This window comes from Shewanella sp. 38A_GOM-205m, from assembly GCF_000518445.1.
GTDB classification, from domain to species: Bacteria; Pseudomonadota; Gammaproteobacteria; order Enterobacterales; family Shewanellaceae; genus Shewanella; species Shewanella algae.
This window is the reverse complement of the sequence record NZ_JADP01000033.1, coordinates 1-54,665: the sequence shown is the minus strand read 5'-3', so window position 1 is coordinate 54,665 and position 54,665 is coordinate 1. Positions and strand designations below refer to the sequence as shown.

Below are 54,665 nucleotides of genomic sequence, written 5' to 3'. Positions count from 1 at the left end.
GCATGCAAGAGGTCGACGGTTCGATCCCGTCTAGCTCCACCAAAGATTCTCCTTCAAGAGAAACACTAACCACCTCAGGGTGGTTTTTTGTTATCTGTCCTTCAACGTTTGCTTCCTATCAAAACAGTACGCTCTAACCCCGAATGGATTGTTAGAGTATTTATCCAACCATGTATCGAGACATGGCCCCAAAATGCAGATCTTATTAACTGCTCTTATCAGGCTCAGGCCTCATTACCGATACGCCAGATTGTTTTGCCCGGATACCCGCCGAGTTACTACTTGAGTAAAAAGTCGCTACTCGAGTAAGCAAGTCGCAGTTAGCCAAGGTAAGTGTCTCTTTATATGGAAGGCTTAAAAAAACAGGAAGCCACGATGGCTTCCTGGAATGTTTTTCTATGCTGAAAAGCAGGGCGGTATATAGATATTTTAGTCTACACCGATAAAACCGCCTGTTTGGTGGGCCCACAGCTGGGCGTAAATCCCTTTGCTGCGGATCAGTTCCTGATGGCTGCCTTGTTCGACGACTTTGCCCTGATCCAGCACTATCAATCTATCCATAGCGGCTATGGTTGATAGCCTGTGAGCGATAGCGATAACGGTTTTTCCTTCCATCAATTGATAGAGGCTTTCCTGAATTGCCGCTTCCACTTCCGAGTCGAGTGCCGAGGTGGCTTCATCCAGGATCAGGATTGGCGCATCTTTCAATAGCACTCTGGCGATGGCAATACGCTGCCTTTGACCGCCGGATAATTTGACACCCCGTTCACCCACCTGGGCATCCAGCCCGGTATTTCCCGACGGATCTGTCAAAGAGGCGATAAACTCACTGGCCTGGGCCTTAATGATAGCCTGCTCCAGTTCCTCTTCCGTGGCATCGGGACGACCATAAAGAATATTTTCTCTGATGGATCTGTGCAGCAAGGAGGTATCCTGAGTCACCATGCCTATCTGTGCGCGCAGCGAATCCTGGGTGACTTTACGGATATCCTGACCATCTATCAGAATTCCTCCCTTTTCCACATCATGAAAACGCATCAGCAGATTGACCAAGGTGGACTTACCGGCACCCGAACGACCCACCAGACCGACTTTTTCACCTGGCTTGATCTGTAAATCCAGCCCTTCCAGCACGCCGCTCTGTTCTCCATAGTGAAAGCTGACCTTATCGAAAACGATTTGTCCTTGCTCAACCAAAATGGCTTTGGCGTCTTCGGCATCCAGAATGCGGGTGGGTTTGGACAGGGTGCTCATACCATCGGCCACTGTCCCTATATTTTCAAACAGTGAGCTGATTTCCCACATTATCCATTGCGACATGCCGTTAAGGCGCAGCGCCAGGCTGACGGCGATCGCTATGGCGCCGACACTGATGGCACTGTCGCTCCAGAGCCAGATGGATACGGCTGCCACGCTAAAGGCCAGGAAATAGTTCAGTAGCTGCACACTGACGTTAATTCCGGTGACCAGACGCATCTGCCGGTGCACGGTATCCAGGAAGGTTTTCATGCTCGACTGAGCGTATTCGGCTTCCTGTTGGGTGTGGGAGAAGAGTTTGACTGTGGCAATATTGGTGTAACTGTCGACGATTCGACCCGTCATGGTTGAGCGGGCATCGGCCTGCTCGGTAGACACGGCTTTCAGCTTGGGCACGAAATACCACTGCAGGCCGATATAGATGGCAAGCCATGCCAACATGGGCAGCATCAAGCGCATATCGGCACTGGCTATCATCACCAACATGGAGGTGAAATACACCATTATGTAGACCAGCACGTCCAAGAGTTTCATCACGGTTTCCCGCACCGCCAGAGAGGTTTGCATCACCTTGGTGGCAATGCGGCCGGCAAAGTCGTCCTGATAGAAGGAAACACTCTGTTTCAAAAGGTATTTGTGCGCCAGCCAGCGGATGGCCATCGGATAGTTGCCCAGCAGACTTTGGTAGACAATCAAGGCGTGAAGCAAGATGAGCACAGGCAAGAGCACGAGTACCAGCAAAGTCATACCGAGTAACTTGAGTCCTTCATCCTGCAGCAGGGTTTGTGGATCCTTGTCTACCAGCCAGTCAACCAACTGCCCCATAAAGCCAAACAGCGACACTTCCAGCATGGCCAGAATCGCGGTCAATATTGACATCAATATCAGCGGTCGCTCGAAACCTTTGGTGTAGTGGCGGCAAAAAGCATAGAGCCCTTTGGGCGGCGGAGATGGATCTATATCCGGCAGTGGATCCGTCCAGTGTTCAAAGCGGGAAAACAACGTCTTTATCATGGCCTTCTCTTGGCAAACTGTTATGGGCGATTTATCTCTTGGCAAAGAATGATTCTTGCCCGGTTATGCGGGCAGACATCGGGCCTTGCGGATCTGGAGTGATTTTTATTCAAGCCGTTCCAGCATACCCAATTTTTATCTGTAGGGCAGCTATTATTCCGGATCAATAGTTTGGGTTTGGTCTCGGGGTTCAGTTCCGTTTTCCGCTGGTTTCCCCCGTGTTCGCGGGGTAATCTGCATCCAGGTTATAGACGATAGCGAAACAGATGATGACGATTTTTACCGAGCTCAGCACCGACACCTGTCGCCGGGCGAGACTTAGTCGCGATCCCAGGTTTGATGGCCGCTTCTTTATCGGGGTGAAGACGACGGGGATCTATTGCCGGCCTATCTGCCCGGCGGTGGCGCCGAAAGAGGAAAATGTCGATTACTTTTTCTCGGCCGCCGCCGCGGCAAATCACGGTTTGCGCCCCTGTTTGCGTTGCCGGCCGGAAAGTGCGCCCGGCTCCTGTGCCTGGAAAGGCACGAGAACCACGCTGGAGCGGGCGGTAACCCTGATAGAGCAGGGCGCCTTGAGCGGCGAGTCGGCGAAAGGTGTCGAGCACTTGGCACAGCGCCTCGGGATCAGCAGTCGTTATCTGCGCAAGCTGTTTGTCGAAGCGTTGGGCCTGTCTCCCAAGCAATACGCTGCGTTTCAGCAATTGATGTTTGCCAAGCAGTTGCTGCACCAAACCCGGCTCCCTATCACGCAGGTGGCCTTGGCTGCGGGATACACAAGTATTCGCCGTTTCAACGAAGTGTTTCAGAGTCAGCTGCAGCTTACCCCGTCGGCGCTCAGACGTAGCGCTGATACGCAAATGGACGACAGTAACAGGCTGCAACTGTTTTTGAGTTACCGGCCGCCTTATGCCTGGCAAGCGTTGCTTGATTTCTATCGCCTGCGGGCGGTAACAGGAATGGAGTGGTTTGAACTTAATGACCGCCAGGGCTATGGTCGCAGCCTGTTACTCAACAGCGACAAAGGCGGGTTCAAAGCTTGGTTTTTTGCCGAGTTGCAGGCCTCGCAAAATAGAGTCGCAGTTACCCTCGCATTGGAAGAGGGCGCCGAGCTTAGCTTGTTGCCGGTATTGGTCAATCGGATAAGAAGGATATTGGATCTCGACGCTGATATGCAGCAGGTTGAGCAAGTGTTGCAACCTCTCACACTGGCAGACTCCACCTTTGGTTGGGAGCCGGGGCTGAGGCTGCCGGCAGCAGGCTCTCTGTTTGAAGCCGGGGTGCGGGCTGTTCTGGGCCAGCAGGTCAGCGTTACCCAAGCCACAAAACTGTTGGGGCAGTTGGTGGCTGCCAGAGGTGAGAGGCGAGTTATCGCCGGGCGCGAAATCAGCTTCTTTCCCGAGCCCGAAAGCATGTTGGCGGCGGACTTTGACGAGTTGAAAATGCCCGCAAGCAGAAAGACGGCATTGGCTGAGTTGGCGCGTTTTCAGCTTAAGCATGGTGATACCGAGCCTGAGGCTTGGCTCAGTTTGAAAGGGATTGGCCCCTGGACCATAGCCTACGCCAGAATGCGCGGGTTGTCGGATCCTGATGTGTTGCTCGGCGGCGACTTGATAATCCGTAAACGTCTGCTCACGCTGCTTGGTAAAACGGCAATCTCGACCGAGGTTAACGGGAACTTGGCTCAACTCAACCCGGATTCGGCTAAACAAGGTGCAGTTGGTCAGCATAAAGGCAATAAAAGTGCTGACAAGAAAAGTATGGACAACAAGAGTGACGCCAAGAAAAGTGCGGCCCATTACCAAGCGTTACTGCAAAGTGTCACTGAAGCGGCGTCGCCCTGGGGCAGTTATCTTACTCTACAACTTTGGCAGTCGGCATAGAACCCATTAATAGCAATGAATGAAGAGCTCTGAGATGGGTTGCTGAGGTGACAGGCATCAGGGTCAAACTCCTATTCAAAAGCCATAAAATCAAGGGATTAATCCTATGAATACACAAGATAAACCGAGCTTGGCCGTATCGCTGAGTAAAGAGTGGCCGGCAGCAGAATTGGTGCCGGTAGCGGAGCTTATCATGGATTCGGCTGTGGGCCGGCTATGGCTTGCTGCGGGGCCCCATGGGCTGTCACATCTGTCGGTTTTGACGGGGGATGACAGAGAGCGCCGGATCCCGCTGGCGAGCGCGAATGCGGCGCAAAAGGCGCGGGCTGAGGCGATATTGGCGCAGACCAAGAGCCAGCTATTGGAGTATTTTGCCGGCGCCAGACAGGTCTTCGAGTTGCCTTTGGCTCCCAAAGGGACACGCTTTCAACGCACCGTTTGGCAGGCGTTGGTGGGTTTGTCCTACGGCAGCTTCACCAGTTACGGCGAGCTGGCCATAAAGATTGATAACCCGAAAGCGGTCCGCGCAGTCGGCACTGCCAATGGTGCCAACCCGATAGCGATTATCGTGCCTTGTCACAGAGTCATAGGCAAGGATGGCAAATTGACCGGTTATGCCTGGGGCCTGGCCATGAAGCAACAACTGCTTGACTTGGAAGCAGGTCGTCCAAGTTAATCTTTTTGGCATAAATCAACGAAATCCTCTGGCGATTTGAGGTATTCTGAAGCCTGATTGAAGTCGCGTATTACTGAGGAAAACACAGATGCAACCACTCTTTTGGCTGGAAGAGGGAGAGTTGGCTGGAAGCCGGGGCCCAGCAGGCCAGAACTGGGATCTCGATGAGCTGCAGCGCTCCGGGATAGGCGCCATTCTTTCCCTGGCTGAAAATGTGGTGGCCGATTGGCCTCAATCGCCATTTGAGTTTGCCTGTATCCCTTTGCCGAGTGGAGAAACCCCGCTGGATGCCGATTTACGACTCTGTGTCGAACAGTTGCCCAAGGCGCTCGACTTTATCAAGCGTCAGCGCGCAGCCGGGCTAGGGGGGCTGGTTCATTGCGAGTCTGGGCAAAACCGTACTTGCCTGTTGCTGGCCTACTACCTGATGGAACATGGTGTGGCGCCGCTGCATGCGGTTGCCCGTATTCGAGCGGTGGCCGATGCTGCCTTTGAATCCCATGGCTGGGACCAGTTTGTGTTCGATGTGCTCTATGCTTTACAGGAATAGCAAGCCAGAGCAGGAGGCGGGAATGCTGGATCCCGGAACGAATTAATGCTTGAATACTCTTCACTATTTCGAAGAATATTCAAAATGTTGCCACAGTTTGGAATACTGTTGATCCTCTTGTCCTTGCTGAGCGCCTGTAGCTCGGCGCCGACACGGGATCCCGCTTACAGCGACTCCAGCTATCTGGCAACGCCGGAGAGTTCTGTCTTGCTGGATTATCTGGAACCTCAATTGTCCATCCACCCATCGCAGACGGGCGTGCTGCCGTTGGCCGAAGGTGTCGATGCCTTTATTGCCAGGTTGGCGCTTATTCGCAGTGCCCAGAGCAGTATCGATCTGCAGTACTACATTTATCGGGCCGATGAAACCGGCAAAACCCTGGTGTGGCAACTGTTGGAAGCCGCCGAGCGCGGCGTGCGGGTAAGGCTGCTGCTGGATGACACCACGAGTGCGCCGCTCGAATCCGGACTGGCGGCCTTGAATCATCATCCCAATATTCAGGTTCGCCTCTATAACCCGGTATATTCCCGCACCTTCAGAGGCTTGTCTTGGCTGTTCAGTTTCGCCCGCTTGAACCACAGAATGCACAATAAGTCGCTGACTGTGGACAACATGGTTTCTGTGGTGGGAGGGCGCAACATAGGCAATGAGTACTTTTCTGCCAACGATGAACTTGAGTTCGGTGACTTTGACTTGCTCGCCATAGGAAAAGCCGTACCGGCTATCTCTGATCAGTTTGATCTTTACTGGAATGCGCCGCTGACCATTCCACTTGAGCAGCTGCTGCCCAAGCGTCTGACCCGGGAAAAACTGCTGCAGGCCGATGCCAAGATGCGGCAGGAGCAGCAGGCGATGCAGGATCACCCCTATTATCAGCGCCTGTTGCAGAGCCAGTTGATAACCAACATGGAGCAGCAGCAACTCGACTGGTATTGGGGCGAAGCCAAGGTGTTGTTCGACCCGCCCGATAAGCTGCGCAGCGCCGAGCCCGAGAGTTGGATGCTGGCCGATATCGGTCGTTTTCTGTCCAAGGTTGAAAACAACATACTGATCATTTCGCCCTATTTTGTGCCCACAGCCAAAGGGGCCGATGCCCTGGCACAGGCGGTAGCCAATGGTATTGAGGTTACTGTGGTGACCAATAGCCTGGCTGCCACAGATGTAGTGGCCGTGCATGCCGGCTACAAGAAGTATCGTAGGCAACTGCTGGAAGCCGGTGTCAGCCTCTATGAAGTCAAGGCCGACCCTGACCATAAGCCTTCTTCATGGCGCGGCAGCTCACGCACCAGCTTACATGCCAAAACTTTTGTGCTGGACGATAAAGATGTGTTCGTCGGCTCGTTCAATTTTGATCCCCGCTCTGCCTGGATCAATACTGAAATGGGAATTCTGCTACATCAGCCCAAGCTTGCTGAACACATGCAGCGGCAGCTGGGCGGCGCCTTACTGCGCAATGCTTACCGATTGGCGCTGGAGGAGGATGAGCTGGTGTGGCACGACGATGCCAAACAAGAGGTGTTCTATAATGAGCCTGCCGCCGGTTTCTGGCGCCGTCTCAGTGCCGATATCCTCAGCCTTTTGCCTATTGAGTCGCAATTGTGAACTGCAGTAGGCCACCATAGGTTCAAGCCTGTGTTATCCTGAAGCGTTTAACTTATTGTCTGTTATGGTGTTGTTATGAAGAGTAAGGCCAATCAATCTCAGGGACTGCTGCTGTTTCATCTGTCGGCAAGCCAGCTGTTTGCCATCGGCACCTTGAAGATCCGTGAGTTGGTACCTTATATGCCTCTAAACCAGATCCCCCAATCTCATTCAGCTGTGATGGGTGCGGTAAACTTCAGAGGACACACTATTCCCGTAGTGGATATGGCGGCGGCCGTTGGTTATCGCCCGGTCACCGCGGAGGAGCGCAAGAGCTGTTTTATCATCATCACAGATTGTCAGCGGATGGAGATAGGCTTTCTGGTTCGCGGCATAGACAAGATCCTCGAATGTAACTGGCGAGATATTGAATCACCGCCGGATAACCTGGGACGTAATGCCTATCTGACCGGGGTGACACGCTACGACAATAAGCTGGTACAACTGCTGGATGTTGAGTTGCTGCTGTCGAAGATTTTCCCGATTGCGGCCCAGAGTGTGGCCATGCTGACCGATGTGCAAAGGGAAAGGTTGAAACCGCTGCGGATCTTGCTGGTGGACGACTCCAAGGTGGCCAGAAAGCAACTGTCCGATGCGCTGGACTCCATAAATATCCCCTATGAAGTCACCTCAAACGGTGCTCAGGCTTTGGCCATCATGGAAAAGGCCGCGGCCGAAAAGCGCCCTGTGGATCTCCTGGTGAGCGATATCGAAATGCCGGGTCTGGATGGTTATGAACTCGCCTTTGAGGTGAGAGACAAACCGGCACTCGCCGGAGCTTATATTATTCTGCATACCTCGCTTTCCAGTGAGATCAGTGTCAGCCAGGCGCACCAGGTAGGTGCCAACGAAGCCCTCACCAAGTTCGATGCCCATGAACTCATCGAAGCTATGCTCAGAGGCGCCCAAATTGCACAAGATAGTCAAAAATGACATCGCTGTTGCCAAAATGCGTGCTCAGGGTTATCCAGACGACACAAATAGGCTTCAAAGCTAGACATTAGCGGTTTCATCCGCTAAAAACGTAACTCCTGTGGCACTGGTGCCAGAAAGATAATAACGACAGGTCAGGCAATGAACCAATCTTCTTTACTTTTGGCCCGATTGGCCAAGAGCAGTCTTGTACTGCAAATCCTTTTGGGGATCATCGCGGGCATGGGGCTCGCACACTTTGCTCCGGAATGGGCAAAGAGCGTTTCTTTCCTTGGAGATCTTTTTGTCGGCGCGCTTAAGGCGATAGCACCGATCCTGGTATTTCTGCTGGTGGCGGCATCGATTGCCAATCAGAAGAAAAATACCAAGAGCAATATGCGGCCAATTATCGCCTTGTACCTGTTCGGTACTTTTGCCTCGGCACTTACAGCTGTGGTAATGAGCTTTATGTTTCCCACCACACTCAAGCTCAGGGCGCCTGAACAGTTATTGTCGCCGCCGCAAGGTATTCTGGAAGTTCTTAATACCCTGTTGTTCAAATTGGTCGACAACCCAGTCAATGCTCTGATGAATGCCAACTATATCGGTATTCTGGCATGGGGTATTGGTCTTGGATTGGCACTGCATCATTCCAGTGATTCGACCAAACAGGTCTTTGCCGATGTCAGTCATGGGATCTCACAGATGGTGCGCTTTATTATCCGCTTGGCGCCGATAGGCATCTTCGGTCTGGTGGCCGTGACCTTTGCCGAGAGCGGTTTTGAGGAAGTGTACAATTATGGCCGTCTGCTCGGCGTCTTGCTGGGAAGCATGGCTATCATAGCCCTGGTTGTGAATCCGCTCTTGGTGTTCTACAAGACAAGACGCAATCCTTACCCGCTGGTGTTCGCTTGTCTGAGAGAGAGCGGCGTAACCGCCTTCTTTACCCGTTCGAGCGCCGCCAATATTCCGGTGAACATGGCCTTGTGTGAGCGCCTCAAACTGCATAAAGACACCTATTCGGTTTCTATTCCTCTGGGGGCCACTATCAACATGGGCGGCGCGGCAATTACCATTACCGTACTGACCCTGGCAGCTGTGCATACCACAGGCACCAGTGTCGACTTGCCTACCGCCTTGCTGTTGAGCCTGGTGGCCGCTGTGTCGGCTTGTGGTGCCTCCGGGGTAGCCGGTGGTTCACTGCTGCTGATCCCTCTGGCTTGTAGCTTGTTTGGCATCAGCGACAGCATCGCCATTCAGGTGGTGGCTGTTGGCTTTGTTATCGGGGTCATTCAAGATGCGGCCGAAACTGCGCTGAACTCTTCCACCGATGTGTTGTTTACCGCGGCAGTCTGCCAGGCCGAAGAGCGCAAGCTAAGCTAACATTGTTGAAGATAAAGGGCGGCCTCGGGGCCGCCCTTTGTTTTTGGCCCCCATTTGCCATGGTGTGACCGTTTAAACGGCCGACGGGAAGGGCATTGTGTGAGTCATTTCATAAATTGCTTAAATTAGCCGCAATAAGTGATCTTGATCACGCTTTTATTTTCTCACTGGGCTACACTGCGCACATTAGAGAGATTTCATTCTAACTCATTGGTTTTTAATGATTTGGAATCAAATTTTTCACTTTTCTGTTACTTTTGGCCGGGTAAAGGGGCACTATGAGTTCTATGCTTAATGTCATGCATTTGGGGTCAGCCAAAGAGGCTGGGCTGACATGGTTTAAGGGTATGGATATGTCAGGAGTAGAAAAGCGCAAGCGTCTGCACCGACAGAACGAACAACAGCGAGAATTTCTTGGTTGTTGGCAGGATAGTCGCCCCGGCAGTGGTGAAGAACTGACCCTGTATCGTGAAGGTGGCAAGCTGTTTCTGGAAACCTGGTTCAGCGATGGTTGCCACAGCGTGGATGAGATGAAGTCCAAACAGACCAATGCCGGTTTATGTCTGGAAGATATGGGTGGTAACCTGTTTGGTGAGTACTTTATTTTAACCGCAGAGGGCAAGCTGCAGTTTTGCACCGAAGGAGGCGATAGCTTCAGTCTGGAACCCAAATCTGTGATGAGTGCCTGATAGCAGTTTGACTAAGTCTTGAAAAGAAAACGCCCGCTTAGCGGGCGTTTTCTTTAGCTGTTTTTTCTAAGGCTTTCTTTATCAAGCCTTGCAAGGGTCAGAAAGGTGACAGGCTGACAAAATGCATCTCGGCGCCCGAGTAAGGGTGGCAAAATGCCAGGCTGGCAGCATGCAGACAGAGCCGCGGACGGGCATTTTCAATCTCACACCCACCATAGAAATCATCCCCTAAAATCGGATGCCCCAATGCGAGCATGTGGACTCTGAGCTGGTGAGTCCGGCCGGTTTCCGGTTGCAATGCCACCAGGCTGGAATCTTCGCGGCGCTCAAGTACCTTGTAGTGAGTGACCGCTCTCTTACCTTGCTCCGAGACTTGCTGCAGAGGTGGGTTGGCCTTGTCCTGTGCCAGAGGCAAGTCGATAACACCGGCTGGCTGTTCAAGATGTCCTGCCACCTCGGCCACATACAGCTTATCGCTTTGCCGCTCTTGAAACTGAGTCTTGAGACTGGACTCGGCGGCCTTGTTGCGGGCGAAAACCATGATCCCTGAGGTGGCGCAGTCCAGCCTGTGCACCAATATGGTTTCCGGATACAGGCGTTGCAAGCGGGTGAGGGCGCAGTCATGGGTTACGGCGGCGCGACCAGGGTTGGACAACAGCCCGGATGGCTTGTTGATGATAATAATATCGCGATCCAGATAGCGGATATCGAGCCAGGGCAGGGCCGGTGGGCGGTACTCAAAAACTTGCATGAACTCTCCTTCGTGAAGGCGCAATTCTAACAAAGCCATAGGCCCGGCAAAAGTGGCTTTGTGGGTTCACCGAACGTGGCAGTTGGCACTTTGCTTCAATCAGAGAAATTCTGCCGGGGTCTTTCTGGCCCATATCCGGCTGTAAGCCATCAATTGCGGGTAAAAGGTTCGAAAGGCGATTTCAATTTCGGTATCGAGTTTTTGCAGCGCCTGTTGGGCGCCGTTGAACAGCTCAGGTTTTGAAAGGCGGCGACTCACGCCTGTCACCGCACTGTTGAGTCCCTGGCGGCTTTGATAACTCAATAGCCAATTCTGCTGTTCCATCACTGGCGCCAGTTTGGTTAAGCCTTCGGGTAGGGAGGGAGTTTGCCTTAGGCTCTCGTAGGCCTTGTTGCAAAAGGCAGCTAAAGGTTGATGATGATATTCCTCCCAGTATTTGGCCAGCATATGGTCAAAGGCCAAATCCATCAGTACAGGTGCCACTCTGGCAAGCGGCTTGGGGAAAGTACGCACTAACTCGCGGGTTAACTCGTGGCTATCGGTCAACTTGTCTATCTGTCTGTGGAGCCAGAGCCCTTGTTGCAAATGTTTGGGAAACTGTTGGATATTGCCTTTGGCAAAGTCGCCGGCGAGATTGGCGCCGAGAGAGGTTTGGCTGATATCGGCCAGATGCAGGTGTGCAAGGAAGTTCATATTGGCTACTGGGTGTCGAATTCGCCCTCAAGTTACCATGACAAGCCGGCAAATGAAAACAGTCTCTGGCGCCTCGATGAATGTTCTCTTTTTGCTCAGTGAAATAAGATGCTACGCTTAGCGTTCGGTGACGCAGAGGATCAAGGATGATGTGGGACTGGTTCAATAAACTTATCAACAAAACGCCACGGCCCCAGAGACGCAGGGTCGAGGTGGACATTCCATTCGAGCAACTCGAATATCGGCGCGAGCCCTTCGATGACAACAAGCCCCTTGCCGAAACGGCAAACGAACCGCTGGAGCCTTGATCTTAACGCCTCAAATCCCTAGACTAGCCGCCGTTTCCAGCTAAGCCGAGGCCCATTCATGCGTGTAGCAGACTTTTCTTTCGATCTTCCAGAGGAACTGATTGCCAAGTTCCCTATGGAGAAACGCAGTGCGTCCAGATTACTGACTCTGGATGGTAACAGCGGGGCCCTTAGCGACTGCCGCTTCACCGAATTGTTGAACCTGGTTCAGCCAGGCGATCTCATGGTATTCAACAATACCCGGGTTATTCCGGCGCGCCTGTTCGGGCAGAAGGCAACCGGCGGTAAGCTGGAAATCCTGGTGGAGCGGATGCTGGATGATAAGCGGGTGCTGGCTCATGTGCGCAGCTCCAAGTCGCCGAAAGAAGGCAGTGAAATTTTACTCGATGGCGACTTCAAGATGCTGATGAGAGCGCGTCACGATGCGCTGTTTGAACTTGAACTGGTATCCGGTTCGAGTGTGCTTGAAGTGCTTGAGCAGGTAGGCCATATGCCGTTGCCACCCTATATAGACCGTCCTGATGAAGATGCCGACAAAGAGCGCTATCAGACAGTTTATAACCAAACCCCGGGTGCGGTTGCGGCGCCGACAGCCGGTTTGCACTTTGATGACAATATGTTGGCCGAGCTGAAAGCCAAAGACGTGGATATTGCCTTTGTGACCCTGCATGTTGGCGCCGGTACTTTTCAGCCGGTGCGGGTTGATAACGTACTGGAACACAAGATGCACTCTGAGTGGGCCGAAGTGCCGGCCGAGGTGGTGACAAAAATCCACAACACCAAGGCGGCCGGGAAACGGGTGATCGCGGTTGGCACCACTTCGGTGCGCTCGCTCGAGAGCGCAGCCCGCGCCAGTGAAGGCGAACTGCAGGCCTTCAAAGGGGATACAGATATTTTCATCTATCCCGGATATGAGTTTCAGGTAGTGGATGCCATGGTCACCAACTTCCACCTGCCGGAGTCGACTCTAATCATGTTGGTCAGTGCTTTTGCCGGCTTTGATGAGGTGATGAACGCCTATCGGCACGCGATTGCCGAAAAATACCGCTTTTTCAGTTACGGTGATGCCATGTTTGTGACTAAAAAAGCTCACTGATTACGACTTTTGTTTTAAAATACCCGCCTCAATGAGCGGGTATTTTGTCTTAAGGGTGAACCTTTTGCCTTTTTGACCCTCTGTTGTCTATACGCTGCGGCCTAAGTCCGCGTAATTAAGGTCAGACTGTTTCTCTGACGAGGTAAGTCATGAAATTTGAATTGGATACAACTGATGGCCGCGCACGCCGGGGCCGATTGATTTTTGACCGTGGCACTGTCGAAACCCCGGCTTTTATGCCGGTTGGAACTTACGGCACTGTGAAGGGGATGACTCCGGAAGAAGTGCGCGCCACCGGAGCCGATATTCTACTGGGAAACACTTTCCACCTCTGGCTGCGCCCAGGTGAAGAGATCATGCGTAAGCATGGTGACCTGCACGATTTCATGAACTGGCAGCGGCCGATTCTTACTGACTCGGGTGGTTTCCAGGTTTTCAGTCTCGGTGATATCCGCAAGATCACCGAAGAAGGGGTGCATTTCCGCTCGCCCATTAACGGCGAAAAGATTTTCATGGATGCCGAGAAGTCGATGCAGATCCAATATTCGCTCGGCTCGGATGTGGTGATGATTTTCGATGAGTGCACGCCGTATCCGGCCACTCATGACGAAGCCCGCAAGTCGATGCAGATGTCACTGCGCTGGGCAAAACGTTCACGGGATGAGTTCGACCGCCTGGAAAACCCCAACTCACTGTTCGGGATTATTCAGGGCAGTGTCTATGAAGATCTGCGTGATGAAAGCCTCAAAGGCTTGTTGGAAATAGGTTTTGACGGCTATGCCGTCGGCGGCTTGGCTGTAGGGGAACCCAAGGCGGACATGCACAGAGTACTGGAGCATGTTTGCCCGCAGATCCCAACAGACAAGCCCCGTTATTTGATGGGGGTAGGCAAACCGGAGGATCTGGTTGAAGGCGTACGTCGCGGTATCGACATGTTTGACTGTGTGATGCCAACCCGTAATGCCCGCAACGGCCACCTGTTTGTCACAGAAGGTGTTATCAAGATCCGCAACGCGCGGCATCGTGACGACACATCACCGCTGGATCCGGAATGTGACTGCTACACCTGTAAGAACTACTCACGGGCGTATCTGTACCATCTGGACCGCTGTAATGAAATTCTCGGGGCCCGTCTCAATACCATACATAACCTGCGTTACTACCAAAGGTTAATGGAAGGTTTGCGCGGCGCCATTGAGACAGGTACATTAGACGCCTTTGTGAAGGACTTCTATGGTCGTCAAGGCCGTGAAGTACCTGAATTGGTGGATTGATTTTATTTGCTGATAAGAAGAGAAAAATATGTTTATTTCAAATGCTTACGCTAGTGCAGCCGGTGCTCCTCAGTCTGGCGGTACCATGGAATTGGTGTTCATGCTGGTGATCTTCGGTCTGATCTTCTATTTCATGATCTTCCGTCCTCAGTCCAAGCGTGTTAAAGAGCACAAAAATCTGATGGCGTCCCTGGGTAAGGGCGACGAAGTCCTGACCAGCGGTGGCATCATAGGCAAAATTGCCAAGATCAGCGACGAGAATGATTATGTTCTGCTGAGCCTGAACGACAGCACCCAGATCACCATCAAAAAAGATTATATCGCGGCGGTATTGCCAAAAGGCTCTATCCAGTCGCTATAAGCCAAGGGGGCTGAGGCGTGTTAAATAAGTATCCTTTATGGAAGAACCTGATGGTGGTGATTATCATCGCCATCGGGGCTTTCTATGCCGTACCTAACCTCTTTGGTGAGGATCACGCGGTACAAGTGGTGGGCACCCGCGGTGCGGATGTGACTGTCACTACCCAGACACAGGTTAACGACTTGCTGCAAAGCAAGGGGATAGGTGTCAAGCGTTCCGAGTTGGAAAACGGTCAGTTACTCGTCAGAGTCAACAATGCCGAACAGCAGTTGTTGGCCAAAGAAGCGATAGCCGAAGCCTTGGGTGACAAGTTCAGCGTGGCGTTGAACCTGGCACCGGCCACACCGGCTTGGCTCGAGTCTCTCGGTGGTTCACCGATGAAACTGGGTCTTGACCTTCGTGGTGGTGTGCACTTCCTGATGGAAGTGGACATGGGCGAAGCCATTCGCAAGATGGAAGAAGCCAAGATCGCCGATTTCCGCAGTCAGCTGCGGGAAGAGGGGATCCGCTACTCGGGTGTCAAGGCTACGGCCAAAGGTATTGAGATCAAGTTCCGCGATGCCGAGAACCTGGCCAAGGCCGAGAGTTTCCTGAAGAGTCGCTCCAACGATATGGTATTCAGCGATGCCAGCGAGGGCAGCAACTTTGCCCTGCTGGCCACCATGAGCGAAGTCTACCTCAAGCAGGTGAAAGAAGACGCTCTGTCGCAGAACATCACCACTATTCGTAACCGGGTGAACGAACTTGGGGTTGCTGAACCCGTAGTACAACGTCAAGGCGCCGAGCGCATTATCGTTGAACTGCCTGGGGTACAGGATACGGCTCGCGCCAAAGAGATCCTCGGGGCGACCGCTTCCATTGAATTCCATATGGTCGACGAGAAAGCCGACATGAACGCGGCGCAATCGGGACGGGTACCACCCGGTTCCGAGGTGTATCCTCGTCGTGAAGGCGGTATTGCCGTATTGAAGAAAGAGGTGATGCTGACCGGTGATCATATTACCGGCGCTCAGCCAAGCTTCGACCAATACAGCCGGCCTCAGGTGAGTATCAGCCTGGACGCCAAGGGCGGCAGTATCTTCTCCAACGTGACCAAGGACAACATCGGCAAACCGATGGCGACCCTGTTCATCGAGTATAAGGACAGCGGCAAGCGTAACCCTGACGGCAGCGTGAAGATGGATAAGATAGAGGAAGTGATCTCTGTCGCAACCATTCAGGCTCGCCTCGGCCGTAACTTTGTTATCACGGGTCTGTCTCATGGTGAAGCCCAGAACCTGGCGTTGCTGCTGCGTGCCGGCGCGCTGATTGCACCTGTATCCATAGTGGAAGAACGCACCATAGGCCCAAGCCTGGGTGCCGAAAACATTGAAAATGGGATGCAGGCGATGCTCTGGGGTATGGCCGTGGTATTGATCTTCATGCTGATCTACTACCGCGCCTTTGGTGTTATTGCCAACCTGGCGCTGTGTGCCAACCTGATCATGGTTGTTGGTGTTATGTCGATGATCCCGGGCGCAGTGCTAACTCTGCCGGGTATCGCCGGTATGGTGCTGACCGTGGGTATGGCGGTGGATGGCAACGTGCTTATCTATGAGCGTATCCGTGAGGAGCTTCGCGCAGGTCGCAGTGTTCAGCAGGCTATTCATGAAGGTTATGGCAACGCGTTCTCCACCATTGCCGATGCCAACATTACCACCTTCATCACCGCACTTATCCTGTTCGCAGTGGGCAGCGGCGCCATCAAAGGCTTCGCCGTGACCCTGATGATAGGTATCGCGACATCCATGTTTACCGCTATTGTCGGCACCCGGGCGATTGTAAACGCCATGTGGGGCGGCAAGCGCGTGAAGAAACTGTCGATCTGAGGAAGCTGATTATGTTGCAGATTTTATCATTTAAAGGCTCTATCAACTTCCTGCGTCACGCTCTGCCCATCAGTATTATGTCGGCAGTGCTGGTAGTGGCTTCCCTGGCTTCCCTGGCAACCAAGGGGATCAACTGGGGACTGGATTTCACCGGTGGCACCTCTGTCATCATGGAATTCAGTAAACCCGCTAACCTGGACGAGCTGCGTCTTGCCTTGGACACTGAGCTGACCTCGGGCGCCGTGGTACAGAACTTCGGTTCCAGCCGCGATGTGGTAGTGCGCCTGCAGGTGCGAGAAGGCATCAAGAGCGACCTTCAGGTCAAGGAAGTCTTCGCCGCTGCAGCCAAACAAGACCCGGCTGTGCAGCAAAAGAGTGTAGAGTTTGTCGGCCCTCAGGTCGGTAAGGAATTGGCAGAGCAGGGCGGCCTGGCGGTACTGGTTGCGCTTATCTGTATTCTTATCTACGTCTCTTTCCGGTTCGAGTGGCGTCTGGCCATGGGCTCGGTTGCCGCATTGGCGCACGACGTGATAGTGACACTGGGCTTGTTCTCCTTCCTGCAGTTGGAGTTTGACCTGACGGTACTGGCAGGCTTGCTGACCGTGGTGGGTTACTCGCTCAACGATACTATCGTAGTGTTTGACCGTATCCGTGAGAACTTCCTCAAGATGCGTAAGGCAACACCTGTGGAAGTGGTGAATACCTCAATCACCCAGACCATGAGCCGTACCATTATTACCACCGGAACCACGCTTATTACTGTGGTTGCGCTGTTCCTCAAGGGCGGCACTTTGATTCATGGCTTTGCCACGGCATTGCTGATGGGGATTTTGGTGGGTACTTACTCCTCCATCTATGTGGCGAGCTTCCTGGCAATTAAGCTTGGGATCAATCGTGAGCATATGATGCCGGTGGAAGTAGAGAAAGAAGGCGCCGATCAGCCCTCGCTGATGCCCTGATAAACCCAAGTTGAAAAAGCCACCTGCGGGTGGCTTTTTTGTGTCTGGATAGCTGGAAACGATTTTGAAGTCAGGCTCCCCAATCAGTTTTTGGTGTAGATTTGCGGTTTTGTTATCAAAAAGTAAATTCACTTAATTCTGTCACTCGACAGTCCAGGCGTTTATCAGTAGCATGGGCAGCGGATCCTTCCACAGGATCCATTCCTTAATTTCTCTGCTGCGGCAGAGCCTAAAGTTGTAGGAAGAAACATGGAAGAACGAAAAGTCATGGTAGCCGGTGGTAATCTGCTGCAGGCTCATACCTGGAAGGGAATGCTTGAGACCTCAGGATTGAGGGTCGAACTGCGTGGTGAAGCTCTGCTGGGCGGTGTGGGAGAGTTGCCGGTTGATATGCAAACCGTTGAACTTTGGGTCCCGGAATCTCAGCGGGAGCAGGCTCAATCGCAGCTGGCTAGTCTCAATGCCGATAGACCCCAGTGGCAGTGCCTGCAATGTCATGAATTCAACGATGCCAGTTTTGAGCTCTGTTGGCAGTGCAGCGCCGAACGCAGCGAGTGCCATAATTAAGTTATCGGTGGCACAGCCCGGGAGTGGCAAATGACAAACAGCCTTGATTTTATGGCCTTGGTCGAACAGGCAAGAGGCCAGGTCCGAGAGCTAAGCATTGAAGAGTATCAGCAGGACGACGGTTGGCAACTTATCGATGTACGTGAAGATCATGAGTGGCTCAAAGATCGTCTGCCGCTGGCCAAACACTTGTCCCGCGGCATACTGGAGCGTGATATTGCCAAGCGATTTCCGGACAAGTCGGCCGCACTGTTACTCTATAGTGGCGGTGGGCAACGCGCCTTATTGGCAGCACTGAGCCTGCAACAGCAGGGATACCGAAATGTGGCCTCGCTTGCCGGTGGTTATCGAGCCTGGTGCGCCCACGAACTGCCTTTGGTACAGGATTAATGCAATATTTTCCCCTTTTTGTTGATACATCGCGGATAAGAGTGCTGCTGGTCGGTGCCGGCGAAGTGGCCAGCCGCAAACTGGATCTCTTGGCCAGAACCGAAGCCGAAATTCACGTTGTGGCGCCCAAGGTGAGCGCCGAGGTGGAAGCCTATGCGGCCAGTGGCCGAATTTGGCTGTCGCGCCGATGCGCAGAGGAGCGGGATCTTGCCGAGCGGGAGCTGGTTTATCTGGCTACAGCCGACAGTCATCTGAACCAAACACTGGCGTCCAAGGCGCGCGAGCTTGGTGTATGGGTCAATGTGGTCGATACCCCATCCGAGTGTGATTTTATCACCCCCTCAATCGTCGATAGAGGGCGACTGGTAATGGCTATCAGCACAGCAGGCGCCGCGCCTGTGTTTGCAAGAGACTTGCGAGCCAAACTTGAAACTCTGCTGCCGCCGAGCCTCAGCCCTTTGCTGGACTTTATCGCCGAGCACAGAGAGGAAGTGCAGCAGCGCCTGCCTTCGGTGGATGCCAGGCGGCGCTTCTGGGAGCATTTCTTTAAGCTCAATGGTGACAGGTTTGACGCCAGCACCCGGGAGAATTTCGAGTTGAGCTTTGCCTCAGGTGAAGCCCAAGGGGAGTTACTGCTGTTGGCAGATGACTGTCATCTGCAGTTGTTGCCGCTGGCTGCGATGCCTATGTTGCAGCGGATAGACAGCCTGATAACAGATGCCGCCCCTACGGCTGAGTTGCTGGAGCTTATCCGCCGGGACGCGTCACGTACTGCGCCCATGGCAGACAGCGGCCTGTTGGCATCCTATCAAGCCGGTATGCGGATGTTGCGTCTTGCCGACGCAAACGAAGTCGCCAGGCTCAAGGCGGCGTTTCCGTTCGCCAAACATTTGCGCCCCGGCGCTATTTAACCCCTTTATTTCCTTATTGAGGCAGCATCAGCCTCTTTATCACAGAGAAGTTATCATGGCCTTGAAGGCGAGTATTTTTAAAGTTCAGCTCAGTATTGCTGACATGGACAGGCATTATTATCAGGATCATCAGCTGACCATTGCTCAGCATCCGTCGGAAACCGACGAGCGTATGATGGTGCGCTTGCTGGCTTTTGCGCTCAACGCCACTGACAGTTTGGCCTTCAGCAAGGGCTTGTGTGTCGATGATGAGCCTGAACTTTGGGATCGCGAGCTTAACGGTGATATTCGTTTGTGGGTCGAGTTTGGCCAGAGCGATGAAAAATGGCTGCGCAAGGCCAGCGGCCGCGCCGATGAAGTGCAGCTGTTTACCTATGGTGGCCGCAGCGTGCCTGTATGGTGGCAACAGAATCAGCATGCCTTTAACCGTTATGCCAACCTCAAGGTTTGGGAGATACCCGAAGAGCAGGTGAAGGAGATGGCGCAATTGGTCAGCCGCTCAATGAAACTGGGCTGCAATATCAGCGACGGGATTATTTACCTGAGCAGCGACAGTGCCAGTGTGATGGTGGAGCCTAAGGTGTTGAAGCCCTTGGCGCTGTGATTGTTTCGGTTGCTGCGAGTTGTTTTAAATAACAAGAGCCGCCTCAAAAGGGCGGCTCTTGGGTTATGCAGGTTTCCTGAGCTTAACCCTCTTCAGGGATCACCTCATCGACCTCGTTACGGCCTTTGGTCTTTATTATCACCAAGGCGGTTACCAGCAGGGTCACCACTATGCCGCTGATGGTGGATACTGTCATTGGCAGACCGGCACCCAGGGTACTGGAGTTGAGCAAGAAGCTTATCACTACCGTGGTCATAAACATCGCTGGAATGGTACAGATCCAGTGCAGCTTGTTGTGACGCAGCAGGTAGGCCGAGGCTGTCCACAGCATCATTACCGCTGTTGCCTGGTTGGCGACCCCGAAGTAGCGCCAAATTACACCGAAGTCTACCTGGGTCAGTATCGCCCCTATGATGAACAGCGGAATTGCCAGCATCAATCGCTTGGGCATCTCTGTCTGAGGCATATTGAAATACTCAGACAAGATCAGCCTGGCGGAGCGGAAGGCGGTATCGCCGGAAGTGATAGGCAGAATGATGACTCCAAGCACCGCCATAAAGCCACCGACAGCACCGAGAAGACCGGTTGATGCACTGTAAACCACGTTGGCAGGGTTGCCGTCCATACCGGCTTTAAGCCCTTCGACGCCGTCGAAGAAAGACAGAGCCGCGGCACACCAGATAAGGGCGATGATACCTTCGCCTATCATGGCGCCGTAGAACACGAAGCGGCCATTGGATTCATTTTCAACGCAGCGGGCCATCAAGGGAGACTGAGTTGCATGGAAACCTGAAACGGCACCACAGGCGATGGTGATGAAGAGTGCCGGCCACAGTGGGGCATTGTCCGGATTCAAGTTCTGCAGGAAGTCACCGGCTTCAAAGCCCGGCAGCAGAGTATGCTCACTGGACAGCACTATGGCTATGGTCAAACCGACAGACATGAACAGCAGCAAGGCGCCGAAGAAGGGATAGAGGCGACCTATAATTTTGTCTACCGGCACTATGGTGGCAATCAGGTAGTAAACAAAGATGATGCCGACAAACAGGCCGACGCTGCCGCCGGTGAGTTTACCGAGCAAGCCGGCCGGAGCTGAGATAAACACCACACCCACCAACAACAGCAATATGATGGCGAAGATGTTCATAAAATTCTTGGCGCCTTTGCCAAGGTATTTACCCGCCAGGTTAGGCACTGACTGACCGCCGTTACGTACCGACAGCATGCCGGAGAAGTAGTCGTGTACTGCACCGGCAAAGATACAGCCGATAACAATCCACAACATGGCCGCCGGGCCGTAAAGGGCCCCCAGAATAGGACCGAAAATAGGGCCCACACCGGCTATGTTCAGCAGTTGGATAAGGTAGACTTTGCCTTTGGACATGGGCACATAGTCGACACCATCTGTTTGGGCGTAGGCGGGTGTTTGTCTTTTATTGTTAATCCCGAATATTTTTTCTACAAAAGTACCGTAGATGAAGTAGCCGCCGATCAACAGACCGACACACAGCAGAAACCACATCATAGTTGTTATCTCCCCGATTTGAGTTGACGCAATTGTAAACACTTTGGTTACAAGGCCCAGCGGGAACTGGGTTAGCGGTCAAAAGTCGGGGGTGAGCGGTTATCTAGGGCGCCGAGCGGTTGTTAGCTTGTGCTTTACTGGTAACCAAACAGCTGTTTTAGCGGCTTGAGAAAGCGTCTCGATACCGGGATCTTGGCGCCGCTGCGGGTGGTGACCTCGGCGCCTGTTTCCAGCAGTTCTATCTCGGCAATGGCGGTGGGCGCCACTAGATACTGGCGATGGCATCTGAGCAGCGGGGTTTTTTCTTCCAGCAGCTTCAGTGTCAACTGGGTATGAACCTTCTCCCTGGCGGTCGCCACATGCACCCCACCGAGATCGCTGAAGACAAACTCCACCTCGGTGACAGGGACCACCTTGAGACGGTTGCCGCTGAAGCAGGGCAGGTGTTGCAGTTGTTGCGGCGCTATGGCCGACAGCGACTGAGGTCTGAGATCCCGGCGAAGCTTATCCAGGGTTTGGCTGAGGCGCTTCTCATCCAGGGGTTTGAGCAGATAGTCGAAGGCATGGTTATCGAAGGCCTTGACGGCAAATTCATCGTAGGCGGTAACAAATACTACTCTGGGCATATTGTCTGGATCCAGCATGGCGATAAGCTCCATGCCGCTGATCCTTGGCATTTGAATATCCAGGAACAGCAATTGAGGCTTGAGCTTGGCTATCGCTTGCATGGCCTCTATGGCGTTGCCACATTGGCCGAGAATTTCAATGTCGCCGGCCTGAAGCAGCAGCTCTGCCAACTCTTCTCGGGCAAAAGGTTCGTCATCGACAATAAGACAAGTGATCACAGGGCTGTTTCCGTTATGGGTAAATGTATGCTGACTCTAGTGTAACTGTCGCGCCGGCATTCGACACTGACACCGTAATCTGTACCGAAGAGATTCTGTATTCTTTTGTGCACCAGGTTCATCCCCAGGCCGTCGGATTCTTCGGCGGGTTGATAGAGCCCTGCATTATCCGTGACTTCCAGTATGAGTCTGTCATCGGTGCGGCGGCCTTCTACCTGAATACGGCCAGTGTCTATCAGATGCGAAGTGCCGTGTTTGACCGCGTTTTCTATGATGGGTTGCAGGGTAAAGGCCGGTACTCTGATGGCCAGCAGAGATTCGGGAATGGCGATATCTACCTCGAGCTTATCAATGAAGCGGGCTTTTTCTATGGTGAGATAGGCTTCGATATGCTCAAGCTCATCTCCCAGGGTCACCAGGCCGGCAGTACGCTTGAGGTTAATCCGTAAAAACTGACTCAGCTGTTGCAGCAAGGTTCTGGCCATGGGCGGATCGCGACGAATGATAGCCCCTATGGTATTGAGCGCGTTGAACAGGAAATGCGGGTTGACCTGAGCTTGCAACAGTTTGAGCTCGGCCTGGGTCAGCAGGTTTTGCTGCTGCTCGAAACGGCCATAGAGAATCTGATTCGACAGCAGGCGGGCGATACCTTCCCCCAGAGTACGGTTGATATTGAGAAACAACTTGTTCTTGGGTTCATACAGTTTAATGGTCCCTATGACCTCGTTGTCGCTGCGAAGCGGGATCACCAAACTGGAGCCTAATTTACAACCGGGGGAGATGGAGCAGGCATAGGGAACCTCTACTCCGTCGGCAAACATCACCTTATTCTGTTGTATGGCATCCAGGGTTATTTGGGACGATATCAGAGTGCCGGGCAAGTGGTGATCGGCTCCTATGCCGATAAAGGCCAGGAGTTTTTCCCTGTCTGTGATGGCCACAGCGCCGACACTGGTTTCCTCTATGACTATCTTGGCAACCTGGGTGCTGGTTTCCTCGTTGAAGCCGGAGCTCAAGAGTCCCACACTGCGCTCGGCGATTTTCAGTGCCTTGGTAGAGAAACTGGATGAGAGCTTATCGAACATGGTTTTTTGGTCCCGCACTATGCTCATGAACAGGGCTGCGCCTATGGAGTTGACCAGCAACATGGGTGGGGCTATTTGGCGCACCAAATCCCAGGCTTCATCAAAAGGCTCTGCCAGTAGCAGGATAATGCTCATCTGCATCATCTCGGCATAAAAGGTGATAAGACACACCAGAATGGGATTGAATACCAACTCGGCCTTGCCCTGACGGCGCAGATAATAGCTGATCATCCCGGCGGATAAACCTTCCAGGGTGGTGGAAACCGCGCAGGCCAGATCGGTAAAACCACCCAAGCTATACCTGTGTAAACCTCCCGTCAGGCCAACCAGCAAACCTGTTGTCGGGCCGCCGAGCAGGCCACCGAGTACGGCGCCCATGGCGCGGGTATTGGCGATGGCACCATGGGTCTGCTCACCAAAGTAAGTGGCCATGATGCAAAAGCTGGAAAATACCAGATAGAGAAAGATCTTATGGGGCAGCCGGGTCGATGCCTCGGTAAACAGCTTGAACAAAGGGGTCTTGCTGACCAGATAAACAATCACCAAATACAGGCTCATCTGTTGTGTCAGCAATAGAATAAGGGACATGAAAACTCCTCTTGCGCAAGCAAACCGCCGCCATAATGACAAACAAGTTGCGCAAAATCAGGGAATGCTGCAGCAAAATCCGTTAAAAATCGGCAGCGACTCATTATTTTGTGGAGGATACATGAATTCTTCGGTACATGGCCATCAGGTGCTGCAGTTGTTGCTGGAACAAACCGCTCCCATTCAGAGGAACAATCTCAAGGCACTGATGCAGGAGCGTTTCGGTAAAGACGCCCGTTATCATACCTGCAGCGCCGAGGGAATGGATGCCGACGCCTTGCTCAACTTCCTGGCCGCCAAGGGCAAATTTATCGAATCACCTCAGGGGCTGAGCACCCTTGAGAGCAAAATTTGCCGTCACTGAGTTTCGCCTGCCTCATCTCGGGCGATCATTTCGGCCTGGGCTTTATCGCTCAGGTTATGAAAGTCGCGAATGAAGATCCGCAGCAGCCTGGATTTGGCAATACCTGTCTTACGGGCGATGCTGTCCAGCTGGCTGATGCTGGCTTCGGTCAAGGTAAAAGTGGCATGGCGATAGAGACGGGTGGATTTTTTATCCAGACCCGTTTGGGATTTGGCGGCCGCTATCCCGGTTAAGCGGCTGGGTTTCCCATGAGCATAGTTGTTGGCATCTTCGATAAAATCCTCGACAGAGACCTTCTTTGCCTTGGGTTTGATCTTTTGGCGTTTGAGATCAGTTAAGCTCATAAGAGTTTTCCGGCGGAATGGCTAACAGCTCGTCGGCGATATTGCGAATTTCCTCGGCGGCTTTTCCATCGGGCTCAATTTCGATGACCGAGGAGCCTTTTTCTTCGCTGTCATCATAAATGTTACGGCTGAAGGTCACTGAATCCAGCACCCTGAGACCGAATGAGTTGACCACATCCTTGGCTTCAAGAATGCGTTTGAACTGTGAGGGCAGGGCCGGGCATTGGGTCAGTACAATTGTCGCCACCATCTTGGGATTGACCATCTTACAGGTGCTGAGCATATCTTCCATATGCGGCAAGGTCTTCAAATCGCGCCGCTTGGGCCTCAAGGGGATCACCACATAGCTGGCAACCGACATGGCGGCGCGCATTGCCAGGTTGTCCTGACCGCCACAGTCGACTATCACATAGTCGAAACGTTCATCGAGACTCAGGAGATCGTTGCGGATCTTGCCGTAGAGCTGAATACAGTTGATGGCCGGCAGGGAAGGGTCATTGTTACGGGCCTGGATCCAGTCGGATGTGGTGCGCTGTGGGTCACAGTCGACCATCAGTACATTGGCCTGATATTTCTGGGTAATGTGTACAGCCAAATTCTGGGCCAGGCAGCTCTTGCCACTACCACCTTTCTCCCCACCTACGAGCAGTATCATGAATTTTCTCCCCGTGTCCTCGGTACTTATGTTGAATTAAAGTATAGAACACCCCGGATACTGCGTCGGAGTCTAGATAAGTTGCATAGCGATGTGAAAACTCTTTGGATGACTCTCGCTGCAACGGCACACCTGTCCTTTTACAGTGTTTTGGGCATCGGTTCCGGCATGGAAGGTCACGGATACCAGTTCTCCCAAGGCAAAAGGCTGACTGTATTCAAACAAAATTCCCCGTCTGGACAGATCGATACAGACACCATCGTCAATGTGCTCATTGCCCGCTTTATCCAACCAATGAAGCCTGATCCGCTCCGCCTCCAGATCGACTCGCAGTGATCTGCGTCTTTCGATAAAGTCATCCAGATTTTCATCCATGTCGGTCCCCTTTAATTCAATGGATAGTCGGCAGTTTCCCATGCATTATCTAAGTTAGAGTCACTCGTTGCCGTGTATGCATCCAAGGCCAAGGTCGAACTACCCTGATAAACCTTTCTTGCCCTATTTGCCACCACAGCTTTTATTTTTGCTGAGTGAGTCAACTCTCATGTGCAATGGTATAAGTGTTTTAAAAATAGCATAGATTTGTCGGTAACTGCGGCCGGTTATCTCGAGCCGATAAAAAAGAACCCGGCGTTTGCCGGGCTCATTGAATTCAGTTGTCATACTCTTGATTCTTGGGGTAGGGCATCTTCAACTGCCCCCAGCGGATCACTATTACGGTTGCCGCCAGTACCAGGGTCGAGATTGAAATGGCTACTATGCGCCAATCCTCCATCGACTTCATATCCAAAATTAAGTAACGGGCCAAAGCTACAATCGCGATATAGAGTGGCATACGTACAGGCAACTTGCCGGACTCGGCATAATTGGCCACCATTGCCAACACTTCCAGATAGATAAACAGCAACAGCAGATCGGCAAGGGCCACAGCCCCCATTTTGAAGATATGCACTATCTCCTGGCCAATGGCGACGACTGTGGCAATGGCAATAACAATCAACACCAGATGTTCGACGGCTTTAAGGCTCTTAGAGCCGTATTTGCGATACAGTTCCATGAAAACTCCCTGAAATCATTTCCTAAATAGTATCAGCAAATTTTCTGCCTGCCGCGAAATCTGTGTGATAGCTTTCACAGAACCTTTAACCGGGGCGGCCATCCAGCCTCGCTCGGCAAAGGATTGGTGCGTAAAGCAAAACAAAAGTGGCAAATGCCATCAGCCAGCAGATAATCGCGCCCATCAGCAAGATTTGGCTTACCTGGGGCACAATAGCTGCCGTAACCCGCAATATTGCAGCCAGTAATATCAAGCCAAAGGCGGGTATCATGGGCCAGGCAATCTGCAGCGGTCTGCCGGAATGCCCCAAAGATACCCTCGCCATCATAGCCAGGATCATTCCACCCATACCGCCAACGGTCAGGGCATGAAACCCCAACATCATCTGACCGCTGACACCGATAATCAGCAGCCCGATCGGAATACACAGGTAACTCAAATGCAGTGACCACAGCAGTGGTACCTTGAGACTGGCGCGCCAGCCCCAACGAGCCCAGCGCAGCAGTAGCGCAGCACCTGCCAGCAAGGCCAATGCTTGTGTCAGCCAAGGGTAGGGTAAAAATAAACTGATAAGCATCAGGGGTAAGGAGGCGAAGCTGAGCGCTTCGAGTAAAGGGGTTGGCGCCTTGCGGTTAAAGCCGGTGGCGCGCTCGGTAAAGAAGGGGATCACCCTGCCACCGAGTAATGCTACCAGGAGAATGACCAGCAGCGCCGCGGCTTGCAGTGCTTTTTGTGCCAATCCGGGCTGTTCAAGGCCGAGATAAGAGAGGAGGTTGGCACCGAAGAGCAATAGCAGCAGAGGCACAAACACCAGGTTGCGCCACTGTTTTACTCGGATTACAGCCAACCCGAGCAGTAGCGCCGTGACTGGGAAGAAGGCCAGATCCAGCAGCATTACCAAAGTAAAAGGGGCTATGCTGGCATCGAGCAAGAGTAGTCTGGGAGCCAGCCATAGACACCAGAGCAGCAGCAATGGCCAGCCTCTTATACCTGGAACCCCTGTCCAGTTTTGAACTGCTGTTAACAAAAAGCCCGCGACAACAGCGCCTGTGAAGCCGAACAGCATTTCGTGACCATGCCACCACAGAGGGTTAGCGTGGGGCGTCAATGGTGCTTGACCACTGAGTAACGCTCCCCAAAGTAAGAGTGACAACAAGCCGAACAGGCTGGCGCCGAGAAAAAAAGGTCTGAAGCCCAAACGGAAGAGCGCCAGCGGAAACTGCTTGTTGGCCGGTTCATCGATGTTGAGGATGCCACCCTGAGTGTTGCGAGTGCCGGATTTGCTCATAGTCTAGCCTTAAATACCCAAACAAAATACTCGGGTATTTTAAGGTGTAATATAAATGCATGTAAATATATCCAAAGAGTTATCTGTATGAGAGACTGAGGGACGATCCCCATCCTTGGTTATTCCGGCTTGGCTCGGCCAGAGCCTTATTGATTTAATCCTGTTTGATTCAATCTGATTTACTTGAACGGATTGAAGTCCGCTCTATCTTCTTGGCGTTCAGGCGTAAAAAAACCGCCATAAGGCGGTTTTTACCAACAGACTTCAGCACTTAGCAGCCTATTGCGATGTTTGCTTAAGCACTTGTCTGATAACTTACTTCAGAGCGTCGCTCAACAGGGGACGGAAGCGTTTGACCAGCAGGCTGGTGGCTTTAGGCGCACCGGCAACGATATTGCCAGAGAGCAGATAGTTGTGACCACCACTGAAGTCGGTAACTGTACCACCGGCTTCACGAACAATCAGATCGCCGGCAGCAATATCCCACGGCTTGAGGCCCAGTTCGAAGAAGGCGTCTACACGACCGGCAGCCACATAGGCCAGATCCAGCGCGGCTGAGCCGGCGCGGCGCAAGTCGGCACACAGAGAGAAAGTCTCGCCAAACAGCTTCATATAAGTTTCAGTATGCTGACGGGCCTTGAAAGGGAAGCCAGTGGCAACCAGACTAGCGCCCAGATCGCTGACATTGTTTACACGGATACGGAAATCATTCAGCTTGGCCCCTTTACCACGTACGGCGCTGAACAGTTCATCGCGAACAGGATCATAAACAACGGCAACTTCAGTCTTGCCTTTGTACTGCATGGCGATGGAAACGGCGAAGTGAGGTACACCATTAACAAAGTTATTGGTGCCGTCCAGAGGATCAACAATCCACAGATAATCTTGGTTGGTGCCGCGGTTTTCGCCATTTTCCTCACCCACTATGCTGTGGTCAGGATAGGACTTGCGGATCTGATAGATAATTGCTGCTTCTGCTTCCTTGTCTACACTGGTCACAAAATCGTTGACACCTTTGGCATCGACTTCAATACGGTCGAGTTCGGTGTAGGCACGCATAATAGTTTGGCCCGCAGCGCGAGCAGCGCGCACGGCAATAGTCAGCATCGGATGCATTGCAATCCCCTGGATGTTAAAGAACGGACAAAAATTCGGCGCAGATTATACCCTAGTTGTCAGTTATATCAAATGGCGATTTTTCTATAAGCAAAAAAATGTGCCTGTGGTACCATCCGCCTCCTGATTTTTTTATTTTTGAAGTTGTTCCATGCTCTCCAATATTCGTGTCGTCCTGGTAGGTACCACGCATCCCGGAAATATAGGTTCTGTGGCCAGGGCCATGAAAACAATGGGATTATCCAACCTTTATCTGGCGGAGCCCAAAGTTGAGCCAGATGGCCAGTCCATTGCGCTTGCCGCCGGTGCCTCCGACATTCTCAAACATCTGGTCAAGGTCGATAGCCTGGAAGAGGCGATTAAAGACTGCAGCTTGGTGATTGCCACCAGTGCCCGCAGCCGCACTCTCGACTGGCCCGTGCTCGAACCCCGTGAAGCGGGCAGTAAATTGGCGCTTGAGAGCAGTCAGGGCCCGGTTGCCATTGTCTTTGGCCGTGAAAGCCATGGCCTGAGCAACGAAGAGTTGCAGAAATGCCACTATCATGTGTGTATCCCCGCCAACCCGGAATACAGCTCACTCAACCTGGCTCAGGCGGTGCAGCTTATCTGTTATGAAACCCGGGTGGCCTGGCTGGAGAAGCATCAACAAGCCGAGCAGGAGCTGGTTGAGTATCCCAGCAGTGAAGATCATGAGCGTTTCTTTGAACATCTGGAACGGACACTGCAAAAAACCGGCTTTATTATCAAGAATCATCCGGGACAGGTAATGATCAAGCTGCGGCGCCTGTTCACCCGTGCCAGAATCGAAACGCAGGAGATGAACATACTGCGCGGGATCCTGACATCGGTAGAGAAAAAGGTCGACAGCAAAGAAGAGTAATCCGAGGAATCAAGATGGGTGTGATAGCCAGACTGAAAGAGGACATAGGGTCCATTTACCATAGGGATCCTGCGGCGCGCGGTGCGCTGGAAATATTGCTCAATTACCCGGGTATGCAGGCCATTTGGCTGCACCGTATCAGTCATAAGCTGTGGAAGGCCAATTGGTGTTTTCTGGCGCGCTGTTTGTCCACCTTTTCCCGTTGGCTTACCGGGGTGGAAATACACCCGGGCGCAACCATAGGTCGGCGCTTCTTCATCGACCACGGCATGGGAGTTGTTATAGGGGAAACCGCCGAGATTGGCGATGATTGTACCCTTTATCACGGAGTGACCTTGGGAGGCACCACCTGGCAAGCCGGTAAACGTCATCCAACCCTTGGCAATAACGTGGTCATAGGAGCGGGGGCCAAGGTGCTGGGCCCCATTACCATGCATGATGGTGCCCGGGTTGGTTCCAACTCTGTGGTGGTCAAAGACGTGCCCAAGGACACTACTGTTGTGGGTATTCCTGGCCGGGCTGTCACAGTGGCGTCGGCTCAGTCCAAGGAAACCAGCGAGCGTCGCAGCGCCATGGCCAAGAAATATGGTTTTGACGCCTACGCCGTGTCACCCGACAACCCCGACCCTGTTGCCAATGCCATAGGCCAGATGCTGGACCATATGCATCTGATGGACTCCAAAGTACAGGAAGTCTGTCAGGCGGTTCAGAAAATGGGTGGCAGTGTTTGCACCGAGCGCCTGCCTGAGTTGGATGTGGGCGAGTTCAGCGAGGCCGAAACCGCTGCGGCGGAAAAGCGCCAGCAGGCAATGGATGAGTTTGATCCCATAATCTGATACTTAATGGCTATTTTGTGGGCTTTTGCCATTGAATAATCGCGGCGAAAAAGGTTAAATACCCCACCAAGCAGACAGGGTATTCAACCTGATTTATGAACCACTAATACCCGAGTAAACAAGTAGGATTTATACTTGACTAAATTGCTCGGGTATGTTGAAATTCCCACATACCTGTTTGGGAGCCGTGGTCGTTTTATGAAACTTACATCTAAGGGTCGCTACGCAGTGACAGCCATGCTGGACGTGGCCATACATTCGGCGCAGGGGCCGGTACCGCTGGCAGATATTTCCGAGCGCCAGGGGATTTCCCTTTCTTACCTAGAACAACTCTTTGCCAAACTGAGAAAACAAGGCTTGGTCGCCAGTGTGCGCGGTCCCGGTGGTGGTTACCGTCTCGGACTGGAAGCCAACGATATCTCGGTGGGCATGGTGGTACATGCGGTAGATGAATCTGTCGATGCCACCCGTTGTCAGGGACAGGGGAATTGCCAGAGTGGCACCCGATGTCTGACGCATTCGCTCTGGGGTGACCTGAGCAAACAGATTTCTGACTTTTTAAATGGCATCAGCCTTGCTGCACTGATGCAGAAACGGGATGTACAGTTCATCTCGGTAAAGCAAGATAAGATGCAGCAGGAGCAGAGAGTCAGCGCTTGAGCTGATCCTCTGGTGGATATAAAAACGAATAATGTACGTTGTATGTAGCCTCGGCCGAGACTGCGAAGTACGGAGTGTGTAATGAAGCTTCCTATCTATTTGGATTATGCCGCAACAACGCCTGTAGACCCCCGGGTTGCAGACAAAATGGTACAGTACATGACAATGGACGGTGTATTCGGTAACCCCGCATCCCGTTCACACCGCTACGGCTGGCAGGCCGAAGAAGCAGTGGATATTGCCCGCAACCAGGTCGCGGAGCTGATCAATGCCGATCCCCGTGAAATCGTGTTCACCTCCGGCGCCACTGAATCTGACAACCTGGCTATCAAAGGTGTTGCCCACTTCTACCAGAAGAAGGGTAAGCACATCATCACCAGCAAGACAGAGCATAAGGCAGTACTGGATACCTGCCGTCAGCTGGAACGTGAAGGTTTCGAGGTCACTTACCTGGAACCTGCAGCCAACGGTATTATTCCCATGGAGCGCCTGGAAGCGGCCATGCGCGACGACACCATTCTTGTCAGCATCATGCATGTCAACAACGAGATTGGCGTGATCCACGATATTGATGCCATCGGCGAACTGTGTCGCAGCAAAGGCATCATCTTCCATGTGGATGCTGCCCAGAGTGCCGGTAAGCTGCCTATCGATATTCAAAAGACCAAAGTAGACCTCATGTCTATCTCGGGGCACAAGATGTATGGCCCCAAAGGCATAGGTGCCCTGTATGTGCGCCGTAAGCCTCGTATTCGTCTGGAAGCCCAGATGCACGGTGGTGGTCATGAGCGTGGTATGCGCAGCGGCACCCTGGCGACTCACCAAATTGTGGGTATGGGCGAAGCGGCAGCCATTGCCAAAGCCGATATGGAAAAAGATAACGAACGTATTCGCTATCTGCGCGACAAGCTGTGGAACGGTATCAAAGATATCGAAGAAACCTATCTCAATGGCGATATGGAGCAACGTGCCTGCGGCAGCTTGAACGTCAGCTTTAACTATGTGGAAGGCGAGTCGCTGATGATGGCGCTCAAGGACTTGGCCGTATCTTCCGGCTCAGCCTGTACTTCTGCCAGTCTGGAGCCCAGCTATGTGCTGCGAGCCCTGGGGCTGAACGACGAGATGGCGCACAGCTCAATTCGTTTCTCCATCGGTCGTTTCACTTCCGAGGAAGAGATCGACTACGCAATCGAAACCATTAAAAACTCTATTGGCAAACTGAGAGAAATGTCACCACTTTGGGAAATGTTCAAAGATGGTGTGGACCTCAACCAGGTGCAGTGGGCACACCACTGATCCCCGCGGATAGATGAATTTGGAGCAGTATCATGGCTTACAGTGAAAAAGTGATAGATCATTACGAGAACCCGCGTAACGTAGGTTCTTTCGACAAGAACGACCCATCCGTAGTGACCGGCATGGTGGGTGCGCCTGCCTGTGGTGACGTGATGAAACTGCAGCTCAAGATTGACGACCAGGGCATCATTGAAGACGCTCGCTTCAAGACTTATGGCTGTGGCAGCGCCATCGCATCAAGCTCTTTGGTGACCGAATGGGTTAAAGGCAAGTCCATCGAGGAAGCGGCTGCCATCAAGAACACGGATATTGCAGAAGAGCTGGCTCTGCCACCTGTGAAGATCCACTGTTCTATTCTGGCCGAAGACGCCATCAAGGCGGCTCTGGAAGAGTACAAGTCCAAGCAAGCTAAATAACGCCAGGAGTTAAGATGGCTATTACTATGACGCCTGCCGCCGCCGAGCGTGTCCGTGCCTTTCTGAGCAACAGAGGAAAAGGCATAGGTTTGCGCTTGGGGCTTAAGACTTCAGGCTGCAGCGGGATGGCTTACGTTCTGGAATTTGTCGACGAACTCAACGAAGATGATGAGGTTTACAACATAGATGGTGTCAACATCATCATAGATGCCAAGAGCTTCATCTATCTTCAGGGGATCGAGCTGGACTTTGTCAAGGAAGGACTTAACGAAGGCTTTAAATTCAATAACCCTAACGCCAAAGGTGAGTGTGGTTGCGGTGAGAGCTTCACGGTTTGAGTTTCACCGCTGCCTGAGAGTATATGAATTATTTCGAGCTGTTTGATTTAACTCCCTCCTTTGATGTGGACACCGCCGAGCTGGCCAGTCGCTATCGCGATCTGCAGCGGGCGGTGCATCCCGACAAGTTCGCCAACGCCAGTGAACAGCAAAAACTGCTGGCCATTTCCCGCACTGCCCAGATAAACGACGCCTTTCAGACCCTGAAAGATCCTATCCGTCGGGCCGAACATATGTTGGCGCTCAAAGGTGTGGATATCAGTCACGAGACCACCACGGTTAAAGACACCGCCTTTTTGATGCAGCAGATGGAATGGCGTGAAGCGCTGGAAGAGATAGGCCAGAGCGGCGATGCCCAGAGCGATATCGATGAGCTCGATGTTTCATTTGCGGCTTACCGTAAGCAGGTGACAGAGCTGCTGCGTAACCAACTTCACAGTTCCAAAGAGGCCGACGCAATAGCCGCGGCAGATCAAGTCCGCAAGTTGAAGTTTATGGCAAAATTGCAGGATGAACTGCAGCGGGCCCAGGATGCGCTGTTCGACTGACGTCGCCTTCGGCCTTCAAGCATATTCCTACGGTTGGCTCAATTTTTGATTGGGCCAACTTTTTAAACACAAGATGGAAGACTATGGCACTTTTGCAGATTGCTGAACCCGGCCAAATGGCCGCTCCTCACCAACACAGATTGGCCGCAGGGATAGATTTGGGTACTACCAACTCCCTGGTTGCTGCGGTTCGCAGCGGCGAGGCGAGCACGCTGGCCGACGAGCAAGGCCGGCATTCATTACCATCTGTGGTGCACTATGGCGAGCAGGGTGTTCGTGTGGGTCACGATGCCCTGGCCGATTCGGCCAAGGATCCTGAAAACACCATAGTGTCGGTGAAGCGTTTCATGGGCCGCTCTTTGGCCGATGTGCAAAGCGGTGAGCAAGCTTTCCCCTATCAGTTTGAAGCCAGTGAAAACGGTCTGCCTCTGTTTGTGACCCGCGCCGGTAAAATGAATCCGGTTCAGGTGTCTGCAGAGGTATTGCGCCCCCTGATTGCCCGCGCCGAGTCTACCCTGGGCGGGCCTTTGGAAGGCGTGGTTATCACAGTGCCTGCTTATTTTGATGATGCCCAGCGTCAGGGAACCAAAGATGCGGCAGCTTTGCTTGGTATCAAGGTCTTACGCCTGCTCAACGAGCCGACTGCGGCCGCCATTGCCTATGGCCTGGACTCGGGTCAGGAAGGCGTCATTGCCGTCTATGACTTGGGCGGCGGCACCTTTGATATCTCTATTTTGCGCCTCAACCGCGGCGTGTTTGAGGTACTTGCAACCGGTGGCGATTCTCGCCTTGGTGGTGATGACTTTGATGAACTGCTGCAAGGCTTACTGCGTGAACGCATGGCGCTGAAGTCGCTTTCAAGCCAGGAAGCGCGGCAGTTGCTGATGGAAGCCCGGCGGGTAAAAGAAGCGTTGACCGATAGCGACAGCACTATTGCTAAGCTGACACTGAAAGATGGCAGTGAGTGTGAAGCCGAGGTGAGTCGCAGTGAGTTTGACCAGTTGATAAACACGCTGGTGAAGAAAACCATTCAGGGTTGCCGCAAGGCCCTACGTGATGCCGGAGTGGATACTGATGAGGTACTGGAAACCGTGATGGTTGGCGGCTCTACCCGGGTGCCTCTGGTGCGGGAAATGGTCGGTGACTTCTTTGGCAAGACGCCGCTGACGTCCATCGACCCTGATCGAGTGGTCGCCATAGGCGCTGCGGTACAGGCCGATATCCTGGTGGGTAACAAGCCTGACTCGGATCTCTTGCTGCTGGATGTGATCCCGTTGTCGCTCGGCATTGAAACCATGGGCGGTTTGGTGGAGAAGGTGATCCCGCGCAATACCACCATTCCGGTGGCCAGAGCCCAGGAATTCACCACCTTCAAAGACGGTCAGAGTGCCATGGCGTTTCATGTGGTGCAAGGTGAACGCGAGCTGGTGGCCGATTGCCGCTCTCTGGCGCGGTTTACCCTCAAGGGCATTCCACCATTGGCCGCCGGTGCAGCGCATATTCGGGTGACCTTCCAGGTCGATGCCGATGGTTTGCTCAGTGTCACTGCCATGGAGAAGTCGACCGGGGTGCAATCCAGCATCCAGGTTAAACCTTCCTTCGGTCTGAGTGATACTGAAATTGCCGGAATGCTCAAAGATTCGATGCAGAACGCCAAAGAGGATATTGAGCTGAGAATGCTCACCGAGCAGCGAGTGGAGGCAGCCAGAGTGCTGGAATCGCTGCACTCGGCGCTTGCGAAAGATGGCGAACTGCTCAGCCAGGAGGAGCGCGCTCTGGTTGACCGCGCCATGGCTGATTTGAGTGAAACCGCTGCCAATGGCGATGTTGATGCCATCAAGGCGGCGATAGAAGCGGTGGATGCGCAGACCCAGGAGTTTGCCGCCAGACGCATGGACAATTCGATTCGGGCCGCACTGAAGGGTCAGTCGGTCGATAACATATAGGTGAGACTATGCCACAGATAGTATTTTTGCCCCATGAAGAACTGTGTCCTGAAGGCGCCGTGGTGGAGGCAGAGGTGGGTGAATCCATTTTGGATGTCGCGCTGAAAAACGGCATCAACATAGAGCATGCCTGCGAGAAATCCTGTGCTTGTACCACCTGCCATGTGATAGTGCGTGAAGGCTTCGATGAACTTGAACCCAGCGATGATCTGGAAGACGACATGCTGGACAAGGCTTGGGGCCTGGAGCCTGAAAGTCGTCTGTCCTGTCAGGCCAAGGTGGTTGAAGGTGATATGGTTGTTGAAATCCCCAAATACACAGTCAACATGGTCAGTGAAGGCTAAGGAAGGTCCGAACAAGTCCTCGTGGCCTTATCTTTTGTAGAGAGTGGCCTGCACAGCAATTGGCGTTCAAAGCATCTTCCCTAAGTGCTGACATCTTTTGAAAACCGGCCCCAAGTGGCCGGTTTTTTATTGCTATGCTTGGCGTGCAGAGATTGATTTCCAACACGGCAGGCGTATGATGCGCTGTCTTTTTCACTCTTAGGGACACTGACCTGGATGCAGATTGCAATTTTGTCACAGAACAAAACCTTATATTCCACACGCCGTTTGGTGGAGGCCGCCCAGGAACGGGGTTATCAGGTGCAGGTGATCAATCCTCTGGAATGCTATATGAATATCAGTATGCAGCAGTCCAGTATTCATATCGGGGGCGTCGAGTTGCCGTCCTTCGATGCGGTGATCCCGAGAATAGGTGCCGGCATTACTTTCTACGGCACGGCTGTGGTGCGTCAGTTTGAGATGATGGCTACCTATACACTCAATAGCTCCATGGGGATCTCCCGCTCAAGGGATAAGCTGCGCTCCATGCAGTTACTGTCCCGCAAAGGCATAGGATTGCCAGTGACAGGTTTTGCCAATAAGCCCAGCGATATTCCGGATCTTATCGACATGGTCGGTGGCGCTCCCTTGGTGATTAAACTCTTGGAGGGCACTCAGGGGATAGGTGTGGTGCTGGCTGAAACCCGTAAGGCGGCCGAGAGTGTGATTGAGGCCTTTATGGGCCTCAAGGCCAACATCATGGTACAGGAATATATCAAGGAGGCCCAAGGGGCCGATATCCGCTGTTTTGTGCTTGGCGACAAGGTCATTGCCGCCATGAAACGCCAGGCTCTGCCGGGAGAGTTTCGCTCCAATCTGCATCGGGGCGGCACGGCAACCTTGGTGAAGTTGTCCCCTGAGGAGCGTTCAATCGCGGTGCGCGCCGCCAAAACCATGGGGTTGAATGTTGCCGGCGTGGATATTTTACGCTCCAACCATGGACCCGTGGTGATGGAGGTCAATTCATCACCCGGACTCGAAGGGATTGAAGCCGCTACCGGCAAAGATGTTGCCGGCGCCATCATAGAGTTTATTGCCAAGCAGAGGCGTAAGGGCAAGACACCAAGCGAAGCCTGATCTTGGTCTCAATCAAGGCTATTAAGGCTTCAACTGCGGCGCTATACTCAAAGTCAGTACTTATCTGAAGCAGGAGTAACCATGGGACTCAAGTGGATAGATTCATTGGACTTGGCTTTGGAGTTGCTGGAGGCACATCCTGATGTGGATCCAGAGCAACTGCATTTCCCTGAGCTTTACGAGTGGATATTGGCGTTGGAAGCCTTCGATGATGACCCTAAACGCTGCAGCGAGAAAATTCTCGAAGCCGTGCAGCAATGCTGGATCGAGGAAAAGTAACTCCCTCTGGCGGAAAACTGATCCCGGTCAAATTATCACCATCACGAGTCAACTATATTAGCTTAGTTAATAAATTGTTGTGCCGGTTTCGGAGGTTTGTCATGTCACGTTTCTTCGCCTGTAGTTTTGGATTATTTGCTCCGGCCGTGCTGGCACATTCGGGGCATGGTGGTGTTGGCTTGTTTCATCATTTTCCTCAGTTTATGCCTTTGTTATTACTTTTGGTTTGTCTCTGCGGCGGTTACCTTTGGCTCAAGCGTCGGCATTGAGTCTTTGAGTACCTCCTCCCGGTAGATTTTGCCAGGCGCTTTGCGAGATAGGATTAGGATCTGGCGCATTTATTTCGTATAATCCGCGCGAAATTTAAAAACTCGCTGATTAAGGAAGCTAGTCATGGCGATCGAACGTACTTTTTCTATCATTAAGCCTGATGCGGTAGCCAAGAACCACATTGGTGCTATCTACAACCGTTTTGAAACTGCCGGCCTGAAAATTGTTGCCGCCAAAATGGTTCACCTGACCAAAGAACAAGCCGAAGGTTTCTACGCTGAGCACAGCGAGCGTCCTTTCTTTGGTGCTTTGGTTTCTTTCATGACTTCTGGTCCTATCATGGTTCAGGTTCTGGAAGGTGAAAACGCCGTTCTGGCCAACCGTGAAATCATGGGTGCGACCAATCCTGCTGAAGCTGCCCGTGGAACTCTGCGTGCTGACTTTGCTGACAGCATCGATGAGAACGCTGTTCACGGTTCTGATGCTCTGGCATCAGCCGAGCGCGAAATCGCATACTTCTTTGCTGCTGATGAGCTGTGCCCTCGCACTCGTTAATTAACAGCAAATAGACAAAAAGGAGCCGAATGGCTCCTTTTTTGTTTGATTTTTGTGTGCAATAGAAATTCTACCTACATCACATTTTTCATCAAAAGCGTTGCATTAACAGTGGGTTGAAAAGCAAGCGTTGTAAATAAAATGTTTTGATACCTAATGATACATCTTGACTGTAGCCGGCATTCGCTCTGTAAAAATATCATTAGTTTTTGATTGATAAGGTACTTGAGTTTTACAAATTAAACCGGGTGTCAACAATTCATTATCATTTAAGTGATTGATAATGTTGCTGTTATTGGTATGTTTCTCGTTTGGGGGGCTGAGTATTACATAGAATAAGAACACGGTGTTCCCTCCCTGCCACCGTGCTTGAAAAAGGAATGAGAATATGTCAACGCAGACTGCAGTCGCTAAGGCCATCCGCTTTAGTCTGTTTGCTTTTGTTTCCACATCAATCCCTACAATGGTTTATGCCGCCGATGATGCTCAGGCTACAGAACAAGTAGAACGTATTGAAGTCACTGGCTCCCGTATCAAACGCACAGATATGGAGAATGCTTCTCCTGTTGTTGTGATGAGTGCTGCCGATATTGAGAAAGGTGGTTTCAACTCGGTTCAGGATGTACTGGGTAACCTGTCGCAGAACTCAGGCGGCTCCATGACCCAACAGGAAGTACATGGTTTTACCCCTGCCGCTTCCTCTGTCAACCTTCGTGGCGTGGGCGCCGGTCGGGTACTGACCCTGATCAATGGTAAGCGGGTGCCCAAGTATCCCTTTGGTGCCGGTGGTACCGACAGCTTCGTGGATACTGCCAATATTCCTTTGGGTGCGATCGAGCGTATCGAGATCCTGACTACAGGTGCCTCGGCTATTTACGGCTCTGACGCCATGGGTGGTGTTATCAACATCATTCTCAAGAAAGATGTCGAACAGACAACTTTCAAGTACCGTTTCTCCGACACGGATGAAGGTGGTCTGCGCAACAATCAGTTCTCTTTCATGACAGGTGTCAGCAGTGATACGGCTAACCTGACTTTCTTTGCCGAATATGAAGACAGAACGGCACTGAAAGGGACAGATCGCCCAGAGTGGGGTACAGATATTGTCGACGGTCAGCCATACTCAGGTTACAGCTCTTACGGTGCCAACCTGGTACAGGACCTCGGCAACAACAAAACTTCGCTGACCAAGACCTTGTCACCGGCAGAATGTGAGGCCCGTGGCTATGTGGTGATGGAAAATGGCCGCTGTGGTTTTGACCGCTCCAAGCAGCGTGATTTCCTGCCGGAGCAGAAGCGCTACTCGACCATGATCAACCTCACCAAGGAGCTGAATGCGGATCATCAGTTGTATTCCCGCATCGATTACACTCATTCCTCGACCTTTACCGAGATTGAGTCTGCGACAGTGGGCACTGATTTCATGTTCAATGTAGCCGGCGATAAAGTCACCATTGCCAATAAGGACAAGGGGCTGTCCCAAACTTTTGACAAGGACACTGCATTCGGTGGTGACTTTGCCAATGCTGCAGACGGCGACTACTACTACACCCGCCGAATGAGTGAGCTGGGGCCACGTACCTCTGACTTTGAAACCAATAACTTCTCTTTCATCATAGGTTCCAAGGGGTTCCTGACCGACAGTATCGAGTATGATACTTCTTGGTCTATTGCGCGTCAGACAGTGGAATCCCGCAGCAACGGTTCTCCAACTTACCAGAGCACCTTCGACTACCTGACCTCTGGCGACAGCGGCAAGTCTCTGCTGGATGTGATCTCTCCTGAAGATGCGGCACTGCTGAACTACGAAGGTAACAAGAAGGGACAATCTACTCTGTCCAGCTTTAGTGCCGGTATCAATGGTGATGCGTTCGAACTTGCCGGAGGCACTGCTGCCTACGCTGTGGGTATCGAATACAGCAAGGAGTGGTTCTACGATAAGTCTGACAGCTTCACCTCCAACGGTGGCGTCATAGGCAAGGGGGGCAGCAGCGCCGAAGGTGAACGTGAGCAGTATGCTGCCTATGCCGAGCTGGCCTTGCCATTGCTGGATCAGTTGACCATGACACTGGCCGGACGTTATGACTACTATGATGATGAGTCTGATGTTGGTGGCCAGTTTACTCCGCAAGTGTCACTGGAATACCGTCCAATCGACAGCCTGATGCTGCGTGCTTTGTATGCCGAGACTTTCCGCGCACCGGATATGCAGCGTTTGTTTGGCGATCCTACCACTGGCTACAGCACAGTTATCGACACTCCGCGCTGTGAAGCCTATGGTGAATGTGACAAGATTGAGTCTTTGCCGATTGCCATCGGTGCCAACCCAGAGTTGGAAGCCGAAGAGGGTAAAAACTACAACCTGGGTCTGGTCTGGGACTATGAAGGTATCAACCTGACGGTGGACTACTGGATGGTTGAAATCGACAATCTGGTGAATGACCCGAGTGCGCAGTATATTCTGGATCACGCCGATGCCTTTGCCGACAAGATTGAACGTGACAGCAATGGCAAGTTGCTGAAAGTGAACACTCAGGCGATGAATATGTCTTCTCGTGAGACTGCCGGTATCGATTTCTCTCTGGGCTATCGCTATGAAACCGAGAGCTATGGTGAATTCAGCAGCCGCCTGGAAGGGACTTACCTGACCCGTTGGAAGGAAAAGCTGACTCCGGATTCAGAGGAGCTGGACCTTATCGATGGTGAGGGATCTGCGCCTCAGTTGCGTGCCAACTTGAACCTGGGATGGTCTTACAACGACTTCTCCACCAACATTCTGTTCAAGTATATCGACAGCATGAATGGTGAGCGGATGGATTACTTTGTCAGCGAAGGTCTGGACAGCACTTATCCGGTGAAAATCGATAGCCATGTCGAGGTTAACCTGGCTGCCAGTTACTTCATCTACGACAATCTGAAGGTTTCTGCCGGTATCAACAACCTGTTTGATTCAGGACCGGAGATCGATTACACCCAGTCCAGCTGGCCTCATTACCCACGAGCCTACTATAACGTTATTGGACGTGAATATTATGCAGGGGTAGAGTTTACTTTCTAATAGTATTCAAACCTTGAAAACCGGCTTAATAAGCCGGTTTTTTATGCCTAAAATAAACAAAGGGAAAATAATGTTAGATACATATTGATTCAAATGTTTGTAAAATGTTTATTCTGGTTCGGTGTGATTTTTTTGCCATGAGATAGTTGTTTCTTAAATATTAAATTTATGGAACCCTTAAACTTAATAAAAACATATTTTTCAATATGTATCGCTTGTGTGTTTTTGTTTTAAAATTTTGATTTATAGGTGTTTTTAAGTTTCATTGGCAGTTTCGCTCTATTTGTTTGTATCAATTAGTTACCCAATGGTTGTTTTTGTGTTTTGTTTGTTGACCATGTTGTTTTATTTGTGGAGTATCTTTGTGAGTGTTGCAATTTGTTTGCAATGTTTAAAACAAAAATAATCAGATATTTCTTGCAGAAAGAAACATCAGGGAGACAAGTATGAGTTCCATCAGTTTAACTGCAAAGGCAGTTCGTCGCGGTTTACTTGCTGCGGCAGTTACGGGAATAGCTTTCAGCGGATATGCAACCGCTGAAGAAGCAAAAGAAGGCAAAGTCGAGCGTATTGAAGTAACTGGTTCACGTATCAAACAAGTGGATATGGAAACCGCTTCACCTGTTACTGTTATCACAGCAGCCGATCTTAAGGTTACCGGGGAAACCTCGGTTGCCGATGTATTGAATAACTCCAGTATCAACAGCTTTGGTTCCTGGCGTGGCATGTCCGGCTATGGTGCCGGGGCCAGTGCCACCAGTGATGTGGATTTACGTGGTCTGGGTTCTCAGGCAACCTTGATCCTGCTCGATGGTCGCCGTATGCCGGGTACCAGCTCAAGCTCAGGAACCGTTGCCGATACTTCCAGCATCCCAATGGCGATTGTTGAGCGAATCGAAATTCTGCGTGACGGCGCCTCTGCAGTTTACGGCTCGGATGCGGTTGCCGGGGTAATTAACATCATTACCAAGAAAGACTTTGAAGGTGTTGAGCTGAACTACACCGGTGAATCACCTGATGTGGAAGGCGGCGATTCTTCACGTTTCTCTGTAGCGGCCGGTTTTAGCACAGATAAGGGCAATATCACCCTGACGTTCGAGCATTACGATACTACCTCTGTGTACGATAAAGATGTTTGGCGCTTTGATGATCCTAGCTGGAACGGCATCAGCTCCTATAGTGTGATCCCAAGAGCTACCTATATTGGCGCCGATGGTAAATCAGCCAATTATACCAATAGCGAGCTTTGCTCCCAGGCACCGAATGTTATTGATGGTACCGACGGCGCCAATGCCGGAACCTGTTACTATGACTTTGGTAAGGTGACCAAGCTGTTTGGTAATGTGAACCGCAACAGTATTCTGTCTAACTTCAATTACCAGCTGACTGACGACATACAGTTCCGTGGCCGCGCTTCTGCCAGTCTGAGTGAAACCAATACCCGTTACGCGGGCACCCCGGTATCAACCAACGCCCCAACCATGGCTGCGGACAACCCAATGAACCCATTGGGCACAGATATCACTGAGATCCGTATGCGTTCGGTACAGATTGGTGAGCGTGACACTACCACTGAAACCAACTCAATCGACTTCCTGGCCGGGTTGGTAGGTTATTGGGATGTGGGTAACGGTATCGATTGGGAAATCAATGCCCAGCATACACGTTCAACCACTGACTCATTCAACTACAACCTGATCAACGACAATATCGTTCAGGACCTGATCAACACAGGCAACTATGATGTCTTCAACACCACAGGCATGAGCTATGAAGATTGGGATGCGCAGATGGCCGATCTCTATGGTCAAGCGGCCCATACCGGTGTGTATCAGGCGCAATTTAACAGCACCCAATTTGATGGTCTGTTGTCCGGCATGCTGTATGAAGGTAACGGTATTACTTTGGCCGCTGTTGTCGGTGCCGAGTATGAGATGATTGAGTTTGTGCAGCTGAGTGACCCGCAATCTGCTGCCGGTATTATTTCCGGTGGTTCGGGTGGCGACGATGTTGATGCAACCCGAGATCGCAGTTCTGGCTATTTGGAACTGCAATCTTCGCTGCCATACAATGTGGATCTGTCCGCTGCAGTTCGTTATGAGCGCTATGAGCAGGAAGGTAACATAGCTTCCGGCTTTGCCTCTTCAACCTTCGATTCAGTTGTGCCCAAGTTCTCTGCGAGCTGGCGTCCGGTTGACTCTCTGTTGCTGCGTGCCAGCTGGGGTGAGTCTTTCCGTGCCCCTAATATGGGTGAGATGTTCTCCGGTGAAGCGCTGAGTTTTGAACGTACCCTGGATACTGTCTGGTGTAGTGCCAACCCCGGGGCCGATGAAAACTACTGTAGCCCAAGTAACCAATATAAGACCTTCTATGGCGGTAACCCGGATCTGAAGGCGGAAGAGGGTGAATCCTTGACCCTGGGCTTCGTCTGGAACGTGACTGACGATTGGAGTATTGAAACCTCTTACTATGACATCAGCTACGACAGCAAGATTGAAGTGGTCGATGTTGCGGATCTGATCCGTGAAGAAGAAGCCAATGGTGGTTCGCCTTATATCATTCGTGGCAGCGATGGCAAGATTGAGACCATTCACAGCCAGTATCGTAACTTGAGTGCGCTGGAAACTTCCGGGATTGACTTTGTCACCAGCTACAACCAGGAAACTGATTTCGGTGATTTCCGTCTCAAGCTGGAAATGACTCATGTACTGGAATATAAGACCAAGGCCGATGCCGAGTCTGACTTCTTCGATGAAGCCGGTCTGCAGGACAAGCCTGAATGGCGTGGCAGTGCGTCAATCAACTGGAGTCGTGATAACTGGAGTGCAGCTTGGACTACCTACTATATAGGTGGCCAGGATTCAGGAGCTGTTGAATACAACAACGAGTACCTAATCAACGTATCAAGCTACTTCAAGCACAACGTCCAGGTAAGCTACGCCCACGACTGGAATGGTTCCATCACCTTGGGTGTGAACAACGCCTTCGATGAGGAAGCACCAACCTGGTACAACTATGCTGACTATCGTGATGTCAACACAGGTCTGTACGACGTACTGGGTCGCACCTGGTTTGTAACCATTAATCAGAAGTTCTGATAAAACGCCGATTCTCCCTTACGGCTCAGCCCCGCCATTTTGGCGGGGCTTTTTTGTATAGAGCCCCCCAACTAGGCTGGGGGTTCCGTTTATCCGAATAAAAGCTTGTCTGTCAGGAGCCGAGGACATACGCGCAAAGAAAGAGCGGAGTTTTACGATAGTCATAAAAAAAGCAACCCTTGAGGTTGCCTTCATCGCTCTTGATTGATCAATCAGTGATTCAATCGCAATTCTTGTCTGTGTTCGTGTTTATATTGCTCATGGCAACGTTCACAACGCTGCTCGGTCGGATCTCTGTCGAGCCGATATGCTTCGATTTCAGCCTCACAGTCTGCACAAAGGCCATAAAGCCCTAAATCCAGTTGGCAGAGGGCGGCATCCAGTCTCAATAGTCTGTGGTAGAGAGGATGTTTGCAAAGATCGGCCTGAATCATGGTTTCAATCAGATCACTGAGTGACATCTGGGGATCCCAGTGGGGTCCGAGCACCATTATCTCTTTCCTGAGATCGATTTCTAACGCCGACAATGCTTGTCTGATATGGGAGCTGCTCACTGATAATTGCCTGTAAAGATTGAGTCTACGGTCATTTAGTCTAAACAGCCGGGTCAATGTCACTATGATAAAGATCAAATCTGGGTGACATTTTCTGTCGTTAAGGCGCTAATTTGTCAGAATTGCTCACATCTTGTCATCTATTTCGCGATGAGCTCGGCTGAGAGTGGCCACTATGTCGTCGGTTTGCTTGTGTACCCTGAGCTCCCTGAACAGGGTATCGGCCTGTGGATACTGGCGATTGAGGTAGCTGAACCACTGTTTGATCCGTGCCGGGTAGTAGCAACTCTTGCGGCCGCTGAGCTCTTTCTGGCTGTAACTCATCAGCAGTGCCAGGGTCTGTTGCCAGCTGTATTGCATGGCGCCGTTTTTGATGTGATCCGCCAAATTGGGCAGAGAGATGGCGCCGCGGCCCACCATGATACTGTCGCAACCCGTTACTTCCATGCAGCGCAGGGCATCTTCCCGGTTCCAAATCTCGCCGTTGGCGATCACGGGAATGGCCAGTTTTTCACGGATCTCAGTGATATATTCCCAATAGGCGGGTGGACGGTAACCGTCTTTTTTACTGCGGGCATGGACAGCCAACTCAGTGGCGCCGGCTTCATAAATCGCCAGCGCGTTTTCCATAAACAGGCTCTTGTCTTCGAACCCCAGGCGAATTTTGGCGGTCACCGCATGAGGTTCAGGAACCGCCTGCCGCATGGCTTTGACAATCTTATGGATCTGCTCCGGATACTGGAGTAACACGGCACCGCCTTTGCTGCGGTTGACCATCTTGGCCGGACAACCAAAGTTGGCATCTACCCCTTGGGAGCCGAGTTCTATTGCCCTCAAGGCGTTTTCAGCCATCCAACCAGGTTCCTGCCCTAAAAGCTGTACCCTGACCGGCGTACCACTGAGAGTCATGCCGCCCTGCAGCAGTTCGGGGCAGAGGCGATGGAAGACTTTTTCAGGCAAAAGTTGATCCACCACACGTACAAACTCTGTGACCATCAGATCATAAGGATTAATTGCAGAGAGCAGTTCCCGCATCAGATTGTCAACAACCCCCTCCATAGGGGCGAGAATAATACGCACGTGTTTAAGGCCTGGCTGAAATAGAAAGTGGCGCATTCTACCTTAAATCCCATCCGGCACCAATCGACAGTTGAAAAGGCACAGGCTTATTCGAGAGATCTAACTGTTAACAGCTTGATCTTATCGGCATTTGCTATTTTACTCATGTATCCCTACATGGGGTTTTAGGTAAAAACTGTGATCCGTGGTTGAAAATGTGAAATAGATTCTGCTGTCCCCGGGTCTGATATTGCAAGCCGGCAATCGAGGCCGGTCACTCGTAACAACTCTATGAGCAACAGGCAGGAAAGACAATGAAGACAGTCAAGACAACTACAGTAGCAGCCGCTTTGGGTATGGTTATCGCAGGTTCCACCGTCGCGGCAGAGGCCCAGGCCAGTGCTTTCGGTTTTCAGGCAATGGAAGCCGGTTATCAATTGGTTGGTAATGAAGGCAAGTGCGGCGAAGGTAAATGTGGTGATAAGAAAGCCAAAGAAGCCGAGCACAAGGGCCGTGAGGGTAAATGCGGCGAAGGCAAGTGTGGCGAAGGGATGAAGAAAGCTGCCGAAGGCAAATGTGGTGAGGGCATGAATAAGGCCGCAGAAGGAAAGTGCGGTGAAGGCATGAAAAAAGCCGCAGAAGGAAAGTGCGGTGAAGGCAAGTGTGGCGAAGGAATGAAGCATTCCGCCGAGGGTAAAGCCAAAGCCGAAGCCAATAAGGTCAAGGAAGGCAAGTGTGGTGAAGCCAAGTGCGGTAGTAACCACTGAAGCTGAATAGTGCAGGGCGCATTGCGCCCTGTCTGAAACCACAAAGGCGGTAATTATTTATGAATAACTGTGTCGGTTTGGGGCTTAGGCGGGAGATGCTGGCCGAGTTTTGTCAGGCAGCACCCAAGGAGGCCGATTTTTTCGAGGTCGCGCCGGAAAATTGGATGCGCCTGGGGGGTAAGTTTGGAAAGCAGTTTCGACAACTGACCGAGAAGCATTCATTTTACTGCCATGGGCTCAGTCTTTCTATCGGTAGCCCAGCTCCGCTGGATCTGGCGTTTATCAAGGAGATTAAGCGCTTTCTCGATTTGCACCAGATAGATGTCTATTCAGAACACTTAAGCTATTGCTCTGCCGATGGGCATATGTACGATCTTATGCCTATCCCTTTTACTTATGAGGCTGTACGGCATGTCAGTGCCAGGGTCAAACAGGTGGAGGCGATTCTGGAGCGGCCACTTATTCTGGAAAATGTGTCCTTTTATGCTGCTCCGGGTGCCGAGATGACAGAGCAAGAGTTTGTCTGCGCCGTGCTGGAAGAGGCTGACTGTCGTCTGCTGCTGGATGTCAACAACATCTATGTCAACTCGGTTAATCATGGCTATGATCCTGCAGCTTTTCTGGCGGCCATGCCCAGTGAGCGCATCGCTTACCTGCATATTGCCGGTCACTATCAGCAGGATGAAGATCTGATTATCGATACCCATGGCGCCGATATTATCGACCCTGTCTGGCAACTGCTGGCAGAGTGCTATAGGTTGCACGGGGTGCATCCCACCTTGCTGGAGCGGGACTTTAATATTCCCGAAACCCAAGTCTTGTGTCAGGAGTTGAAGCAGATAGACACGCTGCAACACCGGGCCTTGGGTGCATTTGCACAAGAGAGGAGAGCTTGATGGCCTTGGCCCAATTACAACAGGCTTTTGTTGCCTATTTGCGGCGGGATGATATGCCTTTGCCGGCCGGCACCGATGAACGGCACATGCGGGTATATCGCGAGCTTTTTTTCAATAATGTCAATGGCTTTGTTTCCAATGCCTATCCGGTTCTTAAGTCGTTGCATACAGAGGCGCAGTGGTTGGCGTTGGTAAAGGATTTCTTTGCCCGCCATGATTGTCAAAGCCCGTTGTTTATCGATATTGCCGCCGAGTTTCTCGACTATCTGTGCCGGGAACAGGCAAGCGCTTTGGATGCCATGCCTTTTATGCTGGAGCTGGCACATTATGAACTCTTGGAACTGCAGGTATCTGTGGCAGTGGACAGTTCGGCGCCTTGGCTGGAGCCGACCGAGCTCCAGGCGCTGGAGCAACTGGCTGCAAAACTGCAATTGGCCGTCACCGCCAGAGTGGCGCAATATCAGTTCGAAGTTGACCGAATTAGCCCAGATTTCCGCCCGGATTCGGTGGCGGCCACCCCGGTATTTTTCTGTGTCTATCGTGACCGGGAAGAGGAGGTGCGCTTTTTAAGGCTCAATCCCATGACGGCGCAGCTGTTGGCCAAACTGCAGCAAACGCCGCTGAGTTTTACCCGGTTACTTGCTTGGCTGGCAGAGACATTTCCCCAGTTTCCTGAGCAACAGCTTTGTCAGGGCGCGCTCACTACTTTGGCGGAGCTGGCGGTCTTGGGCATTATTCGTAAGCAACCCACAACCGCCATCCAAGCCAGAACACCTTGTCAGGCATGAGTTTATTTTAGTTGTACTTGCCTTGGGCTGACCCTTTGGCTGACATTGATGCCTGAGTACGGCCTTAATACAAGGGAGTGGCTAATCCCATTGAAAAAACATGGTTTTTATCGGCGTGAGAAAGGGCTAGAATAGCGCGGTTTTGTGATTGAGATCACTCCCACACTGGCCCTAGAAGTAGAGGAGCTGTCATGAGTCAGCCGTTTAAAGACCCATTCAATATTTTGTATTTTCTTGGTTTTATTCTGGTAATGCTGTTACCTACACTGCCTGCCAGTCTGTCTTGGCTGAAACACGCGGGATTGATCTGAAGCAGCAAGATCCAGCTTTTGCTACAATGGCCACCCTCAGCGGTGGCTTTTGTTTAGGGGCGACCGGTTTTCCAGAGGAAATTGGATGGTTATCAAAAGAGGCTTCTTTTTAATCTCGGGTATTTTGAGCCTGGCTATGGGATTACTCGGCATTGTCTTGCCTGTGCTGCCCACGGTTCCCTTTATTTTGTTGGCCGCTTTTTGTTTTGCCCGCTCCAGCGAAAGGCTACACGATTGGCTGCACAGTCATCCTTGGTTTGCCCAGCCTCTTGCCGATTGGCATTCCCGTAAAGCGATGCGTAAAGGATTAAAGCGAAGGGCTTTTTTGGTCAGTGGTGCCAGTTTTGCCCTCAGCATTGCCTTGGTGCCACTTTGGTGGGTGAAACTCTTACTTGCCGTTTGCTGTGTCTGTCTGTTGTTGTTCCTGTGGCAGATCCCCGAGCTGGAAGATAGTGAGTGATCCTGTAGACAAAAACGCCGACTTGTCGTGATTTTGTCATTCAGTTGGGGTAGCCTTGGCGCGCCTTGAAACCACTAGGGAAATTTAATGAGTTTCAACATTTTGCTTGTTGATGATAATAACATCAGCCAACAGGCTTTGGCCGAACTGTTCCAGAGCCAAGGTTGGCACTGTACGTTGGCCACCAATGGCATGCAGGGGCTGGCGTGCGCCGAGCGGCAAAACTTCGATGCCGTGATTAGTGGCTTTTTCATGCCTTTGCTCGACGGGCCGCACTTCGTCCCGCTACTCAGGCAACTCGACGGTTATGCCAACCTGCCTGTCGTGGTGCTAAGTACTCACAGCCAAGAGGAAGTGGCCGCCAGTATGGATATGTCCCAGGTTAATGGCTTTTGGAGAAAACCATTGAACTGTGACACAAAGCAACAACTCCTGGATCACTTATCGACAGAGATTGTTGCATGGCGGATTAAAGCGGCTTAAGCTTTAGCCGGATTTTTGAAATGCAGTCCACCTCAGTGTGGACTTTTTTGTTGTAAAGAGCCGGGCCCAGTGTCTGGAAATGAAGTATTGAGACTATGGCAATGAACTCCGACAGCTTAAGCCTGATTAAGCAAAGCATTAAAACCATTCCGGATTATCCTAAAGCCGGGATCCTGTTCCGCGACGTAACCAGTCTGCTTGAAGACCCGGTTGCCTACCAGTTAAGCATTCGTTTGCTGGTGGATCATTATAAAGATCATGGTTTTACCAAGGTTGTCGGTACCGAAGCCCGCGGTTTCCTCTTTGGTGCCCCTCTGGCGCTGGAGTTGGGTGTGGGCTTTATTCCCGTGCGTAAGCCCGGCAAGTTGCCAAGAGAAACCATAGCCGAAAGCTATGAGCTGGAATATGGCCACGACACCCTGGAAATGCATGTTGATGCCATAGTGCCGGGTGACAAGGTACTGGTTATCGATGACTTGCTGGCAACCGGTGGCACCATTGAAGCCACAGTTAAGCTTATCCGTCGCTTAGGCGGCGAGGTGAAAGACGCCGCATTTGTGATCTCCCTGCCGGACCTGGGCGGTGAACAGCGCCTGACCGAGCAAGGGCTCGAACTGGTTAAGCTGTGCGAGTTTGACGGCGAATAAAAGCTCAGCCCTGCTGCTTTGCGGGTCGTCTCGGTAGCGTGAAGTCATACCTCATGTTATTGTTTTACGATCCGCGGAGCTTGCTCCCGCAAAGATACTTTTATGGATTTTGGGGAGTTTCATGTCCTATCAGGTACTAGCCAGAAAATGGCGACCTGCCAGTTTTGATCAGGTAGTCGGCCAATCTCATGTCTTGCATGCATTGACCAATGCCCTGAGTCAGCAACGACTGCACCATGCCTATCTGTTTACCGGTACCCGCGGCGTCGGCAAGACCAGTTTGGCGCGCCTGTTTGCCAAAGGGCTCAACTGCGAAACAGGGATCACCGCCAAGCCATGTGGCCAATGCAGTGCCTGTCAGGAAATTGCCCAGGGGCGTTTTGTCGACCTTATCGAAGTCGATGCGGCTTCCCGTACCAAGGTAGATGATACCCGCGAACTGCTGGATAATGTTCAGTATCGCCCAACCCGGGGGCGTTTCAAGGTTTACCTGATAGACGAAGTTCATATGCTGTCCCGCAGCAGTTTCAATGCGCTGCTCAAGACACTGGAAGAACCCCCTGAGCACGTCAAATTCCTGCTGGCCACCACAGATCCGCAAAAGCTGCCGGTGACTGTACTGTCCCGCTGCCTGCAATTTAACCTAAAGAGTCTGGATCAGACGGAGATGGCCGGCCAGTTGCAGCATATTTTGCAAAGCGAAGGTCTTAAGTTTGAAACTTCTGCGCTGACGCTTCTGGCGCGAGCCGCCAACGGCAGTATGCGAGATGCCCTGAGCCTGACAGATCAGGCTATCGCCTTTGGAGCCGGGCAAGTGATGCTGGAGCAGGTACAAACCATGCTCGGCGCCATAGATGAGCGCCAGGTGCTGGCGCTGTTTGATGCGCTCCTCACAGGCGACATCGCCAAAATGATGCAGGAAGTGGCCAAGGTGCTGGCATTTGGCGCCGATGCTGCCGAAGTGCTGCGTAGCTTGCTGGAGCTCTTGCATCAGATAACCCTGAGTCAGTTTGCGCCGGCGGCGGCCAATCTGTCGCTGTTTGGTCCCAGAATTAACCACTATGGTGAAAACCTCACCCCCGAGCAGGTGCAGCTCTATTACCAGTTGCTGCTCAGCGGTCGCAAGGAGCTGCCTTATGCACCGGATCCCAAGTCAGGGCTGGAGATGGCGTTACTCAGAGCCGTTGCCTTTGTGCCGGAAACGCCGCCCAAACGCTGGCAAAGGGGTGAAGTCGCCGATCTGTCTGCCTTGGATGACAGCAGCAGTGCCGCTGCGCCTGCGGCGGTCGGGGCGCTGAATCAACCCCTGGCAAGCAATAACGCCGATGAGATAAAACCTCAAGCCGCCTCTGCTCAATCTGTTACAAGCCAGGCTGTCGAAGCGCAAGCCGAAAAGACGCAAGCTGCCAAGATGCCAACACAGGTAAGCCCGGCGGCTGAGACGCAGGCGAGCAATGTTGACTCACAGATGGCTGCCGATGAGGGCGAAGATGCAGACGAACAGGCCTTATTGGCCGAACAAGCGCTGCTGTTATCCCAGGCCGGTAGCATGGGGTTCCGGAATGAGGCCTCTGAGCCTGCTAAAGTGGCCGAGTCTCTGCCGGCACGGCAACCGGCTGCAGCTCAACCTCACAAGCCTGTGTCACAAGCTGAAACCTCGGCTATTAACGATGAGCAGCAATCCCAGGATGACTTCTATGCTGCCATGGGCTATTCACTGCAAGGTGAAGGGCAGGATAGCAGCCTGGATTTTTATCAGCAGCAGATGTCGATGGACGGCCAAATGCCATCCGCTGCTGACAAGAGTACCTCCGAGGCATCGCTATCAAATAAGCCATCAAGCGAGCCAGTGCCTGCCGATGCCAACATAGACTCGGGCAGCGATGACATCTTGGGTGATGATCTGCTCGATCAGGTGCTTGCCACCCGGGATTTGCTGCTCAGTGATATAGAGGCCGCCAGCCCCAAGGACGGTGAAGAAAAAAAGCCCTTGCTGGAGCGCCGCAGCGCGGCTGCAGCACCTGAGTCCGATGCTGTAGCGGCCACTCAGTCAGAAGCGGCAGCAGAGCCAGGAAACAGCCCTGAGCTGAGCAAAAGCCCTGAGCGGGTAGACAGCCCTGAACCAAGCAATAGCCCTGAGCCTTCCCAAGCAGAAACACAAACTCCTGTTGCCGGGGAGGTGCCCTCCAAATCTGGCCCAAATCATGTTGCGGCGCTCAAGGAGGACAGGCCACCATGGGAAGATGCCCCAGAGGGTGCGGTTGAAGCGGGTCGCGAGGCAATGCAAGACAGTGAAACGGTTCAAAACGTGGCTTTCCCACAAGCCGAACCAGAGTCTGTGCCTGAGTTTTTGCCTGAGCCTGAACCTGAACCTGAGCCACAACATACCGCGCAGCAGACAGCACAGGAAGCTGCACCACAGGCGGTAGACGAGTCGGGACATGAGCTGAAAAATGAGCTTGGGCAGGGATCTGGCCAAAGCGCTACAGTAAATACTGTAAACACAGGAGCTCGGCCTGCATCCGAGCCGGGCCAAGCATTAGGCCCGGAGTCCGCTGAGGCCTTCGCCCATGCTCCGCCCAGCGGTCATCCACAGGATCTCTATTGGTATAAATTGATGTCGGCGCTGGAAATAGGCGGCCGGGTGCGGCAACTGGCGGTAAACTCAGTCTGTGAGCGGATAGCTGAACCGCTGCCCTTGCTGCTCAAGCCGGATCAGAAGCACTTGGCGGCAGATTCGGCCATCAAACAGCTCGAAGAGGCACTTTCCAAACTGTTTGGGAAACCTTGCCGCACAGAGATTGTCGTAGGAGTAGATGACCAAAGGGAAACGCCGTTGGAAATTCGTCATCGTTTTCATCAGGAGCTCCTGAGCGGGGCTCATGCTTCATTGATGAATGATGAAAACATTCAATGGCTTGTCAGTCATATGGGGGCCGAACTGGATCAGGATACTCTCGGATATCCCCCCAAGCTGCTCAGTCAACGGGCTAATTTGATTGCAGACAAGGCGCCCTAGGGCACGGTGGATGTTACCCGCTTCATAAGATTGCCGCTCAAAGCGACTCTTGGATTGCCAAGCGGGTTAATTTCAGTAAGATTAGCCAACTTTGACCTGTTACTCACAACTTGAATTGAAGAGATAAAGCTATGTTTGGAAAAGGCGGTATGGGCAACCTGATGAAGCAAGCCCAGATGATGCAAGAAAAAATGGCCAAAATGCAGGAAGAGATTGCCCGCATGGAAGTCACTGGTGAGTCAGGCGCAGGATTGGTGAAAGTCACCATGACCGGCAGCCACAATGTTCGCAAAGTCGAGATAGATCCCAGCCTGCTGGAAGACGACAAAGAGATGCTGGAAGATCTGATCGCCGCGGCATGCAACGATGCGGCTCGCCGTGTTGAAGAGAACCAAAAGTCCAAGATGGCCGAAGTGACAGGTGGCATGCAACTGCCTCCTGGCATGAAGATGCCATTCTGAGTCGGAATAACAGATGAAATTCAGCCCACTGGTGGATGAATTGATCCAGTCGCTGCGCTGTCTGCCAGGTGTCGGCCCTAAATCGGCACAGCGGATGGCGTTTCAACTGCTTGAGCGCGAGCGTAAAGCCGGGCTCAAGTTGGCTGAAGCGTTGGAGCGAGCCATGAAAGAGGTGGGGCATTGTCAGTCTTGCCGCACCTTCACCGAGGAAACGCTGTGTCCCATCTGCGCCAGTCCTCGGCGCGGCAACGCCGATACCATCTGCGTGGTTGAAACGCCGGCCGATGTGTTGGCTATCGAAGCCGGGGGGCATTTCAGTGGCCGTTATTTTGTGTTGCTGGGGCATCTATCGCCGCTCGATGGTGTCGGACCCGAGGAGTTGGGGCTGGCGCTGCTGGAAGAGCATCTGGCCAAAGGTGAGATTGCTGAGCTGATCCTGGCCACTAACCCGACGGTGGAAGGCGATGCTACGGCGCATTTTATTGCCGATATCGCCCATCGCTACCAAGTCAAGGTGAGCCGAATCGCTCATGGGGTTCCGGTAGGCGGTGAGCTGGAATATGTCGACAGTACCACTCTGGCATTGTCGTTCAATGGGCGAATGCCGCTCTGACGTTTGATTTAATGTGCCTTCTGTGAATACCGGCCCCGCCTATGCGGCAACGTAGATCAGATAAGGATCGGTTGACCGATCCTTCTGATGAGAGACAATCGGAAACCTGTTTATAGGTTTCCGATTTTTTATGTCTATTCAAAACTGCTTTGCCGACTTTCTTGAAGAGAGTCCTGTTGATGTCGCTCAGCTAACCACCTTCTCCGAGCATATTCCTGACGAGTGGATTGCTAAAGCGGCAACACTTTCCGATAAAGCGACGATTCGTCGACGTCGCTTACCGAGTGATATGGTTCTTTGGCTTATTGTTGGAATG

General features: G+C 52.3%; 56 protein-coding genes. 42 read left to right on the top strand and 14 right to left on the bottom strand.

All coding sequences use genetic code 11. The annotated features are described in order from the left end of the window. Positions 1 to 429: 429 nt before the first annotated feature. Positions 430 to 2,259, bottom strand: coding sequence for an ABC transporter ATP-binding protein (locus N512_RS0116720; RefSeq protein ID WP_028781049.1), 1,830 nt, complete (start codon positions 2,257 to 2,259; stop codon positions 430 to 432). Between the two features lie 278 nt (positions 2,260 to 2,537). Between N512_RS0116720 and N512_RS23215 the strand changes: the two genes are divergently transcribed. The 7 genes from N512_RS23215 to N512_RS0116685 all read left to right on the top strand — a co-directional run bounded on the left by N512_RS23215 (position 2,538) and on the right by N512_RS0116685 (position 10,002). After that, positions 2,538 to 4,151, top strand: coding sequence for a DNA-3-methyladenine glycosylase 2 family protein (locus N512_RS23215; RefSeq protein WP_037475341.1), 1,614 nt, complete (start codon positions 2,538 to 2,540; stop codon positions 4,149 to 4,151). 106 nt (positions 4,152 to 4,257) lie between these two features. Then, positions 4,258 to 4,827, top strand: coding sequence for a methylated-DNA--[protein]-cysteine S-methyltransferase (locus N512_RS0116710; RefSeq protein WP_081737192.1), 570 nt, complete (start codon positions 4,258 to 4,260; stop codon positions 4,825 to 4,827). An 88-nt stretch (positions 4,828 to 4,915) separates the two neighbouring features. Continuing rightward, on the top strand, positions 4,916 to 5,377 hold the full coding sequence (locus N512_RS0116705; protein WP_028781047.1) for a phosphatase domain-containing protein: 462 nt from the start codon (positions 4,916 to 4,918) through the stop codon (positions 5,375 to 5,377). Positions 5,378 to 5,461: 84 nt separating this feature from the next. Then, entirely contained in the window at positions 5,462 to 6,979 is a 1,518-nt protein-coding gene (locus N512_RS0116700) for a phospholipase D family protein (protein ID WP_028781046.1), read from the top strand. Between the two features lie 75 nt (positions 6,980 to 7,054). After that, positions 7,055 to 7,951 (top strand): chemotaxis protein, encoded by an 897-nt coding sequence (locus N512_RS0116695; RefSeq protein ID WP_028781045.1) that lies wholly within the window; start codon positions 7,055 to 7,057, stop codon positions 7,949 to 7,951. A 141-nt stretch (positions 7,952 to 8,092) separates the two neighbouring features. Further along, the gene (sstT, locus tag N512_RS0116690; protein WP_025012087.1) at positions 8,093 to 9,313 is read left to right on the top strand and encodes a serine/threonine transporter SstT; all 1,221 of its coding nucleotides are present in this window, start codon (positions 8,093 to 8,095) and stop codon (positions 9,311 to 9,313) included. 353 nt (positions 9,314 to 9,666) lie between these two features. Then, positions 9,667 to 10,002, top strand: a complete 336-nt coding sequence (locus tag N512_RS0116685; protein ID WP_224866361.1) for a hypothetical protein — start codon at positions 9,667 to 9,669, stop codon at positions 10,000 to 10,002. Positions 10,003 to 10,099: 97 nt separating this feature from the next. Here the strand turns inward: N512_RS0116685 and N512_RS0116680 are convergent, their stop codons facing one another. Further along, a complete protein-coding gene (locus N512_RS0116680) occupies positions 10,100 to 10,753 on the bottom strand; it encodes an RluA family pseudouridine synthase (RefSeq protein WP_028781044.1) in 654 nt (217 codons plus the stop codon). Between the two features lie 99 nt (positions 10,754 to 10,852). Further along, entirely contained in the window at positions 10,853 to 11,446 is a 594-nt protein-coding gene (locus tag N512_RS0116675; protein ID WP_028781043.1) for an acyl carrier protein phosphodiesterase, read from the bottom strand. 146 nt (positions 11,447 to 11,592) lie between these two features. On the opposite strand from N512_RS0116675, the gene N512_RS24445 reads away from it, so the two are divergent. The 10 genes from N512_RS24445 (at position 11,593) to N512_RS0116625 (ending at position 19,784) form a co-directional block, all read left to right on the top strand. Further along, positions 11,593 to 11,754 (top strand): hypothetical protein, encoded by a 162-nt coding sequence (locus N512_RS24445; protein ID WP_156029248.1) that lies wholly within the window; start codon positions 11,593 to 11,595, stop codon positions 11,752 to 11,754. Between the two features lie 58 nt (positions 11,755 to 11,812). Further along, complete coding sequence (gene queA / locus N512_RS0116665; RefSeq protein WP_028781042.1) at positions 11,813 to 12,850, top strand: tRNA preQ1(34) S-adenosylmethionine ribosyltransferase-isomerase QueA; 1,038 nt, start codon at positions 11,813 to 11,815, stop codon at positions 12,848 to 12,850. A 149-nt stretch (positions 12,851 to 12,999) separates the two neighbouring features. After that, the gene (gene tgt / locus N512_RS0116660) at positions 13,000 to 14,124 is read left to right on the top strand and encodes a tRNA guanosine(34) transglycosylase Tgt (RefSeq protein ID WP_028781041.1); all 1,125 of its coding nucleotides are present in this window, start codon (positions 13,000 to 13,002) and stop codon (positions 14,122 to 14,124) included. A gap of 28 nt (positions 14,125 to 14,152) precedes the next feature. Continuing rightward, on the top strand, positions 14,153 to 14,485 hold the full coding sequence (gene yajC / locus N512_RS0116655) for a preprotein translocase subunit YajC (RefSeq protein WP_025011473.1): 333 nt from the start codon (positions 14,153 to 14,155) through the stop codon (positions 14,483 to 14,485). Between the two features lie 17 nt (positions 14,486 to 14,502). Beyond that, complete coding sequence (gene secD, locus N512_RS0116650; RefSeq protein ID WP_028781040.1) at positions 14,503 to 16,353, top strand: protein translocase subunit SecD; 1,851 nt, start codon at positions 14,503 to 14,505, stop codon at positions 16,351 to 16,353. 11 nt (positions 16,354 to 16,364) lie between these two features. Next, positions 16,365 to 17,312, top strand: a complete 948-nt coding sequence (gene secF, locus N512_RS0116645) for a protein translocase subunit SecF (RefSeq protein WP_028781039.1) — start codon at positions 16,365 to 16,367, stop codon at positions 17,310 to 17,312. A gap of 249 nt (positions 17,313 to 17,561) precedes the next feature. Then, entirely contained in the window at positions 17,562 to 17,879 is a 318-nt protein-coding gene (locus N512_RS0116640) for a putative signal transducing protein (protein WP_025889448.1), read from the top strand. A gap of 30 nt (positions 17,880 to 17,909) precedes the next feature. Continuing rightward, complete coding sequence (locus tag N512_RS0116635; RefSeq protein WP_028781038.1) at positions 17,910 to 18,269, top strand: rhodanese-like domain-containing protein; 360 nt, start codon at positions 17,910 to 17,912, stop codon at positions 18,267 to 18,269. Beyond that, positions 18,269 to 19,180 (top strand): precorrin-2 dehydrogenase/sirohydrochlorin ferrochelatase family protein, encoded by a 912-nt coding sequence (locus tag N512_RS0116630; RefSeq protein ID WP_025889451.1) that lies wholly within the window; start codon positions 18,269 to 18,271, stop codon positions 19,178 to 19,180. The genes N512_RS0116635 and N512_RS0116630 overlap by 1 nt, the downstream gene beginning before the upstream one ends. 55 nt (positions 19,181 to 19,235) lie before the next feature. Then, a complete protein-coding gene (locus N512_RS0116625; protein WP_025889452.1) occupies positions 19,236 to 19,784 on the top strand; it encodes a YaeQ family protein in 549 nt (182 codons plus the stop codon). A gap of 82 nt (positions 19,785 to 19,866) precedes the next feature. Here N512_RS0116625 and N512_RS0116620 read toward each other — a convergent pair whose 3' ends face one another. The 3 genes from N512_RS0116620 to N512_RS0116610 form a co-directional block, all read right to left on the bottom strand. Continuing rightward, a complete protein-coding gene (locus tag N512_RS0116620) occupies positions 19,867 to 21,309 on the bottom strand; it encodes a carbon starvation CstA family protein (protein ID WP_028781037.1) in 1,443 nt (480 codons plus the stop codon). Between the two features lie 134 nt (positions 21,310 to 21,443). Further along, entirely contained in the window at positions 21,444 to 22,154 is a 711-nt protein-coding gene (gene btsR, locus N512_RS0116615) for a two-component system response regulator BtsR (RefSeq protein WP_025889454.1), read from the bottom strand. Continuing rightward, on the bottom strand, positions 22,151 to 23,827 hold the full coding sequence (locus tag N512_RS0116610; protein ID WP_028781036.1) for a sensor histidine kinase: 1,677 nt from the start codon (positions 23,825 to 23,827) through the stop codon (positions 22,151 to 22,153). Before N512_RS0116610 ends, btsR begins: the two co-directional genes overlap by 4 nt. A gap of 121 nt (positions 23,828 to 23,948) precedes the next feature. Here N512_RS0116610 and N512_RS0116605 point away from each other — a divergent pair, with 121 nt between their 5' ends. Further along, on the top strand, positions 23,949 to 24,191 hold the full coding sequence (locus N512_RS0116605; protein ID WP_028781035.1) for a YecH family metal-binding protein: 243 nt from the start codon (positions 23,949 to 23,951) through the stop codon (positions 24,189 to 24,191). Here N512_RS0116605 and N512_RS0116600 read toward each other — a convergent pair. The 6 genes from N512_RS0116600 to suhB all read right to left on the bottom strand — a co-directional run bounded on the left by N512_RS0116600 (position 24,185) and on the right by suhB (position 28,651). Beyond that, positions 24,185 to 24,535, bottom strand: a complete 351-nt coding sequence (locus N512_RS0116600) for a hypothetical protein (protein WP_025011483.1) — start codon at positions 24,533 to 24,535, stop codon at positions 24,185 to 24,187. The two genes, N512_RS0116605 and N512_RS0116600, sit on opposite strands and share 7 nt — an antisense overlap. Then, the gene (locus N512_RS0116595; RefSeq protein WP_025011484.1) at positions 24,522 to 25,190 is read right to left on the bottom strand and encodes an AAA family ATPase; all 669 of its coding nucleotides are present in this window, start codon (positions 25,188 to 25,190) and stop codon (positions 24,522 to 24,524) included. The genes N512_RS0116600 and N512_RS0116595 overlap by 14 nt, the downstream gene beginning before the upstream one ends. A 72-nt stretch (positions 25,191 to 25,262) precedes the next feature. Continuing rightward, positions 25,263 to 25,565 (bottom strand): PilZ domain-containing protein, encoded by a 303-nt coding sequence (locus N512_RS0116590; protein ID WP_025011485.1) that lies wholly within the window; start codon positions 25,563 to 25,565, stop codon positions 25,263 to 25,265. Positions 25,566 to 25,842: 277 nt separating this feature from the next. Then, positions 25,843 to 26,247 (bottom strand): phosphate-starvation-inducible protein PsiE, encoded by a 405-nt coding sequence (locus tag N512_RS0116580; RefSeq protein ID WP_028781034.1) that lies wholly within the window; start codon positions 26,245 to 26,247, stop codon positions 25,843 to 25,845. A gap of 85 nt (positions 26,248 to 26,332) precedes the next feature. Beyond that, positions 26,333 to 27,499: an NnrS family protein gene (locus N512_RS0116575; protein WP_028781033.1), complete on the bottom strand. Its 1,167-nt coding sequence runs from the start codon at positions 27,497 to 27,499 to the stop codon at positions 26,333 to 26,335. A gap of 351 nt (positions 27,500 to 27,850) precedes the next feature. After that, positions 27,851 to 28,651, bottom strand: a complete 801-nt coding sequence (gene suhB, locus N512_RS0116570; RefSeq protein WP_028781032.1) for an inositol-1-monophosphatase — start codon at positions 28,649 to 28,651, stop codon at positions 27,851 to 27,853. A 151-nt stretch (positions 28,652 to 28,802) separates the two neighbouring features. On the opposite strand from suhB, the gene trmJ reads away from it, so the two are divergent. The 14 genes from trmJ (at position 28,803) to N512_RS0116500 (ending at position 44,291) form a co-directional block, all read left to right on the top strand. Beyond that, complete coding sequence (trmJ, locus tag N512_RS0116565; RefSeq protein ID WP_025889458.1) at positions 28,803 to 29,531, top strand: tRNA (cytosine(32)/uridine(32)-2'-O)-methyltransferase TrmJ; 729 nt, start codon at positions 28,803 to 28,805, stop codon at positions 29,529 to 29,531. 14 nt (positions 29,532 to 29,545) lie between these two features. After that, positions 29,546 to 30,367, top strand: a complete 822-nt coding sequence (gene cysE / locus N512_RS0116560) for a serine O-acetyltransferase (RefSeq protein ID WP_025011488.1) — start codon at positions 29,546 to 29,548, stop codon at positions 30,365 to 30,367. 198 nt (positions 30,368 to 30,565) lie between these two features. Beyond that, positions 30,566 to 31,027: a Fe-S cluster assembly transcriptional regulator IscR gene (gene iscR / locus N512_RS0116555; RefSeq protein ID WP_025011489.1), complete on the top strand. Its 462-nt coding sequence runs from the start codon at positions 30,566 to 30,568 to the stop codon at positions 31,025 to 31,027. A gap of 81 nt (positions 31,028 to 31,108) precedes the next feature. Then, positions 31,109 to 32,323, top strand: a complete 1,215-nt coding sequence (locus N512_RS0116550; protein ID WP_025011490.1) for an IscS subfamily cysteine desulfurase — start codon at positions 31,109 to 31,111, stop codon at positions 32,321 to 32,323. A gap of 32 nt (positions 32,324 to 32,355) precedes the next feature. After that, positions 32,356 to 32,739, top strand: coding sequence for a Fe-S cluster assembly scaffold IscU (gene iscU, locus N512_RS0116545; protein WP_025011491.1), 384 nt, complete (start codon positions 32,356 to 32,358; stop codon positions 32,737 to 32,739). Between the two features lie 14 nt (positions 32,740 to 32,753). After that, entirely contained in the window at positions 32,754 to 33,077 is a 324-nt protein-coding gene (iscA, locus tag N512_RS0116540) for an iron-sulfur cluster assembly protein IscA (protein WP_025011492.1), read from the top strand. Between the two features lie 23 nt (positions 33,078 to 33,100). Continuing rightward, positions 33,101 to 33,625 carry a co-chaperone HscB gene (hscB, locus tag N512_RS0116535; RefSeq protein WP_025011493.1) on the top strand — a complete coding sequence of 175 codons (525 nt, stop codon included), beginning with the start codon at positions 33,101 to 33,103 and terminating at the stop codon, positions 33,623 to 33,625. An 83-nt stretch (positions 33,626 to 33,708) separates the two neighbouring features. Then, positions 33,709 to 35,571: a Fe-S protein assembly chaperone HscA gene (gene hscA / locus N512_RS0116530; RefSeq protein WP_028781031.1), complete on the top strand. Its 1,863-nt coding sequence runs from the start codon at positions 33,709 to 33,711 to the stop codon at positions 35,569 to 35,571. 8 nt (positions 35,572 to 35,579) lie between these two features. Further along, the gene (gene fdx / locus N512_RS0116525) at positions 35,580 to 35,915 is read left to right on the top strand and encodes an ISC system 2Fe-2S type ferredoxin (RefSeq protein ID WP_025011494.1); all 336 of its coding nucleotides are present in this window, start codon (positions 35,580 to 35,582) and stop codon (positions 35,913 to 35,915) included. A gap of 216 nt (positions 35,916 to 36,131) precedes the next feature. Next, on the top strand, positions 36,132 to 37,031 hold the full coding sequence (gene rimK / locus N512_RS0116520) for a 30S ribosomal protein S6--L-glutamate ligase (RefSeq protein ID WP_025011495.1): 900 nt from the start codon (positions 36,132 to 36,134) through the stop codon (positions 37,029 to 37,031). A gap of 81 nt (positions 37,032 to 37,112) precedes the next feature. Next, positions 37,113 to 37,310: a Fe-S cluster assembly protein IscX gene (gene iscX / locus N512_RS0116515; RefSeq protein WP_025011496.1), complete on the top strand. Its 198-nt coding sequence runs from the start codon at positions 37,113 to 37,115 to the stop codon at positions 37,308 to 37,310. Positions 37,311 to 37,703: 393 nt separating this feature from the next. Beyond that, complete coding sequence (gene ndk / locus N512_RS0116510) at positions 37,704 to 38,135, top strand: nucleoside-diphosphate kinase (protein ID WP_025011497.1); 432 nt, start codon at positions 37,704 to 37,706, stop codon at positions 38,133 to 38,135. Between the two features lie 388 nt (positions 38,136 to 38,523). Then, on the top strand, positions 38,524 to 41,193 hold the full coding sequence (locus tag N512_RS0116505; protein ID WP_025889464.1) for a TonB-dependent receptor: 2,670 nt from the start codon (positions 38,524 to 38,526) through the stop codon (positions 41,191 to 41,193). A 446-nt stretch (positions 41,194 to 41,639) separates the two neighbouring features. Further along, positions 41,640 to 44,291 (top strand): TonB-dependent receptor, encoded by a 2,652-nt coding sequence (locus N512_RS0116500; protein ID WP_028781030.1) that lies wholly within the window; start codon positions 41,640 to 41,642, stop codon positions 44,289 to 44,291. Positions 44,292 to 44,503: 212 nt separating this feature from the next. Here N512_RS0116500 and N512_RS0116495 read toward each other — a convergent pair whose 3' ends face one another. Together N512_RS0116495 and N512_RS0116490 are read right to left on the bottom strand one after the other, a co-directional pair. After that, positions 44,504 to 44,845, bottom strand: a complete 342-nt coding sequence (locus tag N512_RS0116495) for a TraR/DksA family transcriptional regulator (RefSeq protein ID WP_025011499.1) — start codon at positions 44,843 to 44,845, stop codon at positions 44,504 to 44,506. Between the two features lie 126 nt (positions 44,846 to 44,971). Further along, positions 44,972 to 45,925 carry a tRNA-dihydrouridine synthase gene (locus N512_RS0116490; RefSeq protein ID WP_025890163.1) on the bottom strand — a complete coding sequence of 318 codons (954 nt, stop codon included), beginning with the start codon at positions 45,923 to 45,925 and terminating at the stop codon, positions 44,972 to 44,974. Positions 45,926 to 46,218: 293 nt separating this feature from the next. On the opposite strand from N512_RS0116490, the gene N512_RS0116485 reads away from it, so the two are divergent. The 10 genes from N512_RS0116485 to N512_RS0116435 all read left to right on the top strand — a co-directional run. Further along, a complete protein-coding gene (locus N512_RS0116485) occupies positions 46,219 to 46,671 on the top strand; it encodes an HvfA family oxazolone/thioamide-modified RiPP metallophore (protein WP_025011501.1) in 453 nt (150 codons plus the stop codon). A 59-nt stretch (positions 46,672 to 46,730) separates the two neighbouring features. Next, positions 46,731 to 47,567 carry an HvfB family MNIO-type RiPP peptide maturase gene (locus N512_RS0116480; protein ID WP_028781029.1) on the top strand — a complete coding sequence of 279 codons (837 nt, stop codon included), beginning with the start codon at positions 46,731 to 46,733 and terminating at the stop codon, positions 47,565 to 47,567. Continuing rightward, positions 47,567 to 48,355, top strand: coding sequence for an HvfC family RiPP maturation protein (locus N512_RS23210; RefSeq protein WP_051472840.1), 789 nt, complete (start codon positions 47,567 to 47,569; stop codon positions 48,353 to 48,355). Before N512_RS0116480 ends, N512_RS23210 begins: the two co-directional genes overlap by 1 nt. A gap of 396 nt (positions 48,356 to 48,751) precedes the next feature. Continuing rightward, the gene (locus tag N512_RS0116465; RefSeq protein WP_025888748.1) at positions 48,752 to 49,126 is read left to right on the top strand and encodes a YbaN family protein; all 375 of its coding nucleotides are present in this window, start codon (positions 48,752 to 48,754) and stop codon (positions 49,124 to 49,126) included. 87 nt (positions 49,127 to 49,213) lie between these two features. Next, on the top strand, positions 49,214 to 49,609 hold the full coding sequence (locus N512_RS0116460; RefSeq protein ID WP_028781028.1) for a response regulator: 396 nt from the start codon (positions 49,214 to 49,216) through the stop codon (positions 49,607 to 49,609). Between the two features lie 95 nt (positions 49,610 to 49,704). Then, positions 49,705 to 50,256: an adenine phosphoribosyltransferase gene (apt, locus tag N512_RS0116455; protein WP_025011504.1), complete on the top strand. Its 552-nt coding sequence runs from the start codon at positions 49,705 to 49,707 to the stop codon at positions 50,254 to 50,256. Between the two features lie 121 nt (positions 50,257 to 50,377). Further along, on the top strand, positions 50,378 to 53,275 hold the full coding sequence (gene dnaX, locus N512_RS0116450) for a DNA polymerase III subunit gamma/tau (protein ID WP_028781027.1): 2,898 nt from the start codon (positions 50,378 to 50,380) through the stop codon (positions 53,273 to 53,275). Positions 53,276 to 53,406: 131 nt separating this feature from the next. After that, positions 53,407 to 53,736: a YbaB/EbfC family nucleoid-associated protein gene (locus N512_RS0116445; RefSeq protein WP_025011505.1), complete on the top strand. Its 330-nt coding sequence runs from the start codon at positions 53,407 to 53,409 to the stop codon at positions 53,734 to 53,736. Between the two features lie 13 nt (positions 53,737 to 53,749). Further along, the gene (gene recR, locus N512_RS0116440) at positions 53,750 to 54,349 is read left to right on the top strand and encodes a recombination mediator RecR (protein WP_025011506.1); all 600 of its coding nucleotides are present in this window, start codon (positions 53,750 to 53,752) and stop codon (positions 54,347 to 54,349) included. 130 nt (positions 54,350 to 54,479) lie between these two features. After that, the coding region (locus tag N512_RS0116435) for a transposase domain-containing protein (protein ID WP_028781026.1) at positions 54,480 to 54,665 on the top strand (186 nt) is incomplete at its 3' end.

Bases quoted from the DNA above. Each gene is read 5' to 3' on its own strand.
- N512_RS23215 (WP_037475341.1), top strand. From the start codon at position 2,538: ATGATGACGATTTTTACCGAGCTCAGCACCGACACCTGTCGCCGGGCG.
- N512_RS0116710 (WP_081737192.1), top strand. From the start codon at position 4,258: ATGAATACACAAGATAAACCGAGCTTGGCCGTATCGCTGAGTAAAGAG.
- N512_RS0116705 (WP_028781047.1), top strand. From the start codon at position 4,916: ATGCAACCACTCTTTTGGCTGGAAGAGGGAGAGTTGGCTGGAAGCCGG.
- N512_RS0116700 (WP_028781046.1), top strand. From the start codon at position 5,462: ATGTTGCCACAGTTTGGAATACTGTTGATCCTCTTGTCCTTGCTGAGC.
- N512_RS0116695 (WP_028781045.1), top strand. From the start codon at position 7,055: ATGAAGAGTAAGGCCAATCAATCTCAGGGACTGCTGCTGTTTCATCTG.
- sstT (WP_025012087.1), top strand. From the start codon at position 8,093: ATGAACCAATCTTCTTTACTTTTGGCCCGATTGGCCAAGAGCAGTCTT.
- N512_RS0116685 (WP_224866361.1), top strand. From the start codon at position 9,667: ATGTCAGGAGTAGAAAAGCGCAAGCGTCTGCACCGACAGAACGAACAA.
- N512_RS0116680 (WP_028781044.1), bottom strand. From the start codon at position 10,753: ATGCAAGTTTTTGAGTACCGCCCACCGGCCCTGCCCTGGCTCGATATC.
- N512_RS0116675 (WP_028781043.1), bottom strand. From the start codon at position 11,446: ATGAACTTCCTTGCACACCTGCATCTGGCCGATATCAGCCAAACCTCT.
- N512_RS24445 (WP_156029248.1), top strand. From the start codon at position 11,593: ATGATGTGGGACTGGTTCAATAAACTTATCAACAAAACGCCACGGCCC.
- queA (WP_028781042.1), top strand. From the start codon at position 11,813: ATGCGTGTAGCAGACTTTTCTTTCGATCTTCCAGAGGAACTGATTGCC.
- tgt (WP_028781041.1), top strand. From the start codon at position 13,000: ATGAAATTTGAATTGGATACAACTGATGGCCGCGCACGCCGGGGCCGA.
- yajC (WP_025011473.1), top strand. From the start codon at position 14,153: ATGTTTATTTCAAATGCTTACGCTAGTGCAGCCGGTGCTCCTCAGTCT.
- secF (WP_028781039.1), top strand. From the start codon at position 16,365: ATGTTGCAGATTTTATCATTTAAAGGCTCTATCAACTTCCTGCGTCAC.
- N512_RS0116640 (WP_025889448.1), top strand. From the start codon at position 17,562: ATGGAAGAACGAAAAGTCATGGTAGCCGGTGGTAATCTGCTGCAGGCT.
- N512_RS0116635 (WP_028781038.1), top strand. From the start codon at position 17,910: ATGACAAACAGCCTTGATTTTATGGCCTTGGTCGAACAGGCAAGAGGC.
- N512_RS0116630 (WP_025889451.1), top strand. From the start codon at position 18,269: ATGCAATATTTTCCCCTTTTTGTTGATACATCGCGGATAAGAGTGCTG.
- N512_RS0116625 (WP_025889452.1), top strand. From the start codon at position 19,236: ATGGCCTTGAAGGCGAGTATTTTTAAAGTTCAGCTCAGTATTGCTGAC.
- N512_RS0116620 (WP_028781037.1), bottom strand. From the start codon at position 21,309: ATGATGTGGTTTCTGCTGTGTGTCGGTCTGTTGATCGGCGGCTACTTC.
- N512_RS0116610 (WP_028781036.1), bottom strand. From the start codon at position 23,827: ATGTCCCTTATTCTATTGCTGACACAACAGATGAGCCTGTATTTGGTG.
- N512_RS0116605 (WP_028781035.1), top strand. From the start codon at position 23,949: ATGAATTCTTCGGTACATGGCCATCAGGTGCTGCAGTTGTTGCTGGAA.
- N512_RS0116600 (WP_025011483.1), bottom strand. From the start codon at position 24,535: ATGAGCTTAACTGATCTCAAACGCCAAAAGATCAAACCCAAGGCAAAG.
- N512_RS0116595 (WP_025011484.1), bottom strand. From the start codon at position 25,190: ATGATACTGCTCGTAGGTGGGGAGAAAGGTGGTAGTGGCAAGAGCTGC.
- N512_RS0116590 (WP_025011485.1), bottom strand. From the start codon at position 25,565: ATGGATGAAAATCTGGATGACTTTATCGAAAGACGCAGATCACTGCGA.
- N512_RS0116580 (WP_028781034.1), bottom strand. From the start codon at position 26,247: ATGGAACTGTATCGCAAATACGGCTCTAAGAGCCTTAAAGCCGTCGAA.
- suhB (WP_028781032.1), bottom strand. From the start codon at position 28,651: ATGCATCCGATGCTGACTATTGCCGTGCGCGCTGCTCGCGCTGCGGGC.
- trmJ (WP_025889458.1), top strand. From the start codon at position 28,803: ATGCTCTCCAATATTCGTGTCGTCCTGGTAGGTACCACGCATCCCGGA.
- cysE (WP_025011488.1), top strand. From the start codon at position 29,546: ATGGGTGTGATAGCCAGACTGAAAGAGGACATAGGGTCCATTTACCAT.
- iscR (WP_025011489.1), top strand. From the start codon at position 30,566: ATGAAACTTACATCTAAGGGTCGCTACGCAGTGACAGCCATGCTGGAC.
- N512_RS0116550 (WP_025011490.1), top strand. From the start codon at position 31,109: ATGAAGCTTCCTATCTATTTGGATTATGCCGCAACAACGCCTGTAGAC.
- iscU (WP_025011491.1), top strand. From the start codon at position 32,356: ATGGCTTACAGTGAAAAAGTGATAGATCATTACGAGAACCCGCGTAAC.
- iscA (WP_025011492.1), top strand. From the start codon at position 32,754: ATGGCTATTACTATGACGCCTGCCGCCGCCGAGCGTGTCCGTGCCTTT.
- hscB (WP_025011493.1), top strand. From the start codon at position 33,101: ATGAATTATTTCGAGCTGTTTGATTTAACTCCCTCCTTTGATGTGGAC.
- hscA (WP_028781031.1), top strand. From the start codon at position 33,709: ATGGCACTTTTGCAGATTGCTGAACCCGGCCAAATGGCCGCTCCTCAC.
- fdx (WP_025011494.1), top strand. From the start codon at position 35,580: ATGCCACAGATAGTATTTTTGCCCCATGAAGAACTGTGTCCTGAAGGC.
- rimK (WP_025011495.1), top strand. From the start codon at position 36,132: ATGCAGATTGCAATTTTGTCACAGAACAAAACCTTATATTCCACACGC.
- iscX (WP_025011496.1), top strand. From the start codon at position 37,113: ATGGGACTCAAGTGGATAGATTCATTGGACTTGGCTTTGGAGTTGCTG.
- ndk (WP_025011497.1), top strand. From the start codon at position 37,704: ATGGCGATCGAACGTACTTTTTCTATCATTAAGCCTGATGCGGTAGCC.
- N512_RS0116505 (WP_025889464.1), top strand. From the start codon at position 38,524: ATGTCAACGCAGACTGCAGTCGCTAAGGCCATCCGCTTTAGTCTGTTT.
- N512_RS0116500 (WP_028781030.1), top strand. From the start codon at position 41,640: ATGAGTTCCATCAGTTTAACTGCAAAGGCAGTTCGTCGCGGTTTACTT.
- N512_RS0116485 (WP_025011501.1), top strand. From the start codon at position 46,219: ATGAAGACAGTCAAGACAACTACAGTAGCAGCCGCTTTGGGTATGGTT.
- N512_RS0116480 (WP_028781029.1), top strand. From the start codon at position 46,731: ATGAATAACTGTGTCGGTTTGGGGCTTAGGCGGGAGATGCTGGCCGAG.
- N512_RS23210 (WP_051472840.1), top strand. From the start codon at position 47,567: ATGGCCTTGGCCCAATTACAACAGGCTTTTGTTGCCTATTTGCGGCGG.
- N512_RS0116465 (WP_025888748.1), top strand. From the start codon at position 48,752: ATGGTTATCAAAAGAGGCTTCTTTTTAATCTCGGGTATTTTGAGCCTG.
- N512_RS0116460 (WP_028781028.1), top strand. From the start codon at position 49,214: ATGAGTTTCAACATTTTGCTTGTTGATGATAATAACATCAGCCAACAG.
- apt (WP_025011504.1), top strand. From the start codon at position 49,705: ATGGCAATGAACTCCGACAGCTTAAGCCTGATTAAGCAAAGCATTAAA.
- dnaX (WP_028781027.1), top strand. From the start codon at position 50,378: ATGTCCTATCAGGTACTAGCCAGAAAATGGCGACCTGCCAGTTTTGAT.
- N512_RS0116445 (WP_025011505.1), top strand. From the start codon at position 53,407: ATGTTTGGAAAAGGCGGTATGGGCAACCTGATGAAGCAAGCCCAGATG.
- recR (WP_025011506.1), top strand. From the start codon at position 53,750: ATGAAATTCAGCCCACTGGTGGATGAATTGATCCAGTCGCTGCGCTGT.